The organism is Arthrobacter sp. 05T47 (assembly GCF_056395825.1).
In genome coordinates this window covers 1-57,671 of sequence record NZ_JBFTKG010000021.1, presented here as the reverse complement: position 1 = coordinate 57,671, position 57,671 = coordinate 1, and the positions used below count along the sequence as shown (strand labels likewise).

The following is a 57,671-nucleotide window of genomic DNA, read 5'->3' as shown; positions in this document are numbered from 1 at the left end:
CGTCGGCATGGGGGGCCTCGCCATAGATTTCCAGGCGGTTGCAGGTGGCAAGGACAACGGCACCCGCCACGGCCGGCGATCCGGCGAGGGCGGATGTGGCGAGCCCTGAAGCGCCGGTGCTCAACTGAGCAACGGTTTCGAGGTCGATGTCGGCGTGTGTAGCCACCAATGAAAAAAGAACCACAGCATCACCATCATAGCTTTTTCGTGCCCGTGTAGAACAACTGTCCGGGAGTGGGCTCAGGCACGCTGGCCTGTGATTCCCGCCACGGCGCAGCACTCGTGGCCAGTGTGAGAGTCGGCGTGACAGGCTGTCGTTATCTTTTGGACACAAATTTGGGCACAATCGAAGTCATGACTCCAAGCGCTGCGGCACGTGCCGGCACGACAAATTCCAGTACGTCCGAGACCGGTGCAGCAGACAGTGCTGCCAACAAGGGCGCCGTCGCCGGTGGCGCCAGCGGCCTCGATGCCGGCCACCCGCTGATGGACGGCCGCACGGCGGATTCGCCGCTGATCACCGCCTACCGCGGCGGCAAGCCCTCCCGCCGCCCCGTCTGGTTCATGCGGCAAGCCGGCCGCTCGCTGCCCGAATACCTCAAGATCCGTGAGGGCGTGGCGATGCTGGACTCGTGCCTGCGCCCCGAGCTGGCGTCCGAGATCACGCTGCAGCCGGTCCGCCGCCACGACGTCGATGCCGCCATCTTCTTTTCGGACATTGTCATCCCGCTCAAGCTGGCCGGCGTCGGCGTGGACATCGTGCCCGGCGTGGGCCCCGTCCTGGACGTGCCGATCCGCACGGCCGCGGACGTCGCCGCCCTGCCGCAGCTGACCTGGGAGGCCCTGGAGCCCATCCGCGAAGCCGTCCGGCTCACCGTGGCCCAGCTCGGGAGCACCCCGCTGATCGGTTTCGCCGGCGCGCCCTTTACCCTCGCGGCCTACATGGTCGAAGGCAAGCCGTCCCGCGACCACCTCGGCCCGCGCACCATGATGCACGCCGATCCGGAAACCTGGACTGCGCTGGCCAACTGGGCCGCCGACGCCTCCGGCATGTTCCTCCGCGCCCAGCTGGAGGCCGGGGCCTCGGCCGCGCAGCTCTTCGACTCCTGGGCCGGTTCACTGGGACTGGCCGACTACCAGCGCTTCGTTGCGCCGGCGTCGTCCCGTGCCCTGGACCATGTGCGCCACCTCGGCGCACCGCTGATCCACTTCGGCACAGGCACCTCGGAACTGCTCGTCGCGATGCGCGACGTCGGCGTCGACGTCGTGGGGGTCGACTACCGGCTGCCGCTGGACGAAGCCAACCGCCGCCTCGGCGGCACCGTTCCGCTGCAAGGCAACATCGACCCGGCCCTGCTCTCGGCACCATGGGAGATCCTCGAAGCGCACGTCCGCGACGTGATCGCGGCCGGTTCCGCCGCGCCCGGGCACGTGGTGAACCTCGGTCACGGCGTGCCGCCGGAGACCGATCCCGACGTGCTGACCCGCGTGGTCGAACTCATCCACTCCATCGCTCCGGAGTAACGGCGTGGACGCAGGCGCCGCCGGGGCGCCCACGCAGCGTACCGCCGTCGTGATCGGGGGCGGGATTTCCGGCCTGCTGGCGGCCCGGGAGTTCGCCCGCGCCGGCGTACCCACCACGGTCCTGGAAGCCAGTGATGTTTGGGGCGGCTGCGTCGGCAGCCATGCCGTGGCCGGATTGACCCTGGACAGCGGGGCGGAGTCTTTCGCGACCCGCACGTCCGCGGTGGCCGATCTTGCCGCGGAGCTTGGGATTGCCGGCGAGATCGTCGCGCCGAACCCCGGCGGAGCCTGGGTCCAACTGCCGGACGGCCCGCGTGAACTGCCCAAGACGGGGGTGCTGGGCATCCCGGCCAGCCCGTGGGACCCGGAAGTCCGCCGGTCACTGGGTCTGCTGGGTTCCCTCCGCGCCTCCGTCGACGCCGTACTGCCGGCCTCGCTGGGCACGGGGGCCGAGGCCACGAGCGTGTCCGAGCTTGTCCGCCGCAGGATGGGCAGGCGTGTGCTGGACCGGCTCGTCGCACCGGTGGTCGGCGGTGTCCACTCGGCCGACCCCGCAGTGCTCGACGTCGACATGGTGGCCCCCGGGCTGCGGGCCGGGATCCGCCAGCACGGTTCCCTCGCCGCCGCCGTCGCGGCGCAGCGCCGGGGAGCGCAGGTCCAGCCCGCAGGGCTGCAAAAGACCGAGTCCGCAGGGCTGCGGAAGGCCGGCTCCGCCGTCGCGGGCCTCCGCGGCGGAATGCATACCCTCGTGGCCGCGCTGCTGGCCGATCTGCGCCAGCGCGGCGTCACCCTGCTCAGCGGCACACCCGCCCGGTCCGTTCGGCGCACCGCCGACGGCTGGCAGGTCGTCACGGACGGGGCCACGTTCGACGCCGGTCTCCTGGCCGTTGCGCTGGACGGTCCCGCCGCCGTCGCGCTCCTGGCCGGATCCCTGCCCGAACTTGACCGGCTTCGCCCCGATGCAGGACCCGACGTCAGCCTGGTCACCCTCGTGGTGGATCTCCCGGCCCTGGACGCGGCGCCACGTGGCACCGGCGTCCTCGTGGCCCCGCAGATCCTTGGCCTGCAGGCCAAGGCGCTGACGCACGCCACCGCCAAGTGGGCCTGGCTGGCGGACCGGACCGGGCCCGGAAGGCACGTGCTTCGGCTCTCCTACGGACGGGCTGATACTCCCCGGGCTGTTGTTCCCCGTGCCACGCCCGAATCCCGTGGCGGGGGAGCCGCGCCGGCGCCTCGCACGGACCAGGAACTGTTCCGGGCCGCGCTGGCTGACGCTTCCGCGCTGCTGGGCGTGCCCGTCAGCGCGGACGATGTGGCGGGCTGGGACGTGGTCCGTTGGGCCGGGGCGCTGCCGTTTGCGTCCCTCGGCCACAGGCAGCGCGTCGCGGCCGTCCGGGGCATCTGCGCCGCTGACGGCACGCTTGCCGTCGTGGGCGGCTGGCTGTCGGGGAACGGCCTGGCCGCGATCGTCGCCGACACACCGGCGCAGGTCAGACGCCTGTTGACGTGAAATTGCCGGCCGCGGAGGCGTTTCTGCCAGCCCCTGGCGCACCCTCAGCCACAGGAACCACAACGGCTCCAAAGACACCCTGAACCACTCCGCCCCCATGGGTTACTTGCCGGTATTCCGCGGTTTTTGGCAGGTTTTCCCTCGCCGTGGATTCCGGCTAGGCTCGATGACCATGGTTATTTTCAGGTCCAAGGTGTCAACAACGAAGACCAGAGGCCATAGGAGCCTCCGACGCGGCGCAGTGGCAGCCGCACTCGGGGCGGTATTGGCTGCAACCGCGGGCGTTCCGGCCTCCCATGCGGCCACGGAATTGTCCGCGGCGGCGTCCACTCCGCCGACGGCCCAGGGCTCGCTGACCCTCGGCCTGGACGACGTGCTGGACAGCCTGCTGGGCTCCTCGACGACGCCGAGCTCCTCGCCGTCTGCCAAGTCGGAGTCCACCCCGTCAAAGTCGCCCTCGCGCAGCAGCAGCCCTCAGCCCACGATCCCCGAGTCCTCCAGCCCCGCCCCGAGCAGCCCCCAGCCCAGCACTCCGGAACCCACGGCCTCGGGCACCGGCGCCCCGCCGGCCAGCACTCCGTCCGCCACAGCCGCACAGCCGTCGGCGCCGCAGGGCCCCGGCGCGCCGGTGACTGCCCCGGAGACGGGTGTGCCCGCCGCAGGCGGGGCGGCCGGATCCGTTCCGACGCTGCCGGGCAGCGGACAGGCTGACGGCCAGCCGGCCGGGAGTGGCAGTGGTGCCGAACAGGCGTCCGGGTCCCAGCCCGGAGCCGCTGCGCCGGCCGCCGGCACCCCGGCGTCGACCTCGGCCGCAGCGCGGCCTTCCTCGACCGGTTCAACCACGGCGGAATCGACCAGTGCGCGCACCACGGGCAAGGGGCATTCGGGGAATTCCTCCCTGCAGGCCACGGCAGCAGTGGAACCCGCAGGACCGTCTCCGCTGATCGGCTGGGGCATCTGCCTGGTGGCGGTCTCGATCGGCGCCGGCGTTGCAGCCGTTCGGATGCGCCGGAGCTGACCGCCCGCCTGCCGCGCACACGACACCGCACCCGGCAGCCCACTGCACCGCGCACACCAAGCACCGCGCTCCCCACTGCACCGCACCCGCCTCCGTGTGAAATAAAGCACTTCTACAGCTCGTAGAAGTGCTTTTTTTCGACTTAGCTGGAGAGAGGAGGCACACTGGTATGCATGAGCCACACTTCTGCCGAATCTGTCACTAAAACCGGAATGTCAGCCCCCGGAGAATCAGTCGCCGGGGCATCGGCGTCCCAAGATTCAACTGAGCAGTTCTTCACCCTCTGGACCGTTTTCAAGCGGTCCGCGGACGTCCTGCGCGGCGCCGACGCAGCCGAGGACTTCGAATCCCTCATGAAGAGTCTCGCCGAAGCCGGCGTCGTCCACCGCGGCAGCTACGACGTTTCCGCCATGCGCGCCGATGCGGACATCATGGTCTGGCTGCACGGCCCCCGGCCTGAAGCGCTGCAGCGCGCGGTCCGGGACATCCGGCGCAGCAAGCTGTTCGCCGGCACCGAGATCGTCTGGTCCGCCATGGGCGTGCACCGCGAGGCCGAGTTCGCCAAGAACCACACCCCGGCATTCTCCCGCGGCGTGGAACCCGCAGAGTGGCTCTGCGTCTACCCCTTCGTCCGCTCCTACGAGTGGTACCTCCTCCCGGACGCCGAGCGCGGCGCCATGCTCCGCGACCACGGCATGCTGGGCCGCGACTTCCCCCAGGTCATCTCCAACACCGTCTCCTCCTTCGCCCTGGGCGACTGGGAATGGATCCTCGGACTGGAAGCGCCCGAACTCGTCGACCTCGTGGACCTGATGCGGCACCTGCGCGCCACCGAAGCCCGCCACCATGTCCGGGAAGAGATCCCCTTCTACACGGGCCGCCGCGTCACCGCCGCCGAGATTGCCGAGGTCCTTGCATGAGTCCGCTGGATCCCCAGGAATCCGCCGCCTCAGTAACCGCCACGAACACCGTCACCGATGCCGGCCGGATGGCCCCCAAAGAGTATGACGCTGTCCTGCTCGCCTCCTTCGGCGGGCCCGAAGGCCAGGAGGACGTTATCCCGTTCCTCCGCAACGTCACCCGCGGCCGCGGCATCCCCGACGAACGGCTCGAGGAGGTCTCGCACCACTACCGGGCCAACGGCGGCATCAGCCCCATCAATGGACAGAACCGCCAGCTCAAGGCCGCCCTCGAGGCCGAACTTGCCGGCCGCGGCATCGGGCTGCCCGTGTTCTGGGGCAACCGCAACTGGGACCCGTACATCCCGCAGACCCTGCAGGAGATCTACGACGCCGGCCACCGCAAGGTCCTCATGCTCACCACGAGCGCCTACTCCTGCTACTCCAGCTGCCGCCAGTACCGTGAGGACATCGGCCTGGCGCTGACGGAAACCGGTCTCGACGGCAAGCTCGAGGTCGACAAGGTGCGCCAGTACTTCGACCACCCCGGCTTCGTGGAACCGTTCATCGAGGGCACCGCCGCCGGACTCGCCGACGTCCGCGCCCAGCTGGCCGCGGCCGGCACCCCCGACGCTCCGGTGCACATCGTGTTCGCGACGCACTCCATCCCGACCCGCGACGCCGAGGCAGCCGGGCGGTCCGAGGGCGAGCCCCGCCAGTTCGAGGAAGATTCCGCCTACGCCGCGCAGCACCTGGCCAACGGGAGCGAGATCATCCGCCGGGTGGAGGCCGGGACGGGCCTCACCGCGCCGTGGTCCCTCGTCTACCAGTCCCGTTCCGGGGCCCCGCACGTGCCGTGGCTGGAACCGGACATCAACGACGCCATCGAGGAGCTCGCCGGCCAGGGCGTCAAGGGCATCGTGATTGTGCCCCTGGGCTTTGTCAGCGACCACATGGAAGTCGTCTGGGACCTGGACACCGAGGCGCTGGAGACCTGCGCCAAACTGGACCTCGCCGCCACCCGCGTCCCCACCCCCGGAACGCACCGCAAGTTTGTGGCCGGTCTCGTGGACCTGATCTGCGAACGGACCACCGCGAACAACATCGCCGAACGGCCCCACCTGACCGATCTCGGCCCGTGGTACGACATCTGCCGCCCCGGCTGCTGCGCGAACTTCCGCGGCGACAAGCCCACCATCGCCGGAGCCGACACCACGGTGGGGACGGGTCACGCGCCCTACCCGGCCACACCCGCGGCTGAGGACACGGCTGAGGACATGGGTGCACGGGCGGCGGGCCGGGGGACCCCATGACCGTCCGGATCGGCACCCGCGCCAGCAAGCTTGCCCTGACCCAGACCCAGCAGACCGCGGACCAGCTTGCCGCCGTCGGCGGGTTCCCTGTTGAACTGGTCCACATCCGGACCGAGGGCGATGTCCTGAAAGGCTCGCTGTCCCAGATGGGCGGAACCGGCGTCTTTGTCGCCGCGCTGCGCGATGCCCTGCTCCAGGACAAATGCGACGTCGCCGTGCATTCGCTCAAGGACCTCCCGACGGGTCCGGCCCTCGGCCTGAGCCTCGCGGCCACGCCGAAACGCGGCGACGTCCGGGACGTCCTGTGCGCCCGGGACGGGCTCAAGCTCGCCGACCTGCCAAACGGTGCCAGCGTCGGCACTGGGTCTCCCCGCCGCGCGGCCCAGCTCCGCGCCGCGCGTCCTGACCTGGACATCCGGGACATCCGCGGCAACGTGGACACCCGGCTGGGGCGCGTCCCCGGGCTGCCGGGCAACACGACCGACGCCGTCGTCGACGGCAAGTCCTGCGACCTCGACGCCGTCGTGCTCGCCGCCGCCGGGCTGCACCGGATCGGCCGGCTCGATGCCGTCAGCGAGTACCTCGAAACCGACGTCATGCTGCCCGCCGCAGGGCAGGGTGCCCTGGCGATCGAATGCCGCACCGCCGATGCGCCCCGCCGGGCCGGTTCCACGGCGGGCTCCCAAGGGGTGCTGGCGCAGGCCCTCGCGGCCCTCGATGATCTTGACACCCGGCTCGCCGTGACGGCCGAACGCGCACTGCTGGCCCGGCTCGAAGCCGGATGCGCCGCCCCCGTGGGAGCCTACGGCTACCGCAAAGGCAGCATGCTTTACCTCGAAGCCGTAGTCTGCGCGGTCGACGGCACGGCAACGGTCCGCGACAAGAAAGCCACCGACGGGCTCACCGAAGTCGGGGCGACGCTGCTGGGGATCGAGCTGGCGGAAGTCCTGCTGGCCCGCGGCGCCGCCGACATCGCGGACCTGGCCGCTTCCTGAACCGCGGATTCCACGACTTCATGGGACGGCACAGCGACCGCAACCACACGGACGGGCCATCAGGCATGAGGGTGCCGGACGGTGCCCGGGTGCTGGTTGCCCGCGGCCCGGACCGCGCGGGGGAGCTCGTCACGGCCCTGCGCGGTGTCGGAGCCGAACCCCTGCTCCTGCCACTGATCGACTTCGAGCAGGCCAACGACCAGCACTCCCTCGACGTCGCCTTTGACGCCCTCGGTGCCGGGGCCTACACGTGGCTGGTGATCAGCAGCGTGACCACCGTCCAGGCCCTCGAGGCGAAGGCCGCCGAACGCGGCACCTCGCTCAGCGACTGGCTGCCCGGCCGCCTCCTCGTGGCCACGATCGGCCCGGCGACCCGCCGGGTCCTGGAATCCCGGGGCATCAGCGTCGACCTTGCACCCAGGGGACAGCAATCCGGAACCGGCCTGCTCGACATCTGGCCCGAGAACCAGGGCAGCGTACTGCTGCCCCAGGCGGACATTGCCGACCCGCGGCTCCGCAAGGGCCTCGAGGCCCGCGGCGCCTCCGTCCAGGCCGTCACCGCCTACAACACTGTCGACTATCCGGCCGACCCGCGCCGCGCCTTGCCCGCCTGCCCGGTGGCCGTGCCCCAGGCCTTGGCACAAGAGGGCAGTCCAGCCGGGGAGGACGCACCCGTGCTCACTGCGGCCGAGGCGAAGGTGGAAATCGGTGCCGGCCGGCTGCACGCCGTCGTCGCCGCCTCGCCCAGCGCCGCCCGCCGCATCCACGCGGACCTCGCCCCGCTGGGCAACTGCCGCTTCGTCGCCATCGGGCGCTCGACGGCGGCCGAGGCGGAGTCCCTCGGACTCACCGTCGCCGCTGTCGCCCAGGAACCGACGGCGTCGGGCCTGGTCGCCGCCGTCGTCCGGTCCCTTGACCACCAGCCCCCCTCACCTCATCCGTCAGTCGCAGAGCCCTCAGCAAAGGACACCATATGAGCTTCCCGACCCACCGGCCACGCCGGCTCCGCACCACCCCGGCCATGCGCCGGCTGACGGCCGAACACCGGCTCTCGGCCTCGGAGCTCATCCTGCCGGCCTTCATCCGTGAGGGCCTGACCGAGCCCAACCCGATTGCCTCAATGCCCGGCGTGCAGCAGCACACCACCGAGTCACTCAAGCGGGCCGCCGCCGAGGCCGTGCAGCTGGGCGTCGGCGGCATCATGCTCTTCGGCGTCCCCGCGGTCCGGGATGCGCGCGGGACGGCCTCCCTGGACCCCGACGGCGTGCTGAACAAAGCCATCCGCGACGTCCGCGCCGAGGTCGGCGACGAGCTCGTGGTCATGAGCGACGTGTGCCTGGACGAATTCACTGACCACGGACACTGCGGTGTCCTCGACGCCAACGGCTACGTCGACAACGATGCCACCCTGGAGATCTACGGCCAGATGGCGGTCGCGCAGGCCGAGGCCGGCGCCCACGTCCTGGGCCCCTCCGGCATGATGGACGGCCAGGTCGCCGTGATCCGGCAGGCCCTCGAGGACGCCGGGCACGCCAACACCGCCATTGTGGCCTACGCCGCGAAGTACGCCTCCGCGTTCTACGGCCCGTTCCGCGAGGCCGTGGACTCGCAGCTGACCGGCGACCGCCGCACGTACCAGATGGACGCCGCCAACCGGCGGGAAGCCATCCTCGAGGTGGACCTGGACCTGGCCGAAGGCGCCGACATGGTCATGGTGAAGCCGGCCATGAGCTACCTGGACATCCTCGCCGACGTCGCCGCCATGAGCCCGGTCCCCGTGGCCGCCTACCAGATTTCCGGCGAGTACTCGATGATCGAGGCCGCCGCCGCCAACGGCTGGATCGACCGCCGGGCCGCGATCACCGAGTCTGTCCTGGGCATCAAGCGCGCCGGCGCCAACATGGTGCTGACGTACTGGGCGAGCGAGCTTGCCGGCTGGCTGAAGGAGTCCCGGTGAGCACGGCCCCCGAGCCCCGGGTCTCCGCTCCCGTTTCCACGCCCACGGCCCCGGTGGGACCCAACCGCATCCTGCTGGGCCTGAACACCTTCGGCGACGTCGGCGTCTTCCCGGACGGGCACCCCGTCCCGCACGCCCAGGTCCTGCGCCAGCTCCTGGAACAGGCCGAGCTCGCGGAGGAGGTCGGCCTGCACGCCTTCGCCGTGGGGGAGCACCACCGCCGCGATTTTGCGGTGTCCGCACCCGAAGTCTTCCTGGCCGCCGCGGCCGCCCGCACCAAGCACATCCGGCTCGGTTCCGCCGTGACGGTCCTCAGCTCCGATGACCCGATCCGGGTTTTCCAGCGCTTCGCCACGGTGGATGCCATCTCCAACGGCCGCGCCGAGGTGATGCTGGGCCGCGGATCGTTCATCGAATCCTTCCCGCTGTTCGGCCTCGACCTGGCCGACTACGAGGTCCTCTTCGAGGAAAAACTTGAGCTCTTTGACAAGGTCCGGGCGCAGAAACCGGTCCATTGGGAGGGCCGCACCCGGCCGGCCCTCAGCGGACTGAGCGTCTATCCGCCGCTGGAACACCACCTTCTGCCGACCTGGATCGGCGTCGGCGGCACTCCCGAGTCGGTGCTTCGGTGCGCCGAGTACGGCTACCCGATCATCTTCGCGATCATCGGCGGCCAGCCGCGGTCCTTCGCGCCCCTGGCCAACCTCTACCGCGAGGCGATGGCCAAGTACGGCCACCCGATGCAGCAGATGGCCACGCATTCACCCGGCCACGTCGCCGCCACGGACGAGGAAGCCCGGGAAGAGTTCTTCCCGCACTGGCTCGACCAGCGGAACCGGATCGGGGCCGAACGCGGCTGGGGTCCGGCGAGCCGGGGCGAATTCGACGCGATGTGCACGCCCGAGGGAGCCCTGTACGTGGGCTCGCCGGAGACCGTGGCCGCGAAGATCGCGCTGCTCAAGAAGAACCTGGGCGTGGACCGGTTTGACCTCAAGTACAGCAACGGCACCCTGCCGCACGCGGCCATGATGCGCTCCATCGAACTGTTCGGCACCGAAGTGGCGCCCCGCGTCGCGGCGCTGCTGGCCGGGCCGTCTGCCGGTTCGCCGGCGGCGCACTGACCGGGCCGGCGAACTGAAAGAATAGGAACCATGACTTCCAGCATGCCTCGCAACGAGGAACTCTTTGATCGCGCCCGCCAGCTGATGCCCGGCGGCGTGAACTCGCCGGTGCGCGCCTTCGGCTCCGTGGGCGGGACGCCGCGGTTCATGGTGTCCGCCAAGGGCGCCTACCTGACCGACGCCGACGGCGCCGACTACGTCGACCTCGTCTGCTCCTGGGGCCCGGCGCTGCTGGGACACGCCCACCCGGCGGTCCTCGCCGCCGTACATGCCGCCGTCGACCGCGGACTGTCCTTCGGCGCATCGACGCCGGACGAGGCCAACCTCGCCGCCATCGTCAAGGAGCGCGTCCCGGCCGCCGAACGCGTCCGGATGGTCTCCACCGGCACCGAAGCCACCATGACCGCCGTCCGGCTGGCACGCGGCTTCACCGGGCGGAACCTCATCATCAAGTTCGCCGGCTGCTACCACGGCCACCTCGACGGCCTCCTCGCCGCCGCAGGCTCCGGCCTCGCGACCCTTGCGCTGCCCGGCTCGGCCGGCGTCACGGCCGCGACCGCCGCCGAAACCCTCGTGCTGCCCTACAACGACCTCGACGCCGTCGAAGCCGCCTTCGCCAAGCATGGTGACAGCATTGCCGCCGTCATCACCGAGGCCGCTCCCGCCAACATGGGCGTGGTGACCCCTGGCGAGGGCTTCAACGCCGGCCTTGCCCGGATCACCCGCGAGCACGGTGCCTTGCTGATCCTCGACGAGGTCCTGACCGGCTTCCGTACCGGCTACTCCGGCTACTGGGGCCTGACCGGAGGTGCCGCCGACACCGCCGAACCGTGGACGCCGGACCTGTTGACGTTCGGGAAGGTGATTGGCGGCGGCATGCCGACGGCGGCCCTCGGCGGACGCGCCGACGTCATGGATTACCTTGCGCCCGTGGGCCCGGTCTACCAGGCCGGAACTCTGTCCGGTAACCCGGTGGCCATGGCAGCGGGCGTCGCGACCCTCACCCACGCCACACCTGAGGTGTATTCGTTCGTGGACGCCCGCTCCCTGGAGCTCTCCGCGGCGCTGTCTTCCGCGCTCGATGCGGCCGGCGTGGACCACTCCATCCAGCTCGCGGGCAACCTGTTCTCCGTAGCCTTCGGCACGGCCGCCCGGGGCGTCCACAACTACGACGACGCCCAGGGCCAGGAAGTGTTCCGCTACGCCCCGTTCTTCCACTCCATGCTGGACTCCGGGGTCTACCTGCCGCCGTCGGTCTTCGAGGCCTGGTTCCTCTCGGCCGCGCACGACGACGCCGCGATGAACCGGATCTTCGACGCCCTGCCGGCCGCGGCGAAGGCGGCGGCCGGCGCAAAGCCGTAGCCGGGTCCTTAAACGACTAATGGCACCCGCCGCGGCGGGTGCCATTAGTCATTTAACGCTGCCAGGGCAGCCGGCGAACTAGAGGACGTCGGAGAGGAATCCCTGCAGCCGTTCGGTCCGCGGGCTCGTGAAGATCTGTTCCGGCGGACCGGATTCCACCACCACGCCGGCGTCCATGAACGTGACCGTGTCCGAGACGTTGCGGGAGAAGCCCATCTCGTGGGTCACCACCACCATGGTCATGCCGCCCTTGGCGAGGTCGGCCATCAGCGCCAGGACACCCTTGACGAGCTCCGGGTCCAGGGCCGAGGTAGCCTCATCGAAGAACATCACTTCCGGCTTCATGGCCAGGGCGCGCGCAATGGCGACGCGCTGCTGCTGGCCACCGGAGAGATTGGCAGGACGCGCTTCGGCCTTGTGCTTGAGCCCCACCAGGTCGAGCTGCTCGAATGCCTCGGCCCGGGCCTGGTCGGCCGGCAGCTTGCGCAGCTTCCGCAGCGCCAGGGATACGTTGTCCACCACGGTCTTGTGCGGGAACAGGTTGAACTGCTGGAACACCATGCCGATCCGCTGCCGCAGCTCGTCCGGGTTGTCCTTCAGGACCGAGCGGCCATCCAGCAGGATGTCGCCCTGATCCGGTTCGATCAGGCGGTTCATGACCCGCAGCAAGGTGGACTTGCCGGATCCGGAGGGGCCGATCACCGACGCGGTGGTGCCCGTCTCGACGTGTAGGTCGATGCCGCGCAGGACGTGGTTCGAGCCGAAGGACAGGTGCAGGTTCTTGCCGGAGAGTGAACCGGAAGCGAATTGGCTCATGCCTGTGCTCCCTTTCCGATCAGGGCCGCGGCGTCGTCGGGCTGCCGTTTCTCCGGACGGCCGGTGCGCAGGCGGTTGTCGATGTAGTTGACCAAGTGCGTGAGCGGAACGGTCAGGATGAGGTACATGATCGCCGCGGCAACCAGCGGCGACAGGTTCCCCGTGTTGGCCGCGGCGTCGTTACCGATGCGGAAGATCTCGCGCTGGCTGGCGACCAGGCCCAGCAGGTAGATCAGGGACGAGTCCTTGATCAGGGTGATGAACTGGTTGACCAGGGCCGGAAGCACGCGTCGGATGCCCTGCGGAATCACCACGAGGCGCATGGAGGAGTTGTACGTGAAGCCCAGGGCGCGGGAGGCTTCCAGCTGCCCCTTTTCCACGCTCTGGATGCCTGAACGGAAGATCTCGCCGATGTAGGCCGCCGCCATGAGCGTCAGGGCGAAGATGGCGAGCGGGAACGGGTTGGTGGATCCGGTCGTTACCCGGATCACGGGCCCCAGCCCGAGGCCGATCAGGAGGATGACAACAATCGCCGGGACGCCGCGGAACACGTCTGTGTAGATCCGGGAGAGCCACCGCAGGGCAGTGACGCGGGACGTGCCCATGATGGCCAGGACCATGCCCAGGATGCACCCGAGCACGCCCGAGGAAACCGCCAGGATCAGCGTGTTTGGCAGGCCGACCATGATCATTTTCGGCAGGACGGCCGCCATCGCCCCCCAGTCAAAGAAGGTGTTCGCGAGTTGATCGAGTGCATCCATGGACTAGGACTTCGGAACGGTGACGGCCTTGGAACCCGGGGACCACGTGGCCGGGGTCTCGCGGTCCGGGTACCACTCCTTGGTCAGCTTGGACCAGGTACCGTCGGCGATGACGGCGTCGAGGCCGGAGTTCAGCGCGTCAATGAGCGGCTGGTTTTCCTTGTTGACGGCGTAGGCGGTGAAGTTCTGCGTGTTCACAACCGACTCGGCGATGACCGTGCCGTCGCCTTCCTTGACCTGGCCGGTGGCCTGCTGGGACGGTGCAACCCAGGCGTCAACCTGGCCGCTCTTCAGGTTGGCGTAGGCGGTGTTGTAGTCCTCGAAGCGGACGGGCTCGATCTGGAGCGTGTTGGTGACATAGTCATCCTGCACGGTGCCCTGGACCACGGCAATGCGGGTGTCCTTGGTCAGATCCTTGAAACCCTTGACGTTGGAGTCCTTCTTGGCCACCACGGCCATGTAACCGAAGTCGTAACCGTTGGTGAAGCCGACGGTCTTGCGGCGGGCGTCAGTGGTGGAGATCGACGAGGACCCGAGGTCGAACTGCTTGTTCTGGACCTGGGCAAGTAGCGACGCGAAGCCGGTTGCCTTGAACTCCACCTTGAGGCCCAGCTTGTCCGCAATGGCGCGCAGGAGCTCGTTGTCGTAGCCCGTGAACTTGCCGGACTGGTCGATGTAGATGTTCGGCGGGGCGTCCGACAGGGTTCCTACCGTGAGGGTTCCATCGCTGATCAGGCCCAGCTTGGACTTGTCGATCTTGTCCAGGGGAGTGACGTCCTTGGTGGTGTATTTGTCCGTGGATTTCTGGTCGCTGCCCTGGAGGGCATCGGACGGTGACGCCGTTGTCTGCGCCGCGCCGCCGCCGCACGCTGCAAGGGAGACCGCCACGGCGATGGCCACGGGAACGGTAGTCAGCCACTTCAAGGCTTTGCTTTTCATCACGCAATCACTTTCGTCTGAAATTCAGTGGGTCGCGGGAGGCTCATCGGGCCCCAGGCTGCTGGCTTGGGCGCCGGGTGGAGCAGGCACACCGCGAAATATAATTGTGTCACCCGACATGGACGCCTTTTCAATTCGAATGAATCGGGGATCGGGTGCACATTTTGCGAAGTATCTTCAGGAAGCGGCGTGATCGACGGTGATCCGGGTGGCGGCGGAAGGGCCGGGCGGAATCATCGGCGCGGGATCATGCGGCAGTCGGGAGCGCCGGCCGGTGTGACTTCGGTCCCAATTGCTGGAATTGCGTGCAGCGGGGGGCTAGTTGGGTCTTACCGAAGGCGAACGTTTCCTTTTAAGAAGTCAGCCCGCACGCGCGGGAAGTGCGTCCGGACCCACAGGAAGTGTGCCCGCACCCGCTTCCGGGCGTCCGGAAGCGGGGCGTAGAAATCTAGAAGTCGCCGCGGCTGGCGTCCTCAGGCGGCAGGACGGGCCAATCGCCTTCGATCACTGCAGCCGGCTTCGTCTTGCGCAGGTAGCTCTGGAAATCAGCGGCCTGCGACGAGGCCCATTCGACCTGGAGCTGGTGCAGGTTGCCCGCCGGCATCCTGAGCTTGGGGAATTTTCCGGCCATGGCATCGAGCATGCGCAGCGTTGCCAGGGCATCGGCCGCCGATGTGTGGGCGTTGTCCAGGCTGACGCCGTACTCCTCGCACAAGGCGGTGAGCGTGCGCTTGCCCTTGCGGTACCGGTCCACCTGCTTGTTCATGATGTAGGGGTCCAGGACGGGGAACCGGCTCAGCTGCGGAACGCCGTAGCGGGCAGACTCCGCAGCGAGCACGGTGAAGTCGTAGCTGGCGTTGAACGCGATGACGGGCACGCCGGTGTCGAACAGCTCCTGCAGCACAGCGGCGAGTTCGCGCGTCACCTCCACGGCGGGCCGGCCGTCGCGGCGGGCCTGCTCAGTAGTGATCCCGTGGACGTCGCTGGCCTCGGTCGGAATCTCCACGCCGGGGTCGGCGAGCCACTCGTGTTCCTTGATCACTTCGCCGCTGGAGTCCACGACGGTGACCGAGGCGGTGACGATCCGCGCCGAGCGGGAATTGCGGCCCGTCGTTTCGAGGTCGAATGCTGCGCGGGGAAGGCTGTTCCAGGTGCTCATGCTTCAACGCTACCTGCTGCCTCCGACAGTTCTTGACCACCGTGTCGGCGTGCCTTCAAGGCTTGGGGACGGGCCTGCAGCGGCTAGGCTGGATCGATGCGGACGGAGTATGTGGAGGCGGTGCTGGAGCTCGTGGCGTTGATCCCGGCCGGCGCAGCGGTGGCCTACGGCGACGTCGCGGAACTCCTCGGCGCCGGCGGCCCGCGCCAGGTCGGTTCGGTCATGAGCCACCATGGAAGCAGCGTGCCCTGGTGGCGTGTCCTGAGGTCCAGCGGGGACGCCCCGCCCGGCCTCGAACACGAGGCGCTTGCGCTCTACCTGCAGGAAGGGACGCCCCTGCTGGGCAGGTACCAGGATTTCCTCCGTACCGGAGATGGACGGTGGCGCGTTGACTTGGCCTCCGGCCGGTGGGCGCCCACCGACGCCGACTTCGACCGGATCGACGCGATCGCCGAGCGCCTTGAGCGGGCGTCCCATAAGTTGTCGGTCCCCGATGATGAAATGACTGTGTGAGTACCTCCAGCACAGCACTGCGCCTCCTACCGCCCCGGACCCACCACAGCGCAATCCCCGTGCTGTCGCCGGACCAGCTCGACGCCGTCGAGGTCCCGCCCGGCTCCGGGCCTGTGCTGGTGCCCGGCGCACCCGGCACCGGCAAGTCGACGGTCCTCGTCGAGGCTGCCGTCCGCCGCACCCTGCGGGACGGCCTGGACCCGGAGCGGATGCTCATCCTCGCTCCCGGAAGGCTGGCCGCGGATACCCTCCGTGACCGCTTCACGGCCCGCCTGGACCGGAGCCTGAGCACGACGCCGGCCAGGACCTGGGCGTCATATGCCTTCGATCTGATCCGCCGCGCCAAGGCCGAAGGCATCCTCCCGCTGCCCCGCCAGCCGAAGCTGCTCTCCGGCCCGGAACAGGACCTGATCATCAAGGAACTGCTGGAGGGGCATGCGCTGCCCGGCCTCGAACTGCCGTGGCCGGAGGACCTCGACGCCGCCCTGCAGACCCGCGGCTTCCGGCAGGAAGTGCGCCAGCTCTTTGACCGGATCATCGAGTCCGGGCGGACGGCCGAAGATCTCGTGGCGTTGGCCAGGAGGTGCAACCGGCCCGACTGGATTCCGGCGGCCGCCCTCTACTCCGAGTACCGCGACGTCCTGGACCTGCGCATGCCCGAGGCCTTCGACCCCGCCGGCATCATCACCGCCGCGCGCCAGATCTTCCAGGACTTCCCGGATTTCCTCGCCGCCGAACGCGACCGCCTCCAGCTGATTCTCGTGGATGACATCCAGGAGGCGAACCCCGCCGTCTTTGAATTGCTTGCCGATATCGCCGCAGGCAAGGACGTCATCGTCACCGCCTCGCCGGACACCGTGGTCCAGGGCTTCCGCGGGGCACGCCCCGATCTCGTGGCGGAGCTTCCCCGCCTCCTGGCGGCCGACGGCGCAATTCTGGAGCGTCCGCTGTGGACCACCCACCGGCAGGCACCGGCCGTGGCGGAGGCCTGGTTGTCGGTCGCTGGGCGCATCTCCCGCAGATCCGGCGGGCAGTCCGCGCGCCGGCTAGAACAGCCCGGATCGGTCCCGACGCCGGACGGGCCGGACAGCGTGGACGGCCCAGCCCACGGCCTTGCAAACAGCGCAGCTGACGGCCGAGGCGGGACTGTCGAAGCCCACCTGCTGCCGTCGCCGGTCCACGAACTGCGGTACGTGGCGCAGCGCATCCTCGAAGCCCAGCTGAACGACGCCCGGGAACTCGGGGACATCGCCGTGATCGTTCGCAACGGCGGCCAGCTCAGCCAGCTGCAGCGGTATCTGGCCGGACAGGGGATTCCGGTCCGGATTCCCGTCGCTGAATCCGCTGTCCGTGACGAGGTCGCGGTCCGTCCACTGCTGGACGCCTATGCGGTGGCCCTCGACCCCGCCGCGCTCACGCCCGAGTCAGCCGTGTCCTTGCTGACGTCCCGGATCGGCGGCGCCACGTCGATTGAACTGAGGAGGCTGCGGCAGTCGCTGCGCCGGGAGGAACTCCTGGGCGGCGGCGGGCGCACCAGCGACACCCTCCTCGTCGAGGCCCTGCTGGAGCCCGGGGCGCTGGCAACCCTGGGCATCGAGGGTCACTCGGCCCGGCGGATCGCCAGGATGATCCGGGCGGGGCGGGACGCCGCAGAGGCCCCCGGCGGGAACGCCGAGACGGTGCTCTGGGCGCTCTGGCATTCCACCGGCCTCGCCTCCCGCTGGACCGAGGCCGCCCTCGCCGGAGGATCGGCCGGCGCCCGGGCCGACCGTGACCTCGATGCCATGATGGCGCTTTTCCATACCGCAGAACGCTTCGTGGACCAGCTCCCCGGTTCCGGACCGGAGCAGTTCCTTGAATACCTGCTGAGCCAGGAACTTCCCATGGACACCCTGGCAGCCAGGGCACAGCTGGAAGACGCCGTGGAGCTCATGACCCCCGCCAGCGCCGCCGGCCGGGAGTGGCCGGTAGTGATTGTCCCGGGGCTTCAGGAAGGCGTGTGGCCCAACACGCGGCTGCGCGGCGAGCTGCTCGGCAGCACATTGTTCGCCGATGCCGTCGAACACGGCGTGGACTATGCCATGCGGCTGGATCCGCTCAGCAGACTGCGGGAAATCCGCTACGACGAGCTCCGGAGCTTTTCGACCGCGGTGTCCCGGGCCCGGCAGGTGCTGATCTGCACGGCCGTGTCCTCCGAGGATGAGCAGCCCTCCTCGTTCCTGGACTATGTGGCGCCGCTGCGGCACGGACAGGACCGCAGGGGCTTTACCCCGGTGGAGCGTCCGCTGACCCTCCGGGCCCTGGTGGCGGAACTGCGCCAGCACGCCCAGCTCGACCCCAAGGCTGCCGAATCTGCCGAGGCCGCGGCAGTGCTGGGAGTCCTGGCCACCGCCCGGCCGCCCGTTCCCGGCGCCCACCCCGCGAGCTGGTGGGGGCTGGCCGAGCTGACCTCCGAAGAGCCGGTCGTTCCGCCGGGCGGTACCGTGTTCGTGTCGCCCTCGAAGGTCGAAACAGTTCAGAAATCGCCGCTGGACTGGTTCGTCCAGGCCGCGGGCGGGGAAGCCGCGACGGATTTTGCCCGCAGTTTGGGAACCCTGGTCCACGCCATCGCGCAGGACCTCCCGGACGCCTCGGGCGGCGAATACGTCGCGGAGCTTGTCCGGCGCTGGCCCACACTGGGAATGAAGGACAACTGGGAAGGCAAACTGGACTTCCAGCGTGCCGAATCCATGGTCCGAAAACTCGCCCAGTACGTCCTCGTGATGCGCAGCGAGGGCAGAAGCCTTGTCGGCGTCGAACAGGACTTCGAGGTCAAGCTCCCGGACGTCACGGCGGAGGCGGTCGCCTCCGCCGTGCCGGTCGGGCCCGCGGTGCCCACCGGCGCCGAGGCCGGCGAGGGCATCGGGCCGGCGCGGCCCGCGGTGCTCCGGGGCCAGGTCGACCGGCTGGAGATCGACGCCGAGGGCCGGCTGGTGATCGTGGACCTCAAGACCGGCAAACGCCAGCCCGGCAAGGCGGATCTGGACCGTCACCCGCAGCTCGGCGCCTACCAGGCTGCCGTGCTGGCCGGTGGTTTTGCCGGTCCGGACGACGGACCCCCGCCGCTTCCCGGCGGGGCCGTTCTGGCCCAGCTTGGGACCACCACCAAGAGCCCAGGCATCCAAAGCCAGGCTCCACTGGACCCGAACGAGAACTGGGCGCTGGAGATGGTCGGTGACGCTGCCCGCGTCATGTCCGGCAGCACTTTCCAGGCCCGCCATGACCCGTCCAAGGGAGGCCACGGCGGCCACGGCTGCCGGCTCCCGGAAGTGTGCCCGCTGTGCGTGCGGGGAAAGCAGGTTACTGAATGACCCCCGAGGCACCGGCGAACGGCCCGGCCGACCAGCATCCCGCCCCGGACGCCGGCCCCCTTCCCGAGCCGCTCCCCAAACTGCCTCCCCAACCACGGTTCAGCCCGGAAGAGCTGTCCGCGATGCTGGGGGAGAGCAACAGCCCCACTGCCGAGCAGTCCCTGATCATTTCCTCGCCGCTCACGCCGAGGCTCGTGATCGCCGGCGCGGGTTCGGGAAAGACTGCCACCATGGCGGACCGGGTGGTATGGCTTGTCGCCAACGGCTGGGTCCGGCCGGAGGAAGTCCTCGGCGTCACCTTCACCCGCAAGGCCGCCGGTGAACTCGCCTCGCGGATCCGGGCCAAGCTTGCCTCGCTGCAGCGCATCGCCGCGGCGGACACCGGCAACACCGTCTTCCCCGCAGGGTTGCTGAGCACGGACGCGCTCGAACCCAAAGTCTCCACCTACCACTCCTATGCGAGCGGCATCGTGTCCGACTATGGCCTCCGCCTCGGCGTCGAACGCGACGTCGTGTTGCTCGGCGGCGCCCAGTCGTTCCAGCTCGCCAGCGAGGTCGTGGAAGCCTTCGACGGCGACTACGAACACTTCCGGTCCGCCAAATCGACCCTCGTCAAGGCCGTGATCCAGCTGGCAGGAGAATGCGCGGAGCACCTGCAGGACCCGGCCCAGGTCCGTGCCTGGCTGCTGGAGCGGATCGCCGAGTTTGACTCCCTACCGTACGTCGCGGACGCCAAGAAGAACCCCGCCCAGGCCGCAGGCGAGCTCGGCGCGATGCTGCGCACCCGGGCCAGCGTCGCGGACATGGTGGGCCGTTACTCCGTGGCGAAGCGCGCCCGCGGTGCCCTGGACTTTGGCGACCTCGTGGCCCTGGCGGCGCGGGTGGCCAACGAGATTCCGGTCGCCGCCCAAACGGAACGCCAGCGCTACAAGGTGGTGCTGCTTGACGAGTTCCAGGACACGTCCCACGCCCAGCTGGTGCTCTTCTCCAGACTCTTCGGCGACGGCCATGCCGTCACCGCGGTGGGCGACCCGAACCAGTCCATCTACGGATTCCGCGGAGCGTCCGCCGGACAGCTCTTCCACTTCGTCCGCGAATTCCCCGTCCGCGTCGGCGGCGACGATACCGACACAGGCCAGGGCGACGGCGATGAACAGGGAAGCGGCCAGGCCGCGGCGGCAGGACGCTATGCGGTGGCGCCGACCTCGTACCTGACCACCGCGTGGCGCAACGGGCGCAACATCCTGGCCACGGCAAACCTCATTTCGGCGCCGCTGAGCAAGGCCGCGGCGACCCTCGGCGCCGCAGGGGCGAGGGACAATGCCGATGCCGTCGAGGTCCCGCCCCTGCAGCCCAGCCCGGTCGCGGTCCAGGGCAGGGTGGTGATGGGCCGGTTCACCACGGACGAGGCTGAGGCCGCGGCGATCGCCGGTGACGTGCTGAAATTCCGTGTGACGGACTTCGACGCCCGGCCGGCAGCCGATCCTGTGCCGCCTGCCATGGCCGTCCTTTGCCGTCGCCGCGCGCAGATGGAATGCATTCGCCGGGAGTTCGAACTCCGTGGCATTCCCTATGAAATCGTCGGGCTCGGCGGGCTGCTGGACACCCCCGAAATCATCGATCTTGTCGCCACGCTCCGGGTCCTGGCCGACCCCGGCCGCTCGGACTCCCTCATGCGCCTGCTGGCTGGCGCGCGGTGGCGGATCGGCCCGGCGGACCTGATGGCCCTGCGGGACTGGTCCAGTTACCTCGCCCGCCGCCGGGGCCGTCCCGGCAGCAACGACGACGACGACGCGGAGGACACAGTTGATGACGCCGTGGTTGAGGGCGACATCACGGACGCCGCCAGCCTGGTCGAGGCCCTGGACTGGCTGCCCCGCGACGGCTGGACTTCGGCGCACGGCCGCAGGCTGAGCCCCGAGGCCCGGGACCGCCTGCAGCGGCTTTCGGAGGAGCTGCGGCAGCTGCGCAGCTACATGGGGGATGACCTCACCACCTTGCTGGGCGAGGTCGAACGGGCCATGCTCCTGGACATCGAAGTTGCGGCGCGGCCCGGGATCAGCATCCACCAGGCGCGCCGCAACCTGGACGCTTTCCAGGACGCTGCCGCCGGGTTCCTGCACACCTCCCAGCGGGTCGACGTCCTGGCGTTCCACGCGTGGCTGGAAGCCGCCGCGGCCGAGGAGAACGGCCTGGACGCCGCCGCGCCCGAGGTGAACCACGAGGCCGTCCAGCTCCTGACGGTGCATGCCTCCAAAGGCCTGGAATGGGATGTCGTGTTCGTTCCGGGACTCAACTCCGGGGCGTTCCCCAGCAGCAGGGACTCGCGGTGGAGCAGTGGCAGCGCGGCCCTGCCGTGGCCGTTGCGCGGTGATCGCGCCGACCTGCCCCAGTGGGACCTGGACCAGCCGGACCAGAAGGGCTGGCTCGACGCCGAGAAGGAGTTCAAGTCCGCCGTCCAGACGCACGGTGAAGCCGAGGAACGGCGTCTGGCCTACGTGGCGTACACGCGAGCCAAACACGTGCTGTGGATTTCAAGTGCCGCCTGGGTGGGATCCCGGGCCGGTTTGGCCGAGATGTCGCCCTTCCTCGCCGAGCTCGAGGGCCTCACCGCGGACGGCGGAGCCGAAATCCACCCGCTGTCCGTCAGCGAGGACGCGCTGCCGGCGGAAAGCCCCCTGACTTGCGAACTCGAAGTCGCCGCGTGGCCCTATGATCCCCTCGAAGGCCCGCAGGACCCCCGGACGGGGAAGCGGCTTCGGCTTGTTCCGGGACGGCGGGCCGCCATGGAATCCGCCGCGGCCCGTGTCCTGCAGGCGATGGACGCAGACCCGGACAGCCACATGGACCCCACGCCGGACGGCCACCCGGCTGCGGCCCTGCCGCATCCGAGTGTCGACGACGTCCGGCGTCCCGTCCTGCGCGGCCCCGCAGCCGGGTGGGCAAAGGAGGCAGCCACGCTGCTGGAACGCCGGTCCCGGCGTTCGGTGGTCCAGGACGTGCATCTGCCCGGCCATATCTCGGCGTCCACCCTCGTGGACCTGGAAGATGACGCAGGCTCCGTCGTGGCCCGCCTGCGGAGGCCGGTCCCGCGCGAACCGGGGATGTCCGCCCGCAAGGGCACGGCCTTCCACGCCTGGGTGGAGGAATACTTCGGCGCCGCCGGCATGCTGGACCTTGGCGAGGCTGCCGGCGCTGACGACCACATCGATGAGGCCTATGGCCTGGATTCCATGGTGGAGACGTTCCGCCAGTCCGAATGGGCGCACCGCGCCCCCGCCCATGTTGAAGTCCCGGTCGAGACCCGGATTGGCGACGTCGTGGTCCGGGGCAGGATCGACGCCGTGTTCCGCGACGCCGACGGCGGCTGGGACCTCGTGGACTGGAAAACCGGGCGCCGCCCCTCGGCGGCGCAGCTGAAGGTGAAGGCTGTCCAGCTCGCCGTGTACCGCCTGGCCTGGGCCCGGCTCAAGGGGGTCCCGTTGGAGGACGTGCGGGCCGCGTTCTACTACGTGGCCGACAACCAGGTGGTCCGTCCTCATGACCTCGGATCAGCAGAAAAGCTGGAGGAAATCGTGGCCGCGGCGCTGGGGAGGCCGGCGGCGGCGACGGGCTCCTAGCGGGTCGAGGTGTCGACCACCGTGATGGCGGCGGTCGAGGTGTCCTCGCCCGAATCGGGCGCAGTTGCGGAACCAGGCCGCACCACCGCGATCGACTGCGTCGAGGTGTCGTCGACGGCGGGAGCCGCAACCTCGGGGTCAGAGTCCTGGGCCGCGGCCTGCGGGGCGTCCTCCGCCGGGTCAGCGGAGTTGGATTCGGAGTTGTCAGCGGCAACCATCGCTGCGTCAGGCCTAGTCTCTTCAGCCTCCGTCGCTTCAGATTCCGTCGCGTCAGCCTCCGCCTCGCGGGGGATGGGCGTGACGTGCACAGCGGGCGTGGCACTGATCTCCGCAGGGGCAGCGGCAGGGGCAGCGGCTGCCGGTACGGCATCGGGGACCGGCTCCATGGGCAGCAGCGTGACCTTACCGACGGCGGGCGGTGTCCCCCCGGCCGGAGCGGCTGTGGGGGCTGAGGCTGCAGGGGCCGCCGGAGCCACCGTCGGCGCTTCGTCACCGTCACCGGACTGGCCTGCCCCGGGTTCGTGGGCCGCGACCGGCTGCGGGAGCGGCTCAACGCTGATGGGCTGGCCGCCGTGTTCGGCCACGTCGTCGGCCAATGCGGCGAGCATGGACTCTGCCTCGTCGATCATGTCCTCGTTGCCGGCGGCCAGGCCCTTGACCAGGTACTGCGCCAGGGCGAATTCGGCGGACAGTGCCGCCCGCCGCAGCAGGTGGGCATCGGGCACGTCGCGCCGGCTGGAGGTGTAGTGATCCAGGACCGCGTTGACAAAGTCCTGCTCGTTGGACGCGACCAGCCAGGCCATGTCATCCGCCGGGTCGCCGATCCGCAGGTCGGTCCAGCCCGTCACTGCGGTCACGCGGTCGCCGTCGACCAGCAGGTTGTCCTCGTGGAGGTCGCCGTGGACAACGCAGGGATTGAAGCGCCAGAGCGAGACGTCTTCCATGGCGTGTTCCCAGCGCCGCAACAGCAGCGGCGGGATTTTTCCGGTCGTGGCGGCCTGGTCGAGTTCATTGAGGCGCCGTTGGCGGAATTCGTTGGGCGTGTAACTGGGCAGGTCGGCATTGCTCACAAGCGACCGCGGCAGGTCATGGATCGCGGCCAGCGCCGCCCCGATTTCACGGGCCACGCCGGGCGATCCGCTGCTGAGCTCGTCCAGGGAGCGCGTGGCGCCGGCCAGATGGGAGTAGACAAAGGTGCTGAGCTGGCCCTGCCGGACTGTTCCCGCCACCGTGGGCATGAGGAATGGCAGCTCGGCGCGGATGCCGGGAGCGAAGGCCCGCAGGACCAGGAATTCGGTTTCCAGCCGGGCACTGGCTTCGGCGTGCCGGGGGGAGCGGACGCGCCAACGCTTGCCCTCGGAGTCCAGCAGGAGGGCAGCGTCGAAGTCCGCCGGATCGTCGGGCGCAGAGCTGACGGCGGTCGGGGTCAGGCCGGGTACCGCCGCCGTTGCCACGGCTGCCAGTTCGATAGGTTTCCTTCTCACCCTTCCACGGTAGATTGAGCGGCGCTTAAGACGGCGATGCACTCCGGCGAGTCTTGAGATCTGCGTCAAATGAGGGGCAAATGTCGGATAAATCAGCGGCAAAGGGCCCCTTCCGCGCCGGCCTTCCAGCGCGCGGCCGCGTGGGCGGCAAATGTCAATTGTCTGCCCGAGTCAGTACGGTGGGTACATGAGTCTTGCGGAGTCACCGGCACCTTCTGAAGGATCGTCACAAGCGTCAGGGCAAACCCCCTCCGAATCACCGGCACCCGAAGCGGCGTCGCCCGTGCAGCTCCTGCCGGCAAACCACCTGATGGAGACGGTCCTGCCGGTGCTCCCGGCGCTGATCGACCGCGGATCCGCCGCCCGGCAGAAGCCCGGAATGCTGGAGGAGCTGGTCGGCGCGGGCTCGGCGCAGGCCGTGGTGCTCTCCGGACGGCAGGCGCTGGTCAGCGGCAACAGCCTGGTACTCCTGAATGCGGCCGAGCTCTCCGGGCACCTGGCGAACACCCCGTACGCCCCGGAACACGTGATCTACCTGGGATCGGCCCTGCCCGGTTCGGACCTCGACGCGGGCACCGAGCTCGTCCTCTTCGTCCTCCCGGCCCAGTTCGAAGTCCGGGCCGAGGAGTTCGAGGCCCACGTGGCGGGCATCCCCGGCGATGCCCAGTGGGCGGGGTTCCGCGAGGTCGCCGCACGCTTGGACGCCACGGACACGGCACTGTTCATCGAAGCCAGTGCCATCGCCAACTGGCACGCCACCCACACCCACTGCCCGCGCTGCGGGACGCCCACGCAGCCGGAAGCCGGCGGCTGGGTCCGGCGCTGCCCGGCGGACAACTCCGAGCACTTTCCCCGGACGGATCCGGCCATCATCGTGACCGTGGTGGGTGCCGACGGGAGGCTGCTCCTCGGCGGGGGCGGCCCTCTTGACGCCAAGAACTATTCGACCCTCGCCGGCTTCGTCGAACCGGGGGAGTCGCTTGAACAGGCGGTCAAGCGCGAGATCGCCGAGGAAGTGGGCGTCCGGGTGACAGCCTCCCAGTACCTCGGATCGCAGTCCTGGCCCTTCCCCGCGTCCCTGATGCTCGGATTCACGGCCACCACGGAGGACACCGAAGCCCGGCCCGACGGCGTTGAGGTCACCAGGGCGCGCTGGTTCAGCCGGAGCGAACTGCAGGCCGCCATCCTCAGCGGCGAGATCGTCATTTCCAGCCGGCTCTCCATCGCCCGGTCCCTCATTGAACACTGGTACGGCGGCATCATAGCGGACGCCGCGGACAGCGCCTGACATTGTCTTTCAGGCTGACACTGCCTGCCTCCCCAACCGCAGGACACCGACTACCGACTGAGCAGCAAAAGTGACCCCAGAAAAAGTGACCCCAGAGAAACTGAACTTCAGCACTGTTCCCGGCTTGGAGACATCCGACACCGCCGCATCCGGCGCCCCCGGCGGCACGTCCGACGTCGCCCTCGAACCGGACTCCCGCTCGCTGGAGGAACGGATCCTCGGCGGCCTCGACGCCGAGCAGCGCGAGGTCGCCAGCGCCCTGCAGGGACCCATGTGCGTGCTGGCCGGTGCCGGCACCGGCAAGACCCGCGCCATCACGCACCGGATCGCCTACGGCGTCCACTCCGGGGTGTACAGCCCGCAGCGGCTCCTGGCAGTCACCTTCACGGCCCGGGCGGCCGCCGAGATGCGCAGCCGGCTCCGTGACCTCGGGGTCGGCAATGTCCAGGCCCGGACCTTTCACGCCGCGGCGCTGCGCCAGCTGCAGTTCTTCTGGCCGCAGGCCGTCGGAGGTGCCCTGCCCAACCTGCTGGACCACAAGGCACAGATGATCGCCGAGGCCGCGAGGCGGCTCCGGCTCAGCACCGACCGCGCCTCCATCCGCGACCTCGCCTCCGAAATCGAGTGGGCCAAGGTGTCCATGCTGACCCCGGCGAACTACCTGGAAAACGCCCAGGGCCGCGGCAACCCGGGCGGCTTCGACCTGACGGCCGTGGCCCGGGTCTTCCAGTCCTACGAGGACGTCAAGACCGACCGCAACGTCATCGACTTCGAGGACGTGCTGCTGATCACCGTGGGTATCCTGCAGGAGGATCCCAAGGTGGCGGCGACTGTCCGGGAGCAGTACCGGCACTTCGTGGTGGACGAGTACCAGGACGTCTCGCCGCTGCAGCAGCGGCTCCTGGAGCTGTGGCTGGGCGGACGCGACGAGCTCTGTGTCGTGGGCGACGCCAGCCAGACCATCTACTCCTTCACCGGCGCCTCCCCGAAGCACCTGCTCGGCTTCAAGGGGATGTATCCCGAGGCCCACGTCGTCAAGCTGATCCGGGACTACCGCTCCACGCCCCAGGTTGTCAGGCTCGCCAACGACCTCCTCGCGGGCCGGCGCAGCGGAGGCCCGGCGGCGGACGCCGCCTGGGCCACGCCGCTGCAGCTCGTGGCGCAACGGCCGGCGGGCCCGGTGCCCCGGTTCACCGAATGTTCGGACGACGAGGCGGAGGCCGCCACGGTGGCCGCCCGGATCCGCGAACTCCTCGACGCCGGAACCCCGGCCAGCCAGGTCGCCGTGCTTTTCCGCACCAACGGGCAGTCCGAAGCCTACGAACAGGCGCTGGCCTCGGCCGGGATCGGGTACCAGCTGCGCGGCGGTGAGCGGTTCTTCGCCCGCAAGGAGGTCCGGGACGCCATCCTGCAGCTTCGGGCCGCCACCCGGGCGGTCGCCGAAACCGCCTCGCCCGAGCCGCTCGGGCAGCTTGTCCGCGACATTGTCGCTTCCCTCGGCTACACCGACGCGGCGCCGCACAGTGGCGGTGCGCTCCGGGAGCGCTGGGAATCGCTGGCCGCCCTCGTGGCGCTGGCCGACGAACTGGTCATCAGCAGGGGCCCGCAGTTCTCACTCTCGGACTTCGTCAACGAGCTCCAGGAGCGGTCGCTGGCACAGCATGCACCGACCGTTCAGGGAGTCACCCTCGCATCGCTGCACGCCGCCAAGGGACTGGAATGGGACGCAGTCTTCCTCGTGGGGCTCAGCGAAGGGCTCATGCCCATCTCGTTCGCGGACAGCCCGGAGGCGGTGGACGAGGAACGCCGGCTCCTGTATGTGGGCATCACCCGTGCCCGCGAACACCTGTCCCTGTCCTGGTCCACCGCCCGGACGCCGGGCGGCCGGGCCAACCGCAAGCCCTCCCGCTTCCTGGACGGACTGCGGCCCGACTCGGTGGCCAGCTCCCAGCTCCGGGGCAAGGGGGCGGCGCCGCGCCGGAAGGCGGCCGTTCCGGCGTCATGCCGGGTCTGCGGCAGCATGCTCTCCAGCGGTGCGGAGCGCAAGGTGGGGCGCTGCAACCAGTGCCCGCCCACCTACGAGGAACAGACGTTTGACGCCCTGCGGCAGTGGCGGAAAGAGGTGGCCCTCGAGGCGGACGTCCCGGCTTTTGTCGTGTTCACCGATGCCACGCTGACCGCCATCGCCGAGGCGCGGCCCGACTCGCTGGAACAGCTGGCCAAACTCGCCGGCGTGGGTCCGTCCAAGCTGGAGAAGTATGGCGAGGCCGTCCTGGCGGTCCTGGCCGAGAGTACGGTGCAGTGATGTCCGGTGCAAAAACGTCCGGCCAATCCGGGTCGTCGGGCTCCGGCGCCGTTCCGGCGGCCACGCCGCTGACCACCGCCGACGGCGCCCCGGTGGTGGTCCGCCGGTCCGCCCGCCGACGCCGGACCGTTGCCGCGTTCTGGGAAGACGGCACCGCCGTGGTCGCCATCCCCGCGTCCTTCAGCAGGGCCCAGGAACGGGAATGGGTGCACCGCATGCTCGAAAAGCTGCGGCTCCAAGGGGCCCGGGGCGCGCGCGGCACCGGCCGGCGGCGGCCCCGCAGTGACGCCGACCTTGCCGCCCACGCCGCCGAACTGTCAACGAAGTACTTCGGCGGCAGGGCAGTGCCCTCCTCGGTCCGCTGGGTCACGAACCAGAATTCGCGGTGGGGCTCGGCGACACCGTCCGAAGGAACCATCCGGCTCTCGGCGAAGCTGCAGCCCATGCCGCAGTGGGTCATCGACTACGTATTGCTCCACGAGCTCGCCCACCTCCTGGTGGCGGGCCACGACGCCGCATTCTGGCGGCTGCTGGAGGCGTACCCTGAGACGGAGCGTGCCAAGGCCTTCCTGGACGGGGTCTCGTTTGCGACGTCGCGCGGCTTGGCTCCCGCTGACGCTGCCGGCGGCGGATACGACGAAGCCCCGGACGGAACCGAAGTCCCGGCCGGGGCCCCCTAGCGCTCGAACCGCCTCAGGCACTAGGCCTTGGGCTTGCCGCCCTCTTCCGGTCCGCTGTCGTTCCGTCCGCTGTCGTCCGGTTCGCCGTCCTCTGGTCCGCTGTCCTCTGTTTCGCCGTCGGGGCGGTCCTCGTCGCTGGCCGCCTCGTCGTCGTTGGCTGCCGGTTCCTGGCCGGTGCCGGCGGGCTCGGTGCCGGCGGGCTCGTCGAATCCTCCGTTAAGGAGCTTCTGCAGGGCGTCATCCACTTCGCTGTCGCTGGCCTCGGCAAGTTTCCGGCGTTCGCTGAAGCCCTGCGGATCGTCCAGGTCCTCGGCTGTGGGCAGCAGGTCAGGGTGCTGCCAGACGGCGTCGCGGCCCTCTACGCCGCGCTCGTTCTTGAGCGAGGCCCACAGCGTGGCCGCTTCCCGGAGCCGGCGCGGCCGCAGTTCGAGCCCCACCAGTGAGGAAAACGCGTGCTCCGCGGGGCCCCCGGTAGCCCGGCGCCGCCGGACCGTTTCGCGCAAGGCAGCGGCGTTAGGCAGCAGCTTTTCCGTCGCGCCCCAGCTCAGTTCGTCCACCCAGCCTTCCACCAGCGCGAGGGCCGTCTCGAGCTTTTCGAGGGCCTGCTCCTGGGCGGGCGTGCGCTGCGGCATGAAGACACCCTGCGAGAGCGCTTCCTGGATGCCCTCGGGGTTGCTGGGATCGATCTCCCGGGCGAGTTCTTCGATCTTGGACGTGTCGATGTGGATACCGCGGGCGTAGGCCTCGATCGCGCCCAGCAGGTGTCCGCGCAGCCAGGGGACCTGGACGAACAGGCGGGCGTGCGCCGCTTCACGCACGGCGAGGAAGAGCCGGATGTCGTTCTCCGGCAGGCTGAGACCCTCACCGAACTTCGCCACGTTGGCCGGCAGGAGGGCCATCTCGAGGTCTGCCAGGGGCACACCGATATCGGTGGAGCTGACCACTTCGGCCGAGAGCGCGCCGATCGCCTGGCCAAGCTGCATGCCGAAGATCGCGCCGCCCATGTTCTGGATCATGGAGGAGGCGCCGCCCATCATGGACTTCATTTCCTCGGGCATCTGCTCGGTCATGGCGGCGGAGAGCGCATTGGCAATGCTGTTGGCCACGGGCTCGGTCAGCCGCTTCCATGTTCCGAGGGTTTCCTCGACCCACTCGGCCCGGGACCACGCCCGGCCGATCAGGCCGGTGGCGGGAAGCCCGGTGACCTGGTCGAGCCAGAGTTCGGCCAGGCGGAGGGCCTCATCGACCTCCCTCGACTGCTGGGCGGTGACCGAGGGATCGGATCCGCTGGCGGCCACCCGCCGGGCGTTCTCGTGCGCCAGCTGCCAATTGACGGGCCCTTCGGAGGGGGCGCTCATCATCGCCTGGACCTGGGAGAACATCTGGGCCAGGAGGTTGGGATCGTCCGGGAGGCCGGCGGCCTTGGCTAGTTCGGCGGGGTCGATGTTGCCCATGCCCTGGCCGCCCATCAGGTTCTTGAGCATTTCGGCCAGGGGATCCTTGGGTTCCTCGTCGCCATTGGACGGATTGAGTGGGTTGGAGGTCATGATCCCGCCGATCGTCGGTGTGGCTGCTTCTCAACTTTCACGGTACCCCCCGGCGAGAGCGGCTGTCTGCCGAAACCGCGCCACGTTCGCTGTAGGCAAAGAGCGGTCCGGGGTGCTAAGCGCGTAGGCTTGGAAGTTGGAATATTTGCACGCGGCAGCCTCGCGGTAGGCTGTGGCCTTGGTGCGTGGTCGCGGTGTCCTGTCAGGCTTGTCAGGGCCGCCCCCTCGTGCCGGCACGGAGAGGTCGTTCAATGACAGTCACCCAAGGTGAACAGCCCGCCAGCGACCCCGCGGCCGGCCCCGTCCGGGGCAGGAGGGCGCGGCTGGCTGGCATTCGTGCGCCCCGCAAACGCAACAACCGGTCCTCGGCCATGCTGGTCTCGGGGCTGCTAACCGTGGCCCTTGGCATCACTGCGGTAAGCCTGCCGGTGCCGTACGTGGTCGAATCTCCCGGGCCCACCTTCAACACCATCGGTCAGGACAACGGCAAACCGGTCATCAGCGTTACCGGCCATGAGACGTTTCCCGCCAAAGGCAGCCTGGACCTCACCACCGTCTATGTCGACGGCGGCCCGAACGGTCCGGTGACCGTCTTCGAGGCGTTTTCGGCATGGCTGAACGGCACGAAGGCCGTCTACCCCCAGGAGCTCCTGTTCCCGACCGGCGTCACCAAGGAACAGTCCCAGCAGGAGAGCGCCACCGCGATGACGACCTCCCAGGAGAACGCGATCGCCTCGGCAATGAAGGAACTGAATATTCCGTTCGGGCAGAAACTGCAGGTCGCGGGCCTCCCGGACGACTCCGCCTCGAAGGGCCTGCTGCAGGACGGAGACGTTCTAGTCTCCATCAACGGCAAACCCATCACGGCGCTGGCCGTCGTCCAGGCCGAACTGGCCGCCGGGAACGGAAAGCCCGTCAAGGTCGTCGCGGAACGCGCCGGCGCGCAGGTGCCCGTCACTATCACCCCGGCCAAAAACAGCGCGGGCCGCTATATCCTCGGCGTCCTGCTGCAGTACAAGTTCACCTTCCCCTTTGATGTCACGATTTCCCTCGACAAAGTCGGCGGCCCCAGCGCTGGCATGATGTTCGCGCTCGGCATCATCGACACCGTCACCCCCGGTGACCTGACCGGGGGCAAGCACATCGCGGGAACCGGAACCATCACCCCGGACGGTGCCGTGGGTCCCATCGGCGGGATCGCCCAGAAAATGCACGGGGCGCGGTCCGGCGGCGCCACCATGTTCCTGGCCCCAGCGGCCAACTGCGACGACGTCGTGGGCCACATTCCCGACGGCCTGCAGGTGGTCAGGGTCGAGAACCTCACCGAGGCCCGCAAAGCGGTGGAACTGGCCGCGTCAGGCGGCGACACATCGGGCCTCCCGGTCTGCACCAGCAACTAGACTGGCCGCGGAACTAAGCACCGGCCCCAGTCGTGGCACTTATGACGGTCGCCGCCGTCCCGCCGGGACCCTGCTGCAGGGCCCTGACGGAACGGCAGCGGCGGCCGCTAGAATGCATCAACCCGGCACGGCCGGCACTTAGTCGCAGGACTGAGTTACAGCAGCGACTAATAACTAAAAACCAGCAGTAGACGACCAGCTATGAGGTACCGAGTTTGTCCCGTCCCGCCAGCACTGTCCCGCCCGGAAGACCCCCGACACGACGCGGCGCCCTGACGCCGACGCTGATCATCGTGGCCTTGATAGTGGTCGGGTTCATCTTCTTCGCCAACGTTTGGACGGATGTCCTCTGGTATCAGCAGCTGGGCTTCTTCGAAGTGTTCATGACCGAGAACCTGGCCAGGATCGGGATCTTCCTGGCAGGGTTCGCCGTCATGTTTACCGCCGTCTTCTTCGCCATCCGCGTGGCGTACCATGCGCGGCCGGTGTACGCGCCCGATTCGGAAATCCGGGACAACCTGAACCGCTATCAGGCCCAGCTCGAACCGGTCCGCCGCGTGGTGATGGTTGGACTTCCCATCCTCTTTGGCCTGTTCGCCGGCAGCGCCGCCGCAAGCCAGTGGCAAAAAGTCCTGCTGTTCCTGAACCAGGAGCCCTTTGGCCAGAACGATCCCCAGTTCGGCCTGGACATCAGCTTCTACCTCATGACCCTTCCGTTCCTCGGTTTCGTCACCGGGTTCCTCATCAGCGTCACGGTGGTCGCGGGCCTTGCCGGCATCCTCACCCACTACCTTTACGGCAGCATCCGGATCATGGAACGCGGGATCTTCACCAGCCGCGCCGCCCAGATCCACCTGGCTGTCACGGGCACAGCCTTCCTGCTGCTGATGGGCGTCAACTTCTGGCTGGACCGCTATTCCACAGTGCAGAACAACAGCGGGCGTTGGGCGGGCGCGCTGTACACGGACGTTAACGCCGTCATTCCGACCAAGGCCATCCTGGCAGTGGCCGCTGCGATCGTCGCCGTGCTGTTCATCGTCGCCGCGGTGATCGGCAAGTGGCGCCTTCCCGTGATCGGCACCGCCATGCTCATCATCACGGCCATCCTGGCCGGCGGCGTCTACCCGTGGGTCATCCAGCAATTCCAGGTCCGGCCTTCGGAGCAGACGCTGGAAAACCAATACATCCAGCGGAACATCGCCATGACCCGAGCCGCCTACGGCCTGGATAAGGTCCAGGAAAAGCGGTACAACGCCACCACTGCCGCCACCACCGGCGCGCTGGCCCCCGATGCGCAAACCACCGCCAACATCCGTCTGCTGGATCCGAACCTGATCTCGGATGCCTTCTCCCAGCTGGAGCAGTACCGGCCCTATTACCAGTTCCCCAGCGCCCTGAATGTGGACCGCTACGAGATCGACGGCAAGATCCAGGACACGGTCATCGCCGTCCGTGAACTCAACCCGGACGGGCTGGCCACCAACCAGCAGTCCTGGCTGAACCGCCACGTCGTCTACACCCACGGCTATGGCGTCGTTGCGGCCAAGGGCAACAAGTTCACCGTGGACGGTAAACCGGACTTCCTGCAGTCCGGCATCCCGTCCAACGGCGCACTCGGCAACGATTCGACGTACCAGCCCCGTATTTACTTCGGCCAGGACTCACCCGACTACTCGATCGTGGGCGCCCCGGCCGGCGCCGCGCACCGCGAGCAGGACCGGCCCGCGGGCAAGGAAGGCGACGCCGAAACCCAGTACACCTTCACCGGCAACGGTGGCCCGAACGTCGGCAGCTTCTTCAACAAGATCCTCTACGCGATCAAGTTCCAGTCCTCGGACCTGCTGCTTTCGGACGGCGTGAACGCAGAATCCCAGATCCTCTACGACCGCAACCCGCGGGACCGCGTCGAGAAGGTAGCGCCCTACCTGACCGTGGACGGCAACCCCTACCCCGCCGTCGTCGACGGCCGGGTGAAGTGGATCGTGGACGGATACACCACGAGCCCGTACTTCCCGTACTCGCAGCAGGAGCAGCTCTCCGCCGCCACGGCCGACTCCCAGACCGCCGCGAACCGGACGGTAGCCCTGCCGAACAGCACGGTGAACTACATCCGCAACTCGGTCAAGGCCACAGTGGATGCCTACGACGGCTCCGTGACCCTGTACGCCTGGGATGACCAGGACCCGGTGCTGAAGGCGTGGGAGAAGATCTTCCCGACGTCGGTGAAGCCGTATTCGGAGATGTCCGGTCAGCTCATGAGCCACGTGCGGTACCCCGAGGACCTGTTCAAGGTCCAGCGCGAGCTCCTGGGCCGCTACCACGTGACCAATCCGGACAGCTTCTACACCAACATTGATGCCTGGTCCGTTCCGAACGACCCGACCGTCAAGGACGAGGTCAAGCAGCCGCCGTACTACATGTCACTGAAGATGCCCGACCAGGACAAGCCCGCGTTCCAGCTGACCTCCTCGTTCATCCCGCAGGTGGTCAACGGCAACGCCCGCAACGTGCTCTACGGCTTCCTGGCCGCGGACTCCGACGCAGGCAACCAGAAGGGCGTCAAGGCGGACAGCTACGGCCAGCTCAGGCTCCTGCAAATCCCGCCGGAAACCCAGGTCCCCGGCCCCGGCCAGGCGCAGAACAAGTTCAACTCCGACCCCACCGTTTCGCAGGCCCTGAACCTGCTGCGCCAGGGTGCCTCCGCGGTGCTCAACGGCAACCTCCTGACGTTGCCGGTAGGCGGCGGCATGGCGTACGTCCAGCCCGTCTATCTGCGCTCTACGGGTGAAACCTCCTACCCGACGCTGCAGCGCGTCCTGGTGGCGTTCGGCGACAAGATCGGGTTCGCACCCACGCTGGATGAGGCACTGAACCAGCTGTTCGGTGGAAACTCAGGTGCCGCGGCAGGGGACTCGGCCAACAAGGGGCAGACCCCGGCCACGCCCACCACGCCCGGGGGCACGCCGGCAGCGCCTGGCACCACCGACGCGAAGGCGGAGCTGAAGGCCGCCCTGGACGACGCCAGCGCCGCGATAAAGGCCGGCCAGGACGCCCTGGCGAAGGGTGACTTCGCGACCTACGGCGACCAGCAGAAGAAGCTGGCCGCGGCGCTGCAGAAGGCGCTCGAGGCCGAGGCGAAGCTGGAAACCCCTGCGCCGGCCGGTACAGCCACGCCGGCGCCGTCCGCCAGCCCGTCGGCGACGGCGGGCGGCTAGCCCCGCGCGGAGCCGGTCCCAGGCCGTACGCAGACCACAGGCCGGGTTTGCCCTCCACAGAGAGGGCAGGCCCGGCCTGTGGCGTTCGACGGCGGCTACCGCGGGCGGCGAGATGCACATCACGTCACCTCGATTTGGCCTCAAGTTCACCGGCAGGTAGAGTTGATCTTGCGACGCGGGGTGGAGCAGTTCGGTAGCTCGCTGGGCTCATAACCCAGAGGTCACAGGTTCAAATCCTGTCCCCGCAACTGGAGAAAAGGTCCGGAACACTGGAAACAGTGTTCCGGACCTTTTGCTTTAAGCGCCGCGGGCCCGCCCCGGATGCGGTCCGGGGGCACTTTTGGCACGGACGCGCCGAGGAGGCTGGACGCAGGGGCCGGAATGGTGTCCAAAGGAGCCCCGGTCGGCCGGCGGCCATCCCCGATTGCGCCCACCAGGGCTAGGAATGGGGCAGTGGTCAGGGCGGCCCGGAAACTAGGGTAGAGTTGATCAAGCGACGCGGGGTGGAGCAGTTCGGTAGCTCGCTGGGCTCATAACCCAGAGGTCACAGGTTCAAATCCTGTCCCCGCAACCAAGGAACACCAGCAGGACAAACTGGAAGATAAAGGATAAGGCCCGGATCTGATGATCCGGGCCTTTCCTGTTGCCCCCGCGGACTGCTACCTCTGCAGGTGGCCACTTCTTCCGCGCGGCGCAACCCGGTCCGGAACTCATGGGCCCGGGTTGCCGGTCGTCTGCCGGTCGTCAGCGTCGTCAGCCGTCCTTGAGCCGCTGATATGTGGCCAGGGCACGTGCCCGGGTCTCAGCAAGGTCCACGATGGGTCCAGGGTAGCCGTTGGCGGCGTCAGGGGCCTTCCAGGGCTCGTGGACCGCCTTGTCGTCCAGGCCGGCCAGCTCGGGGATGTATCCGCGGAGGTAACGGCCGGCGGCGTCGAACTTCTTGCTCTGCGTGACCGGGTTGAAGATCCGGAAATACGGCGAGGCGTCGGCACCCGAGCCCGCCACCCACTGCCAGTTGGCCGGATTGCTCGCGGCGTCGGCGTCCACCAAGGTGTCCCAGAACCAGGCCTCGCCCAGCCGCCAGTCCGCCAGCAGGTTCTTCACCAGGAAGGACGCGGCCGCCATGCGCACGCGGTTGTGCATCCAGCCGGTCTGCCAGAGCTGGCGCATGCCGGCGTCAACCAGTGGATATCCCGTGTGGCCCTGCTGCCAGGCTTCCATCTCGTCTCCCGACGGCGGCTGCCACTGAAAGCCGTCGAATTCCGGCCGGTAGTTCCGCGTCGCCAGGTCAGGATTCTCGTACAGCAGCTGCCAGCAGAACTCCCGCCAGCCAAGCTCGGAGCGGAAGACGCCGACGTCGGCCGGTGCGCCCGGCGGAAAACTGTCCCGCAGCGTGTGCCAGATCCGGAAGGGGCTGATTTCGCCAAAGCGCAGATGCGGGGAGAGCCGGGACGTGCCTTCGACCCCGGGAATGTCACGGCCGGTGCCATATTCCGCTGCCGGCCCCTCCACGAAATCCATCAGGCGGCCGTGGGCGCCGGCTTCTCCGGGTGTCCAGGTGCCAGCCAGCCCCGTGCTCCAGTCGGGGTCGCGGGGGAGCAGGCCCCAGTGCTCGAGCGTGTCACCGGCCGGTGGTCCGCCGGCACCGCTGGCTGCCGGAGCAGGCAGCCGGTCCGGGGCGGCCAGCGGTTGCCGGGGCTCGGCGCCGGCCAGGCAGGCCTTCCAGAACGGCGTGAAGACTTTGTAGGGCCCCCCGCTGCCGGTCCGGACGGTCCATGGCTCAAACATGAGGTTGGCTTGGAAGCTGGTGGCCCTGATGCCCTCCTCAGCGGCCCAGCTCTTCAGGCCGGCGTCGATGCTGCGCTCGGGCTCGCTGTACCGGCGGTTCCACAGCAGCGTGTCGGCAGAGGTGTCCGCGGCGAGGTCTTTGATGATCCCCTCGGCCGGGCCGCGACGGAGCACCAGCCTGGACCCCAAGGCCTCCAGCGCCGCGGCGAGCCCGGCCAGGGAGTGGTGGAGCCACCACTTGACCGCCCCGCCCAGGGGCCGGACGCCGGGAGACTCCTCATCCAGGACGTAAACGACGGTCAGTGGCGTGCCCAGGGACGCGGCCTCCGACAGTGCGGGATTATCGTCCAGCCGGAGGTCGTCGCGGAGCCAGACAAGGGTCGAAGACATGAAACCACGGTACACGCGCGGCCGCGGGTACCGTGCAATGGCGGTAACGGTGCGATGGCAAGGGCCGGCCCCCGGCGGGCGAACCTGGAGTCAGGCTCACCCGTCGGAGACCGGCCCTGGGTCTAACGTGCGTGCGGGAGGCACTTCCGGCAAAGTCCGCCGGAGGGTTCAGGTCAGAGCTTGTCGAAGTCTGCCTCGTCCACCGTGGAGTCGGACGCAGCCTGGGTGGCGCCCGTGCCGATGGCTGCGGGGGAGCCGCCGGACTTCAGCGCCGCCAGCCGGGCTTCGATCTCGGTCTGCTCGCCCAGGTCCTCCAGTGAATTGAACTGGGCGTCCAGGCTCGAGGCGGCGAGCTCCTGCTGGCCGCGGACCTTGGCTTCCTCGCGGCGGATCTTCTCTTCAAAGCGGCCCACCTCGGACGTGGGGTCCATGATGTTGATGCTCTTGAGGGCGTCGTGGACCTGGCTCTGTGCCTCGACGGTCTTGGACCGGGCCACCAGCTCATTGCGCTTGCTGGTCAGTTCGTTGAGCTTGCCCTTCATCTGGTCCAGGCCCTGCTTGAGCTTGTCCACCACCTCGGACTGGGAGGCGATGTTCGGCTCGGCGGCCTTGGCCTCGTTCTCGGAGGCGATCTGGCGCTGCAGCGCAACTTTGGCCAGGTTGTTGAACTTCTCGGCGTCACCGGCGTCGCCCTTGGCGCGGTATTCATCGGCTTTGCGCGACGCGGCGAGGGCCTTGTTGCCCCAGTCGTGGGCGTTGCGGACGTCCTCGTTGTAGTCGTCCTGGAGCATGCGCAGGTTGCCAATGGTCTGGGCCACGGCGGACTCGGCCTCCGCGATGTTGTTCGTGTAGTCACGGACCATCTGATCCAGCATTTTCTGCGGATCCTCGGCCTGGTCCAGCAAAGAGTTGATGTTGGCCTTTGCCAGCTGGGCCATTCGGCCGAAAATGGACTGCTTAACCATGGTGTTACCTTTCGTCCTGCTCCGATATTTCACTGAATCCAGTGATCAGATGATGTGTGTCGCTTCTAGTCGCTGTCCGCCGGTTGTGGCCGGCGCGTGGTCTGTGGTGAATCGCATTCCTGTTTCCCGTTGCTGTTTCAGGTCCGGGGGCGGCAACGGGGTCAGAAACTCCCGGAGTCGCCGCCGCCAAAGTCGCCGCCGCCGCCAAAGTCGCCGCCGCCACCCCAGCCTCCGCCGGAATCGTCGCCGCCCCAGCTACCTCCGCCGCCACCCCAGCCTCCACCGCCTCCGCCGTGGAGGATTGAGTTGATGAGGATTCCGCCGAGGATCGCCCCGCCGAGCCCGCCTCCGCCGCTGCCACCGAACATCCCGCCACGGCCATAGCCCTGGTTGGTGTAGCCGCCGAACTGGTCAACATCGGACTGGGCCAGCTGCGCGGCCTGGGCCGCCAGCGCGTAGGCCTGCTGGGCGTACTGCAACGCGGTGACCGGGTCGGTGCGGGAGATGGACAGCGCATAGTCCAGGTTGCGCTGGGCTTCCGCCAGGCGTGTGCGGGCGTCGGTGCCCACGCCGCCGCGGCGGGCGGTGATGTAGTCCGACGTCGCGCTGATCTGGGCCTGGGCCGACATGATGCTTTGCTGCAGTGACGCCTGGGCGCGGCGCGCCTGTTCCTGCTGGTCGCGGATTCCGCCCAGCGACTGGTCGAGTGTCTGGTGCGCCGCTTCGACGCGTTCCAGGGTGGCGATGGGATCGATCTTGCCGCCCTGGATTTCTGCCTTCACCTGGGCCAGCGCTGCCTCCACTGCGGCCACCGGACCGGAAAGCTCCGGATGGGCGCCCGACTGGAGCATCGCTTTCGCCTGGGCCAGGTCCTGGGCAGTGTCGACGACGGCGGATTCCAGGCCGCTGCGTGCCTCATCGAGGCTGCCAGCCACCTTGGTGATGGCCCCGATCAGCACGTTGGTCTGGTGCAGGCTCTCCTCGGCCGCACGCACAGCCACCGCGGCAAGGCCGTTCTCGCCGGCGGCGAGCTTTTCCTGCGCCGCGGTTGAGGCGTTCTGCACGAATTCGAGGCGTTCCTTGGCCTGCTTGATATTGTCCGCAACCTGGACCAGGGCGCTCTCGGCGTACTTGGCGCGCAGGTCCGTCAGCGATTGTTCGGCGCTGGCGATCTTGGCCTCGGCTTCGGCGGCTCCGGCACCGACGGCGGCAAGGGCCTGCGGGGCGTTTTTCTCCAGCTCCCGGAGGGAATCGAAGTCCGCCTTTTGCTCCTGCAGCGATGCCAGGGCTGCCTCGGAGCGGCGGATGATTTCGCCAAGCCAGCTCCGTTGCTGCTCTTCGGTGTCGGGGATGTGGTCGTCCAGCTGCTGCTGCAGCTTGAACGATTCCGTCATGTGCCCCTTGGCCTCCTGCAGCGCCTTGGTGAAGTTGCCCACCGCCGAGTCACCGTATTGGGCCTGGGCGAATCCAAGTTCCTGTTCGCTGGACTTGATGGCGTCATCGGCCTCGATCAGCAGCGAATCGCTCTTGCGGCGTAGTTCAGCAACGGTCAGGCCCGCCAGTGGATCGAGCTCTGCACCCTGGGGTCCGTAGGACGCTCCGGCACCCTTGCCGGCCTTTTTCCGGCGGTTGCGGAAGTACAGGTAAGCTCCGCCACCTGCCGCGGCCACGACGCCGACTCCCACCAGGACGGCGCTGCCCGCGCCGGCGTCGGAGGGCACAGTGCCGCTGCCGCCGCCCGCCGCGTCGCCCACCGCACCAGCGGTATCAATGGCCGCCTGCGCGAAGTCGCGCTTCCCGCCGGCCAGGTTCGGGACTATGGCGTTCTGGGTGATGTTGGACGTCTTGGGGTAGATCGCACTGGTCTTGGCGGGGGAGAAGTAGTAGTGCCCGTCGTCGGACATGGTGAGGATGACGTCGGCCTTGCCCATGCCCTTGTTCGTGGCAACGGCCGTGGCCCACGCCGTGGGGTCGGCAGGGTTCTCGAAGGTCTTTGCCGTAATGACATAGAGGTTGTACTTGTGGTCCTTCAGGAGCTTCTGGATGGCGTCCTGGACCTCGGCCTTGCGGCCGCCGAGCACGTTGCCGCTGTCCACGATGTTCTGCCCGGACGGAATAGTCACCGGATCTTCGGCCAAAGCTGGAGCGGCGGGGAGCGCCAGCAATCCAGCGACGCCGAGGACGGCGAGGAAACGATTCAACTTAGACCGCATGTGCAACCCTTCAGCACTTCTGGGACCGGTTCGGTCGAACCAGCCGTCACAGAAAGCAGCAGCGCCCCCACGCAGATGTAAAGCCGCAGGTCGCTGTGGCATTTCCATTTGATTCTATGGTGCACCCAAATGGCAGTCCACCTAGGGGAATATGCCACCAGCGAAACGCGCCTAAACTGGGAAACACAGGCCTGCAGGCCGCAAGCTATCCGTTCAGGAACCTCCCAGCAAATGTCCGCTCTAGTGTCAGCCAGAGCGTCCATAGTTATAGGCAGACGAGGATGAAAGGAAGTCTCATGACTGAGAACCCAGTGCCGGGTGCGTCACCGGAGCCGACACCACAGAACCGGGAACCGGCGGCAGCGCAGGAGGGATCACCGGAGCAGACGCATGCTGTTGGTGCGTCCGAGGCGGCGCCCGGTAGCCCGGCGAGCCCGGCACCTGAGAACCCGACCCTCCGGCTGGACCGCGCCGAGGACGGCGCGCCGCGTCCGGTCTACCAGCAGCAGCCCTCCGAGCCCCAGCGCTCCGCCGCGGATACCCAGCAGTTCGGCGCACCCGCCCAGCAAAATTCAGCCCAGAATACTCAGGCCCCGATCAATCAGGCCCAGCAGACGGGCCCTTACGGCGGATCGCCCCAGCCCGGCCAGGGACACGGCCAGCCCGACCAGCCCACCCACCCGCCTTACGGCCAGGCCCAGTACGGCCAGGCCCAGTACGGACAGCCGCAGTACGGCCAGTCCCAGTACGGTCCTGCACCCTACGTTGCCCACTCCGGTGGCCAGCCGCCGCAGGGGCCGTCCTATCCTTCCGGCTCGAGCTTTGCGAACAACCCGGCGCATGCCCCCAAGCGCAAGGCAGCCTTCGGCGTGCCGACCCTCGTGGCCAGCATCGTGGCGGCCGGCCTGATCGGCGGCGGCGTAGTGGCCGGCGGCAACGCCCTGCTGGCGGACCGTTCGTCCACGGCGGCCACAAGCAGCACCACCCAGGCAGGGCCGGTGATCGTCAACAACCGCGAAGACGTCAACGCCATCACCGCCGCCGCCCTCAAGGCTTCTCCCAGTGTTGTGACCATCAAGGCAACCAGCGGCAGTGACGGCGGCACCGGCAGCGGAATCATCCTCGACGCCGAGGGCCACGTGCTCACGAACACCCACGTCGTCACCCTCGACGGCAAGGCCGCTAACGCCACCGTGGAGGTCCGGACGAGCGAGGGCAAGGTTTTCTCCGCGAAAGTCGTCGGCACTGATCCGCTCTCTGACCTCGCCGTGATCAAGATCGATAATCCCTCGGGCCTGGTCCCGGCAACGCTGGGCGACTCCGGGAAGCTCAACGTCGGGGACACCGCCGTCGCCATCGGATCGCCGCTTGGACTCACCGGCACGGTCACGGACGGCATCGTCTCGACCCTGAACCGGACCATCAGCGTGGCGTCCTCGGCCGCGCCGAAGAACGGTGCGGACAATTCCCAGGGCGGTGACCAGGGCTTCCAGTTCGCGCCTCCGGGCGGCGGCCAGACCCCCAGCACCGCTGATCAGGGATCCATTTCGATCAACGTCATCCAGACCGATGCGGCCATCAACCCAGGCAACTCCGGCGGCGCGCTGGTGAACACCAAGGGCGAAATCATCGGCGTCAACGTCGCGATCGCCTCCGCCGGCGGCGACTCGGCCACCGGCAGCAGCAGCGGCAACATCGGCGTGGGCTTCAGCATCCCGATCAACAACGCCAAGCGCGTGGCCCAGGAGATCATCAGCAACGGCAAAGCCTCGCACGGGCAGTTCGGCGTCAGCGTGAAGGCCAAGGCCGCAGGCTCGTCCTCCTCAGGGTTCTCGGTGGGCGCCGAGGTCGCGACCGTCGAGTCCGGCTCGGCCGCTGACAAGGCCGGCGTCAAGGTTGGCGACGTCGTGACGAAGTTCCAGAACCTGACCATCAGCGATCCCAACCAGTTGACCGCAGCAGTGCGCGAACAGGCGGCCGGTGCCACGGTCAAGGTCACGGTCCTGCGCGGCGGCCAGCAGAAGGATCTCGACGTTACCCTCGGCACTGCACCAGAACAGTAGAACCAGAACAGTAGAACCAGAACAGTAGAACCAGTGCAGTAGAACCAGAAAAGTAGAACCACTGCAGTAAAAAGCACGGCAGGCAGTGACAGCAAGGCCGGGCCGCACCGAATGTGAAATGGTGCGGCCCGGCCTTTTTGCGTGCCGGTCCTCTGCCGGTGGGGACTGGTGGTCCGGCTTGCCCGTCGGGGCGCTGACACAGGCGTTAACCGTGGCCGCGTTGCAGGGCAGCTATATGGTTAGCTAGGAACAGCCCGGCTGCCGGGCGTTCCGTGGCCATGACCCCGCCAGGGGCGGCTATCCACCCGCATGGAAGGCTGCTGTAGACACAGTGGAAGAAACTTTGAAAATCATTGTGCTGGTCAAGCACGTCCCGGATGCGCAGTTCGACCGCCACCTCACCGGCGGGGCCAACACCGTGGACCGCTCCGAAAGCATCCTGTCCGAGCTGGATGAGTACGCCCTGGAGGCTGCGCTGCAGCTGACCGAGGCCCGCGGCGGGGAAGCTGCCGGCAACAAGGTCATCGCCCTGAGCATGGGCCCGGCCGGGGCCGTCAATGCGGTCAAGAAGTCCCTCCAGATCGGCGCCAGCGAAGGCGTGCACCTTAGCGATGAGGCCCTTGCCGGTTCCGACGCCGCGGCCACGTCGCTGGCCCTGGCCGCCGCGATCCGCCACCTTGGCGCGGACGCCCCGGCGGACCTCATCATCACCGGCATGGCCTCCACGGACGGGGAGACCTCGCTGGTCCCTGCCCAGCTCGCTGAGCGGCTGGGGCTTCCGCAGGTCACCTTTGCCGCATCGCTGGAGCTCGACGCCGGCAAGCTCACCGCCCGCCGCGACGGCGACACGCACGCGGACACCATTGAGGCCGACCTGCCCGCCGTAGTGTCCGTCACCGACCAGATCAATGATCCCCGGTATCCGAACTTCAAGGGCATCATGGCGGCGAAGAAGAAGACCATCACCACCTTGAGCCTGGCCGACATCGGCGTTGACGCGGCCCAGGTGGGCGCGTCCGGTTCCTGGACCGTCGTCGAGACCGCAGAGGCCCGCCCGCCGCGCACGGCCGGCACCATCATCACGGACGAAGGCGACGCCGGCATCCAGCTGGTCGAGTTCCTGGCCGCCCAGAAGCTGCTCTAAGGGGATTAACCGAATATGGCAAAAGTACTCGTTTTCATCGACAACCCCGGCCAGGCGCTGAAGAAGTCCAGCCTGGAACTGCTCACGATCGCCCGCTCCCTGGGTGAGAGTGTTGCCGCCGTCAACGGCGAACTGCACGACGACGCCGCCTCGGCCTTGGCGGCCTACGGCGTAGGGGCGCTGTACGTCCCGTCCGCGGCTGACCTCGATGACTACCTCGTGGGCCCCAAGGCATCCTTCCTGGCTGCCGCCGTGGGCGCTGCCGGGGCAGACGTGGTCCTGGCCGAGAACTCGGCCGAGGGCAAGGAGATCGCCGCCCGGCTCAGCATCAAGCTCGGCGCGGGTGTGATCACCGACGTCGTGGCCGTGGACCCGGACGGAACAGCACATAAATCGGTGCTTGCCGGCTCCTACACCACCACGGCGAAGGCCACGACGCCCGTTTCGGTGCTGACCGTGAAGCCCAACAGCGTCGCGCCCGAGCCCGCGGTCACCGCCACGGCGCCGGAAAGCATCACCGTGCAGGTTCCTGCAGATGCCACCGCGGCCGCCGCCCGGGTCACGGCACGCAGCGAAAAGCCCGCCAGCGGACGCCCCGACCTGACCGAGGCCCGGATCGTCGTGGCCGGCGGCCGAGGCGTGGACGGCGACTTCGGTCCGGTGGAGGAGCTTGCCGACGCCCTGGGCGCGGCCATCGGCGCCTCGCGGGCCGCCACGGACGCCGGCTGGATCGGCCACGACGCGCAAATCGGCCAGACCGGCAAGACGGTCTCGCCGCAGCTCTACATCTCCGCGGGAATTTCCGGCGCCATCCAGCAGAAAGCCGGCATGCAGACCGCGAAGGTGATTGTCGCCGTGAACAAGGACGCCGAATCGCCGGTTTTCGAGATCGCGGACTTCGGCGTTGTGGGCGACCTCTTCCAGGTCCTGCCGCAGGCTACCGCGGAAATCAATAAGCGCAAAGGCTGACCGCATGAACACCAACGCCGTTCCGGCGCAAAGCCCGTTCGACCCGGAAACCTCCCGGATCGAGCGGGTGCTTTGTTTCACGGCCCACCCTGACGACATCGACTTCGGCGCCGCCGGCACCGTGGCGGCCTGGACCGCCGCCGGAGTCCAGGTCAGCTACTGCATCATGACCGACGGCGACGCCGGGGGCTTTGATCCCGGGCAGCGCGAGGAAATCGTGCGGCTGCGCATTGCGGAGCAGGAGCGCGCCGCTGCGCTGGTCGGCGTCACTGACATCCATTACCTGCATCAGCGGGACGGCTACCTCGAACCCTCGCATGAGGTGATGCGCGAGGTGGTGCGCCTGATCCGTCAGCTGAAGCCCGACGTCGTGGTGTCCATGCATCCGGAACGGAACTGGAACCGGATCCAGAAGAGCCATCCGGATCACCTGGCCGTGGGGGAGGCTGTGACCCGGGCCGTGTACCCCGCGCTGGAAAACCCCTTCGCGTACCCGGAGCTGGCCGAAGCCGGGCTGGAGGCCTACAAGCTGCCCTGGCTGTGGCTCTTCGCCGGGCCGCAGGAGCGCGAAAACCACTTCGTGGACGTCTCGGAGCACGTGGACAGCAAGCTTGCCGCCATCCATATCCACGTCAGCCAACACCCCGACGTTGACGCCATGGAGCGCACGGTCCGCGGCCTGATGCTCGGCACCGGGGCCCGCGCCGGACTTCCCGCCGGACGCAGCGCCGAGGCGTTCCACGTCGTAACAGTCAACGGCCAGGGGACCATCGCCGGGTTCTAGTGTTGCCGCAGCGCAACCTCTGCCATAAGCTGGCCTCTGTTTAAATCATATTTATTTGATGGAAGGCAGACTTTGATGGCGAAGACTGCGCAACACCCCGTTCTTGTGATCATGGGCGTCTCCGGATCCGGCAAATCAACTGTCGCCGGACTGCTGGCCGGCCGGCTGGGCTGGGACCTTGCCGAGGGCGACGACCTCCACCCCGAATCAAACGTGGCGAAGATGCACGCAGGCCAGCCGCTGACCGACGAGGACCGGTGGCCCTGGCTGGAAAGTATTGCCGACTGGATCCGTGCCCATACAGAGGCCGGGACTCCCGGCGTCGTGACCTGCTCGGCGCTTAAGAAGCGGTACCGGGACATCCTGCGCGGCGAAGGGGTGGTCTTCGTGTTCCTCGAGGGGTCGCGGGACAAAATCTCGGACCGGCTGGCCTCCCGTCACGGGCACTTCATGCCCCCGGCCCTGCTGGAGTCCCAGTTCGACGCGCTCGAAGCGCCCACGCCGGACGAAAACTCCATTTCCCTGTCCGTCTCCGCAACGCCTGCGGAAGAAGCCCAGGAAATCATCACCCGACTTAATCTCGACGCTGCCGACGCCAGGCCCTGAGCCTTCCCGCGTTCTGCCGCGACCAAGGAATTTTTGTGAAATCTCTGATAGCAATGCAGCTTCCGGCTGCCGTTGAAGCCGGGTCCGGCGTCAACACCCAACTACTGATCATCGCGGGCCTGGGCATCGCCCTGCTCGTTGTGCTGATCGCCAAGTTCAAGTTCCACCCCTTTCTGGCCCTGATTCTGGGGTCCGGTTTCGTCGGCCTCGCCGCCGGCGTGGAACCTGCGAAGGTGATCGTCAACTTCGAAGACGGTGTGGGCGGCGTCCTGAAGGAAGTTGGCCTGCTGGTCGCGCTCGGCGCGATGCTGGGCAAGCTGCTCGCTGACTCCGGCGGCGCCAACCGGGTGGTCGACACCCTCCTGGCCAAGGCCACCGGAAACAAGCTGGTCTGGTCCATCACCCTCGTCGCAGTCATCATCGGCCTGCCGATGTTCTTCGAGATCGGGCTCGTCCTGCTCCTGCCGGTGATCGTCCTGGTCACGCAGCGTTCGAAGATGCCGCTCATGCGCATCGCCATCCCGGCGCTGGCTGGCCTGTCCGTGCTGCACGGCCTGGTGCCCCCGCACCCGGGACCGCTGATCGCGATCAGCGCCGTCAAGGCCGAACTCGGCACCACGCTGGCCCTCGGCATCCTGGTTGCCATCCCCACGGTGATCATTTGTGGTCCGCTGTTTTCGCGCCTCGCGGCCAGGTGGGTGCCGGTTGGCGCCCCCGCCGTCGCCGGCGGCGTCGACACCGTGCACGGCGCGGACATGGAGGGCGTCAAGCGCCCGCCGAGCTTCCTCGTCACGCTGCTGACCATTCTCTTCCCGGTGGTGCTCATGCTCCTCAGGGCGGTCGTGGACATCATCTGGCCGGACCCCAAGACGGCCCCCGCCATCCGGATGTTCTTCGACTTCGTCGGCCAGCCGCTCGTGGCCATGACGCTGGCCGTCCTGCTGGCCATGGTGACCTTTGGCTACGCCGTGGGACTCAATGGTGCCTTGATCACGAAAAAGATCAGCGCCAGCCTCGGCCCGATCGCGGGAATCCTGCTGATCGTCGGCGCGGGCGGCGGCTTCAAGCAGACGCTGATCGGCGCCGGCGTCGGGGACTCCGTGAAGGCCTGGGCGGAGGGGACCAACATGTCCGTCCTTGTGCTGGGCTTCATCGTGGCCGTTGCCCTGCGCCTGGCGACCGGTTCGGCCACCGTCGCGACCGTGACCGCCGCCGGTATCGTGGCACCGCTGGCGAGTTCACTGACGCCGACCCACGCCGCTTTGCTGGCCCTCGCGATCGGCGCCGGCTCGCTCTTTTTCTCGCACGTGAATGACGCCGGGTTCTGGCTCGTCAAGGAGCTGTTCGGACTCAGCGTGGGCCAGACGTTCAAGACCTGGTCGGTCATGGAGACGCTGATCTCCGTGATCAGCTTCGGCCTGGTCATGCTGCTCTCGACGGTCTTATAGCTGTAGGGGCGGGGCAGCGACGCCGTCGTTTGATGCCTTAAAGACGACAAAGCCGCCCGGCCTTGGCACCCTTCTACGGAAGGAGCCAAGGCCGGGCGGCATTGTCGTCTCAGGGATACCTGGAGCCGTGCGGCTCCGGGTATCCCGCCGGACTGCTAGGCGTTCAGCGGCGCTGCTGCCACGGTCGGCAGCGTTGGCGACGCGGATCCGCCCTCGGGTTCCACGGTAATGCCCAGGGCTGCGGCGGAACCGATGCCCTTGACCACGGCGGGCTTGGCCAGGGCTTTGGCGTCCATGAGGCCCTGCGATATCGGTGCCGAGCCGTCCTTGGGGATCAGCCACATCTGGTAGACCTTGCCCGCGGGCGGAGCCGGGACGCCGTTCATTTTGACGACGGCGGCGTCCCTGGACGCGGAAATCGTGACCGTCGCGGTACCGCCTCCGTTGACCTCAACGGTGGCCTGGCGGACATCGCTGGCCTGCATCACCTGGTTCAGCGGATCGTTCTGGTTGGCCACATACGCGCTCACTCCCACCCCGCCGAGTGCGATCACGCCGGCAGCGGCGACGCCGACAAGCCAGTTCCGCATGCCCTGCGGCCGGCGGCGTTCTTCCCTGCGCTTGCGGGCAGCACCGAGCTCGTCAGTGGCGGGCACTCCGGAGCTCTCGCCAGCCGGATTCGGCATCACTGGCGCGGTCCCCGGTCCCGTGCCGGGCAAAGATACCACCAGGGGGGACTGCACCGATGTCTGCGCCGGCAAGGTGGACATGATCCGGTCCAAGAGGCCCGGCGGGGGCTCTTCCTCGGCGGTGAAGCTGGCGGCCAGGGTCTCCCGGGCCTGCCGGACACGCTCGTTGAAGGCATTCTTCTCTGCTGCCGGTGCGGAGGCGAGGAAGTGCTCGATCGCGGCGCGTTCGGCGTCGTCCACGGCGTTGAGGGCGTATACCTCGGCAAGGTCCACGAGGCGGCCGGAAGCCAGATCAGCGGAGATCTCTGCGGTGAAGCCGCCGGGGAGGCGGCTGTTGTCATTCGGATTCATGTCGGTCAATTCAGCTCACCCCCAAGCAGGTCTTCAATCGGATTAGTCCATCGCGGATGCGGGACTTGATGGTAGGAACCGCGGCGTTCAGGCGCTCGGCCACTTCGCGGTAGGTGAGGCCGCCGTAGTATGCCAGGCGCACGGACTCCTGTTGCGTCTCGGTGAGCGTCTCCAGGCACCGGACCACGGCCTCGGCCTCGAGCCGGCTGCCGACCTCGTCAGAGACGGAATCGTGGTCGATTTCCTGGCTGCTGGCGCCGTACTTGGCTTCGCGGTCGGTGGCGGACTGCGATGAGCGGACCTTGTCAACGGCCCTGCGGTGGGAGATGGTCATCAGCCAGGCGAGCGGGCTGCCGGCCGCGGGATTGAACTTGGAAGCGTTCTGCCAGACCTGCAGGAAGACTTCCTGCGTGGTGTCCTCGCTGAGTTCGGTGTCGATCAGGACCCGGCGGGCCATGCCGAATACGCGCCTCGAGGTGAGGCTGTAGAATTCCGCGAACGCTGCCTGGTCGCCCTGCGCAATCAGTTCGAGCAGGCTGCCGAGCCGGCCGTTGATGTCGGCTGAGGTACCCGCAGGTGCTGCGGCCTCGGGGTTCGGGGCATTCGGAGTATCCATCACCCCCAAGCATAAGGCGCCAATGGGCGCCCGCGGGCCAACCCGCGGGCCAAGAGGTGCTGCATGCGGCGAGGGGCCGGGCCCTGCCTCCCGCTCAGGGTGTCTATCCACCGGGGCTCGTTCCAGATGTACTGTTCTCACCCGCCTCTCCTCGCTTCCTTCCGTTTTGTCCCCAAAAAACGTGCTGAGTTGACGGTCTTGTGTCCGCCTTCAGAAGTGATTCGGTGCGACCCTGAACCCGGATGGGCGGTGCCTGCAGGATTCTTTGCCGCGGGTTCCTCACCCGGGGGGCCAACGGTCCTGCCGGCTCCCCGCGGTGGACCCGTTACAGCTTGGCGCCCGCGAACCCGTTCTGCCGCCACGCCTCATAGACAGCGATGGACGCCGCGTTGGCCAGGTTCAGCGAGCGGAGAGCCGGCAGCATCGGCAGGCGGACGCGGGACGTCACCCGCGGACTGTATTTGATCTCCTCGGGCAAGCCCACGGATTCAGGACCAAACAGAAGAACATCGCCCGCGCGGTATTGGATGTCGGTGTACGTCGTTTCGCCGTCGGAGGTGAAGGCAAAGACCCGCTCCGGCTGCAGCGCCGCCCAGGCCGCGTCTATGTCCGGGTGGACGGTTACGACGGCGAGGTCGTGGTAATCCAGGCCGGCCCGGCGCAGCTTGGCATCGGAAAAATCAAAGCCCAGTGGCTCCACCAGATGCAGTTCGGCGCCCGTGATGGCTGCCAGCCTGATGGCGTTTCCGGTATTGCCGGGGATTTCGGGGGTGTGGAAGAGGATGCGGAACACCTGTCCATCCTAGCGAGCCGCCGGCTAGTGCATTCCACCCAGCAGGCGCGCCAGCACGGGAACGTTGACCGTGTTGGGTGCCGGTCCCGAGCTGAGGAACTGCTTGAGGCCGCGGGCCAGTCCCGCGGCGTTGACCACCTCGACAAGCCCCGAACCCTCTGCGTACCCGCCGCCCTGGCCCCCGGCTGTACGCCGGTGCCGGTCGATCACCGGCTGGTGGAGATTGCCGTCCGTGCTGTGGACAACAATCCAGCCCGTGACATTGAGCTCGGGAAATATGTCCTGCATCCGGCGCACCACGTGGGCCAGCTGGGGCGGGGCGACGGATCGTCCGCCGTGCGTCAGCGTGCTGCCGTTCCAGGCGTACGCGCCCGGCGGCAGCAGCATGGACCCGATGATCGCGAGCCGGTACCCCGCCAGGACGGCGTGGTCGATGTGGCTGTTGTCCGCCGGGGACTGCAGCCCGTTGATCAGGCGCGCCGCCGGAATGGTGGCCAGTATCTGCCTGCTGATCAGCTGCACGGTGCGCATCTCGCGCTGGATCCGGGCCTCGGCCCCGAAGATCCCGCGCTTTCGGGGCATTCCGTGGACCTGCTGCCGGGCCACGCCGGCGGGAATCAGGGGTACCGCGGCCGACGCGTCGAACTGCTCGAACGGGGGAACATAGACGGGCGGGTCCGCCGCCGTATTCCGCGGCGTGTTGGGGCGGCGCACGTTGGCCGAGGCGCGGCTGCCTGCGGCCGGCGCGTCGAAGTGGGCGCCCTCGTCACCGGCCGGAGCCGAATATGCGCTGCCATAGGAACGGTCGTAGTCCGCACGGCGCTTGGAATCGATAAGCGTCTCGTAGGCCAGGGTGACGCGCCGGAACGCTGCGGGATCGCCGCCGTGGTCCGGGTGGGCGAGCCGGGCGGCCTTGCGGTACGCCACTTTGATGTCCTTCTCCGTCGCCGTCACGGGGATCCCTAGGACCTGGTAATGCGAGCTGCTGCCCTGCGTCAAACAGAGATCCTTTTCATCGTTGGTGCCGGCGCTGAGGATGCCGGACCGTTCGCGGGCGCCCGGCGTGCCCAGTTTAACCGGCTGGAGGAATAACGAGCGCGCGCACCGGGATGGTTCCCGGCGGCTGGCATAATTGCGCGCATGATAATCGCGGTCGCCGTCAACCCGCGCGCATCCTTTGGCCGGGGGCGGCATGCCGGGAAGGAAGCGGCGGCGCATTTCCGGACCGCCGGAGCGGATGTCCTGCTGCTGTGCGAGGAGAGTTATTCAGAGCTGGCGCAGGCGGTCGAGGGAGCGCTGGCATCGGGAGCGGATGCCCTGGTGGTGGTGGGCGGCGACGGCATGGTCCACCTCGGGCTCAACGCGCTCGCCGGTGCGGGGGACGGCGGCCGGGTTCCGCTGGGCATCATTCCCACCGGGACCGGCAACGATATGGCACGGGCGCTGGGACTACCGCTGCGCAACCTCCAGGCGGCCTGCGAACGGGTGCTGCAATCCCTGGCCGACGGCGGCCGGATGATCGACGCCGGGAGGATCACCGCCGGAGGAACTTCCTGCTGGTTCGCGGGCGCCGTCTCGGCGGGGTTCGATGCCGCCGTCAACGAACGGGCCAATGACTGGCGCTGGCCGCGCGGCAAGATCCGCTACCAGCTCGCCATGCTTCGCGAGCTGGCCTCGTTCCGGGCCATCGAGTACACGGTGACTGCCGACGGCGAGCGGTGGCGGCAGCGGGCCATGCTGATTTCCGTGGCCAACGGCCAGTCGATCGGCGGCGGGATGAAGATCGTTCCGGAGGCGGTGCTCGATGACGGCCACCTGGACCTGTTTGTTGTCAGCCGGTTGTCCCGGGCCGGCCTGCTAGCCGTGTTCCCCAAGGTCTTTTCCGGCAGGCACGTGGGCCACCCCGCCGTGCACATTCGCCGGGTCCGAACGGTGGAACTCGCGGCCAGCAATATTGTGGCCTACGCCGACGGCGAGCGGATCGGGGCGCTCCCGATGACCATCGAGGTCGTTCCACGCGCCGTCTGTATCCTGGCGTAGCAGCAGGGCAAACCTGCCCTACTCAGCCGCCTGCGCGGACCTGCGCGGGGACAGCCTGTTCAGGGCCAGGGCGCCCACGAGCAGCCCGAAGTCACGCAGCGCGACGTCATAGAAGCTGCCGAGGACAATCAGGTTGATGATGATGCCCAGCAGCCAGGCGGCCACGAGCGCCGACCCGAAGCGCGGGCGCAGCGCCACCATCACCCCGGCGAGGATTTCGACCACGCCAACGATGTACATGATGGTCTGGGCCGGAAGCGGGACTACCGACGTCGCCACCGGAGCCAGATACATGGTCCAGTCGGTCAGCAGGTTCGTGAACTTGTCCAGGCCGAACAGGATCGGCGCCACCGTGAAGACGGTCCGCAGCAGCAGGAAGGCCTGGCGGTGCGGGTCCGCCTTGAGCTGCTGGGCCGACGTGGCGAGGACTGGGGAAGCTTTCATGGCACGCTCCTTCTAAAAGTTGATATCTAGATTTTAGAACCCTGCCTGATGATTAAGCAATGATTCTTGTTTTTAGAGATATTCTTGGTTCATGACCAAACTTCCGTGGAATATCCGGCTCGCGGCGGTCGCGTCCCTGGGCGACGAGACCCGCAGGAGGCTGTTCGACTTCGTCACCTCGGCGGCAGGAGCCGTCGGCCGGGACGACGCCGCCAAGGCCGTAGGCCTGGCCCGGAGCACAGCGTCGTTCCACCTGGACCGGCTGGTGAAGGACGGGCTGCTGGCCGTGGAGTTCCGCAAGCTCGGGGGCCGGGAGGGCCCCGGCTCGGGCCGGCCCGCCAAGCTGTACCGGGCCGCCGTGGACGAGGTGGCGGCCTCCGTCCCGGACCGCCACTATGACCTCGCCGCAGAATTGCTGGTTTCGGCGATCGAGGCTGCGGGCAGCGACGGCGGATCTGCCCGGGATGCCCTGCTGCGGGCGGCCCGCGCCAAGGGGGAGTCGGCGGGTGAAGAGGCAGCCCGCGCAACCGGAGACGGGGCGGCGCCGGAAGCCGCCGGCCCGCAGGGCGGTGCCACCCCGTTCGCGGACTTCCTGGCGGGGCAGGGCTACTGCCCGGCGGACGACGGCGCCGGGGGACTGGTGTTGTTGAACTGCCCGTTCCACCGCCTCGCCGCCGGCCACGCGGACGTGGTCTGCGCGATGAACGGGGCCTTCCTCGGTGGGGCCACTGCGGCCCTGGGAATCGACCCGGGCCGGGTGGAGGCGCTGGCCATCGAAGATCTCAGGAAGCAGGGGGGCGCGCAGCCCGGGCAGTGCTGTGCCCGGATTCTTCCAGCGTGACCGATGGCGTGCCCTTGGTTCCGGTCAGCAGGACGCCGGCGACCACCATGAGGCCGCCGGCGATCTGCGCCAGGCTGAGCGGTGTCCCCAGCATCACGGTAATGATGGCTGTGAAGACAACCATCAGGTTCAGGTAGTTTCCCGCGGTTCCCGGCGGCGTGGTCTTCAGCGCCAGGTTCCAGAAAAGGTAGGAACCCAGGGACGGGAACAGTGCGATATACGCCAGTGACCAGCCTTCGGCCGAGGTATCGGGGAACCGCACGTTCAGGGCGAGGGCGAAGGGCGCCAGCGTCACGGCCGCAATCACCACCTGCACGGCGGTGGCCGAGATGGCCGGCACATCCAGCCGGCGGGCAATGATTGTGTAAAAGCTCCAGACGAGGATCGCGCCGGTCATCATGAGTTCGCCGGTGTTGATGGAGAGGCTGAACACCCGTGCCAGGTCACCCCGGGTCAGTACGGTCAGCACACCCAGCAGGCCAAGGCAGATGCCGAGCCAGCCCAGTCGGGTGGTCCGCTCCCGCAGCAGGAGAAACGCCATCACCACGATCAGGGCCGGGTTCGCGGCCGTAATGAGGGCAGCGTTCATAGCGGACGTGTACCCGAGCGCGCCGTAAAGGAGAAGTGTGTAGCCGATCATGCCCAGGACGCTCAGCACCAGGAGCGCGGGCCAGCGGCGCAGCACCGCGCGCCAGTCCGGCTTCTCGACACAGTGGGCCAGGAGCAGCAGCGGCGCAGCGGCCAGGGTCCAGCGCCAGAAGGTTAGTTCCAGGGGCGTCATCGAGGCGGCCGCAGCGTGTCCGACCACGAAATTGCCGGACCAGAACAAGGTGGCCAACACCAGGTAGAGGGACGCTTTCACCGCACGAATCTACACCCCCAGGCGCCCCCTCCAGGTGCCCTGCCGGCCAGGCTTCCGGGTGCCCGTCCCGGCGCCTCCGCCCCGTGCGGCCGCGACGGCCACGCAACGCCGCGTGCAGGACCCGCGGGTAGAATTGGGCTGTGCCTGTATACCTCGACCATGCCGCCACCACCACGCTCGCCCCGGAGGCGCTGGCTGCCCTGACGCGCGAGCTGGCCCGGACCGGCAACCCTTCCTCGCTGCATGGATCGGGCCGCCGTGCCCGGCGCTCTGTGGAGGACGCCAGGGAGGTGCTGGCGGCCGCCGCTGGGGCACATCCCTCGGAAGTCATCTTCACCTCGGGCGGGACCGAGGCGGACAACCTGGCGGTCAAGGGCCTGTACTGGGCCCGCCGGGCCGGGGACCGGACGCGCACGCGAATCCTGTGTTCTGCCGTCGAGCACCATGCGGTGCAGGACACCGTCGAATGGCTCGAACGCCACGAGGGCGCCGAGGTCTGCTGGCTCCCGGTGGACGCCGCGGGCGTCGTCGACCTCGCCGTGCTTGAGGCCGAGCTGTCCCGGGACCCCGCGACGATCGCGCTGGTGACCGTCATGTGGGCCAACAATGAGGTCGGAACCATCCAGCCGGTCGCCCGGATCGTGGAGCTGGCACACGCCGCCGGCGTGCCCGTCCACTCCGACGCCGTCCAGGCGTTCGGGTCCGTGCCCGTGGACTTCCGCGCGATTGGCCTCGATGCCATGTCTGTCTCCGGGCACAAGATCGGAGGCCCGGTCGGCGTCGGCGCGCTCATCCTGGGCCGAGCGGTGAAGCTGACCCCGGTCCAGCACGGCGGCGGGCAGGAACGCGACGTGCGCTCCGGGACCCTGGACACTGCGTCGATCGCCGCTTTTGCCGCGGCCGCCGAGGCCGTCGCCGCGAAACTCCCCGACGAGGCCGCCAGGATCGGGGCCCTTCGGGACCGTCTGATCCAGGGCGTCCTGCAGGCCGTGCCCGAGGCCGTGCTGCGGGGCGCCCCGGGCGCAGGGCGGTTGCCTGGCAACGCGCACTTCACATTCCCCGGCTGCGAGGGAGACTCGCTGCTGTTCCTGCTGGATCTTGCCGGCGTCGAGTCCTCCACCGGCTCCGCCTGCACCGCAGGTGTTCCAAGGCCCTCCCACGTGCTGCTCGCCATGGGCCTGGATGAGGACACGGCGAGGGGTGCCCAGCGATTCACCCTCGGGCATTCCTCGACCGACGCCGACGTCGATGCCCTGCTTGCCGCGCTGCCGGGCGCCTATGCCCGGGCCCGCCAGGCCGGCATGGCCGGACACGAATCCAGCATCCAGACCGCGGGAACGGTTGCCCGTGAATCCGCGCGGCAGGCCTCCACCGGCAGCTAAGCCAATAGCTGGTCCAGCGGGGTAGAGGCGTCCGCGAGTAGCTCCGGGCTGACGGCAGCGCGTGCGCCGATGAGCGCCTTGATTGCCTTTTGCGGCTTGGCGGCGCGGGGCCAGTTCACGTTCATCCCGGCCACCACCTGGCCCTCGCGCTGCCAGAAGGCCAGGAACTCCCTGTCCGCCAGCGAGCCACGGATCACCGGCGCCCCGGCAACGAGCGTCGGGAAACCCGAGTACTCCATGCTGACCTCGAACTGGTCCGTATAGAAATACGGGATCGTATCCAGGGCGGCATCCAAGCCAAGCATGGCCCGGGCGGCGACTTTGCCGCCGTTGAGGGCGTTGGACCAGTGCTCGCTGCGGTGGTGCTCGCCGGTGAACGGGTGCAGGGCATTGGCGGCGTCACCTGCGGCGAAGATCCCGGGCGCCGAGGTCCGCAGGGACGCGTCCGTGAGGATACCGTTGCGAACTTCGATCCCGGCCGCCTCGGCCAGCCCCACCTCGGGCACCACGCCAACGGCAATGACCACAAGGTCCGCCGGGAGGAGCTCGCCGGTGTTGGTGCGGACACCGGTCACCCGTCCGGACGTCCCCGTGATTTCCGCGGCCGAGGCCGGCAGCCGGAACCGCACTCCGTGGGCCTCGTGCAGCCCGCGGAAGAAGCCACCCAGGTCCGGGCCGATCGCCGCCTCCAGCGGCACCTCTTCGAGTCCCATCAATGTGACGGTGTTGCCGTAGCTGCTGGCGGCGGCGGCCAGTTCCATCCCGATCCAGCCGGACCCGACCATGACCACATTCAGGCCGCCCTCGGCCAGACGGGCACGCAGGCGGCGGCTGTCCTCCACCGTGCGGAACGTGCTGACGCCGTCGAGCCCGCTGCCAGGCAGCGGGATGCTGCGCGGCCGCGCTCCCGTGGCGAGCAGCAGGGAAGCGTACTCCAGCCGCCCGCCGTCGCCCAGGACCACGGCCCGGCCGCCCGGGTCTACCTCCGTGACGTGGGCACCGAGCCGGAGCTCGACGTCGTTCTCCGCGTACCAGTCCGCGGGCACCACCGGGAGGGCATCCTCGCCCGCCTTGCCGAGCAGGTACTCCTTGGACAGCGGCGGCCGCAGGTACGGCGCGTGGGACTCGGAAGCGAGCACCGCAACCCGGCCGGAGAAGCCCTCGGCGCGCAGCGTCTTGGCCGCCGTGGCGCCCGCGAGGCCGCCGCCCACGATCACGATGTCGTCATTGGCCATGGTCTGCTCGATTCCGCGTCTGTGCGCATCAGGTTCTAAACCGGCTTCTGTTTCTAAAACTGCTTGCTCTGACGCTAGAAGCGCGAAGCTGCGCCGTCAAGGCTTTTGGGCGAGGATTCGGCGTGGCGATAGAATGGCGTGGCAGGCATTGTGCTATCTCCGCGGACCCAGCGTCAGTGACAGTGGGTGCCTGCGACCCCCTGAACCCTAAAGAAAGACATGATGCGAGTTCTTGCAGCCATGAGCGGCGGCGTCGATTCCGCCGTTGCCGCCGCCCGCGCCGTCGAGGCGGGGCACGACGTCGTCGGCGTCCACCTCGCGCTGTCCCGGATGCCGGGCACCCTGCGGACCGGCAGCCGCGGCTGCTGCACAATCGAGGACTCCCGTGACGCCTGGCGCGCCTGCGACATCCTCGGGATCCCGTACTACGTATGGGATTTTTCCGAGCGCTTCAAGGAAGATGTGGTCCAGGACTTCATCGATGAATACGCCGCCGGGCGCACCCCCAACCCGTGCATGCGCTGCAACGAGCGGATCAAGTTCGCGGCTCTGCTGGAGAAGGCGATCGCGCTGGGCTTCGACGCCGTGTGTACCGGCCACTACGCCAAGGTCATCACCGACGCCGACGGCAATCCCGAGCTGCACCGCGCCGCCGACTGGGCCAAGGACCAGAGCTATGTGCTCGGCGTGCTCACCCACGAACAGCTCAAGCATTCCATGTTCCCGCTCGCGGAGACGCCGTCCAAGGCCGAGGTCCGCGCGGAAGCGGAGCGCCGAGGACTCTCTGTGGCCAACAAGCCCGACAGCCACGACATCTGCTTTATCCCCGACGGCGACACCGCCGGCTGGCTCGCCGAGAAGATCGACATGACCACCGGTGACATCGTGGATGAGTCCGGCGCGAAGGTCGGCGAGCACCCGGGCGCCAACGCATTCACCGTGGGCCAGCGCCGGGGGCTCAAGCTCGGCACGCCGGCCGCGGATGGCAAGCCGCGGTTCGTGCTGGAGATCCGGCCCAAGGAAAACAAGGTAGTGGTGGGCCCGGAGGCGCTGCTCGCCATCGATGAGATCCGCGGCATCAAGGTTTCCTGGGCGGGGCTGCCCATCGCAGAAGTGGCCACGTGCGAGGAATTCGACTGCTACGCCCAGGTCCGGGCCCATGGCGACCCGGTCCCCGCCCGCGCTCACATGGCCGGTGACGAGCTCGTGGTCACCCTCGCCGAGCCGTTGCGCGGCGTGGCCCCCGGCCAGACTGTGGTGCTCTACCAGGGC

General features: G+C 68.5%; 45 protein-coding genes and 2 tRNA genes (1 of these 47 running past the window's edge). 30 read left to right on the top strand and 17 right to left on the bottom strand.

All coding sequences use genetic code 11. The annotated features are described in order from the left end of the window. A protein-coding gene (locus tag AC1DEY_RS14975; protein ID WP_476868625.1) for a glutamyl-tRNA reductase crosses the window boundary here: on the bottom strand, window positions 1–184 show its 5' end (the start). 1,190 nt of this gene lie to the left of the window's left edge; only the first 184 of its 1,374 coding nucleotides appear in the window; the start codon lies at window positions 182–184; its stop codon lies beyond the left edge, outside the window. Window positions 185–354: 170 nt separating this feature from the next. Between AC1DEY_RS14975 and hemE the strand changes: the two genes are divergently transcribed. The 10 genes from hemE (at window position 355) to hemL (ending at window position 11,699) form a co-directional block, all read left to right on the top strand. After that, entirely contained in the window at window positions 355–1,524 is a 1,170-nt protein-coding gene (gene hemE, locus AC1DEY_RS14970; RefSeq protein WP_476868624.1) for a uroporphyrinogen decarboxylase, read from the top strand. 4 nt (window positions 1,525–1,528) lie between these two features. Next, a complete protein-coding gene (gene hemG / locus AC1DEY_RS14965; protein ID WP_476868623.1) occupies window positions 1,529–3,034 on the top strand; it encodes a protoporphyrinogen oxidase in 1,506 nt (501 codons plus the stop codon). A gap of 241 nt (window positions 3,035–3,275) precedes the next feature. Continuing rightward, window positions 3,276–4,052: a hypothetical protein gene (locus tag AC1DEY_RS14960; RefSeq protein WP_476868622.1), complete on the top strand. Its 777-nt coding sequence runs from the start codon at window positions 3,276–3,278 to the stop codon at window positions 4,050–4,052. 173 nt (window positions 4,053–4,225) lie between these two features. Then, entirely contained in the window at window positions 4,226–4,972 is a 747-nt protein-coding gene (gene hemQ / locus AC1DEY_RS14955) for a hydrogen peroxide-dependent heme synthase (protein ID WP_476868621.1), read from the top strand. Continuing rightward, window positions 4,969–6,264 (top strand): ferrochelatase, encoded by a 1,296-nt coding sequence (locus AC1DEY_RS14950; protein WP_476868620.1) that lies wholly within the window; start codon window positions 4,969–4,971, stop codon window positions 6,262–6,264. The genes hemQ and AC1DEY_RS14950 overlap by 4 nt, the downstream gene beginning before the upstream one ends. After that, the gene (gene hemC, locus AC1DEY_RS14945) at window positions 6,261–7,259 is read left to right on the top strand and encodes a hydroxymethylbilane synthase (RefSeq protein ID WP_476868619.1); all 999 of its coding nucleotides are present in this window, start codon (window positions 6,261–6,263) and stop codon (window positions 7,257–7,259) included. Before AC1DEY_RS14950 ends, hemC begins: the two co-directional genes overlap by 4 nt. A 20-nt stretch (window positions 7,260–7,279) precedes the next feature. Next, a complete protein-coding gene (locus AC1DEY_RS14940) occupies window positions 7,280–8,236 on the top strand; it encodes a uroporphyrinogen-III synthase (RefSeq protein ID WP_476868618.1) in 957 nt (318 codons plus the stop codon). After that, window positions 8,233–9,216 carry a porphobilinogen synthase gene (gene hemB / locus AC1DEY_RS14935; RefSeq protein WP_476868617.1) on the top strand — a complete coding sequence of 328 codons (984 nt, stop codon included), beginning with the start codon at window positions 8,233–8,235 and terminating at the stop codon, window positions 9,214–9,216. The genes AC1DEY_RS14940 and hemB overlap by 4 nt, the downstream gene beginning before the upstream one ends. Beyond that, a complete protein-coding gene (locus AC1DEY_RS14930; protein ID WP_441407379.1) occupies window positions 9,213–10,337 on the top strand; it encodes an LLM class flavin-dependent oxidoreductase in 1,125 nt (374 codons plus the stop codon). The genes hemB and AC1DEY_RS14930 overlap by 4 nt, the downstream gene beginning before the upstream one ends. A 30-nt stretch (window positions 10,338–10,367) precedes the next feature. Further along, entirely contained in the window at window positions 10,368–11,699 is a 1,332-nt protein-coding gene (hemL, locus tag AC1DEY_RS14925) for a glutamate-1-semialdehyde 2,1-aminomutase (RefSeq protein ID WP_476868616.1), read from the top strand. A gap of 78 nt (window positions 11,700–11,777) precedes the next feature. Here hemL and AC1DEY_RS14920 read toward each other — a convergent pair whose 3' ends face one another. The 4 genes from AC1DEY_RS14920 to AC1DEY_RS14905 all read right to left on the bottom strand — a co-directional run bounded on the left by AC1DEY_RS14920 (window position 11,778) and on the right by AC1DEY_RS14905 (window position 15,374). Further along, window positions 11,778–12,515, bottom strand: a complete 738-nt coding sequence (locus tag AC1DEY_RS14920) for an amino acid ABC transporter ATP-binding protein (RefSeq protein WP_476868615.1) — start codon at window positions 12,513–12,515, stop codon at window positions 11,778–11,780. Beyond that, a complete protein-coding gene (locus tag AC1DEY_RS14915; protein ID WP_476868614.1) occupies window positions 12,512–13,276 on the bottom strand; it encodes an amino acid ABC transporter permease in 765 nt (254 codons plus the stop codon). The genes AC1DEY_RS14920 and AC1DEY_RS14915 overlap by 4 nt, the downstream gene beginning before the upstream one ends. Before the next feature lie 3 nt (window positions 13,277–13,279). After that, window positions 13,280–14,215, bottom strand: a complete 936-nt coding sequence (locus AC1DEY_RS14910) for an ABC transporter substrate-binding protein (RefSeq protein WP_476868644.1) — start codon at window positions 14,213–14,215, stop codon at window positions 13,280–13,282. 448 nt (window positions 14,216–14,663) lie between these two features. Next, window positions 14,664–15,374, bottom strand: a complete 711-nt coding sequence (locus AC1DEY_RS14905) for an exonuclease domain-containing protein (RefSeq protein WP_476868613.1) — start codon at window positions 15,372–15,374, stop codon at window positions 14,664–14,666. Between the two features lie 96 nt (window positions 15,375–15,470). Between AC1DEY_RS14905 and AC1DEY_RS14900 the strand changes: the two genes are divergently transcribed. From AC1DEY_RS14900 to AC1DEY_RS14890, 3 genes are all read left to right on the top strand, one after another. Further along, window positions 15,471–15,887 carry an MGMT family protein gene (locus AC1DEY_RS14900; RefSeq protein WP_476868612.1) on the top strand — a complete coding sequence of 139 codons (417 nt, stop codon included), beginning with the start codon at window positions 15,471–15,473 and terminating at the stop codon, window positions 15,885–15,887. Continuing rightward, a complete protein-coding gene (locus AC1DEY_RS14895; RefSeq protein WP_476868611.1) occupies window positions 15,884–19,237 on the top strand; it encodes an ATP-dependent helicase in 3,354 nt (1,117 codons plus the stop codon). The genes AC1DEY_RS14900 and AC1DEY_RS14895 overlap by 4 nt, the downstream gene beginning before the upstream one ends. A gap of 122 nt (window positions 19,238–19,359) precedes the next feature. Next, window positions 19,360–22,857, top strand: coding sequence for an ATP-dependent helicase (locus AC1DEY_RS14890; protein WP_476868643.1), 3,498 nt, complete (start codon window positions 19,360–19,362; stop codon window positions 22,855–22,857). Here AC1DEY_RS14890 and AC1DEY_RS14885 read toward each other — a convergent pair. Then, window positions 22,854–24,341, bottom strand: a complete 1,488-nt coding sequence (locus tag AC1DEY_RS14885) for a macrolide 2'-phosphotransferase (RefSeq protein ID WP_476868610.1) — start codon at window positions 24,339–24,341, stop codon at window positions 22,854–22,856. The two genes, AC1DEY_RS14890 and AC1DEY_RS14885, sit on opposite strands and share 4 nt — an antisense overlap. Before the next feature lie 187 nt (window positions 24,342–24,528). On the opposite strand from AC1DEY_RS14885, the gene nudC reads away from it, so the two are divergent. From nudC to AC1DEY_RS14870, 3 genes are all read left to right on the top strand, one after another. Continuing rightward, window positions 24,529–25,629 (top strand): NAD(+) diphosphatase, encoded by a 1,101-nt coding sequence (nudC, locus tag AC1DEY_RS14880; protein ID WP_476868609.1) that lies wholly within the window; start codon window positions 24,529–24,531, stop codon window positions 25,627–25,629. Window positions 25,630–25,831: 202 nt separating this feature from the next. Further along, window positions 25,832–27,934: an ATP-dependent DNA helicase UvrD2 gene (locus AC1DEY_RS14875; RefSeq protein ID WP_476868642.1), complete on the top strand. Its 2,103-nt coding sequence runs from the start codon at window positions 25,832–25,834 to the stop codon at window positions 27,932–27,934. After that, a complete protein-coding gene (locus tag AC1DEY_RS14870) occupies window positions 27,934–28,614 on the top strand; it encodes a M48 metallopeptidase family protein (RefSeq protein ID WP_476868608.1) in 681 nt (226 codons plus the stop codon). The genes AC1DEY_RS14875 and AC1DEY_RS14870 overlap by 1 nt, the downstream gene beginning before the upstream one ends. Window positions 28,615–28,634: 20 nt before the next feature. On the opposite strand, the gene AC1DEY_RS14865 is transcribed toward AC1DEY_RS14870, so the two are convergent. Beyond that, a complete protein-coding gene (locus AC1DEY_RS14865; protein WP_476868607.1) occupies window positions 28,635–30,161 on the bottom strand; it encodes a zinc-dependent metalloprotease in 1,527 nt (508 codons plus the stop codon). A 251-nt stretch (window positions 30,162–30,412) separates the two neighbouring features. Between AC1DEY_RS14865 and AC1DEY_RS14860 the strand changes: the two genes are divergently transcribed. From AC1DEY_RS14860 to AC1DEY_RS14845, 4 genes are all read left to right on the top strand, one after another. After that, a complete protein-coding gene (locus AC1DEY_RS14860) occupies window positions 30,413–31,561 on the top strand; it encodes a YlbL family protein (RefSeq protein WP_476868606.1) in 1,149 nt (382 codons plus the stop codon). 215 nt (window positions 31,562–31,776) lie between these two features. After that, window positions 31,777–34,776: a UPF0182 family membrane protein gene (locus tag AC1DEY_RS14855; RefSeq protein WP_476868605.1), complete on the top strand. Its 3,000-nt coding sequence runs from the start codon at window positions 31,777–31,779 to the stop codon at window positions 34,774–34,776. 174 nt (window positions 34,777–34,950) lie between these two features. Then, window positions 34,951–35,024: transfer RNA gene (locus AC1DEY_RS14850), tRNA-Met, on the top strand. Window positions 35,025–35,273: 249 nt separating this feature from the next. Next, window positions 35,274–35,350, top strand: a tRNA-Met gene (locus AC1DEY_RS14845). Between the two features lie 179 nt (window positions 35,351–35,529). Here AC1DEY_RS14845 and AC1DEY_RS14840 read toward each other — a convergent pair. From AC1DEY_RS14840 to AC1DEY_RS14830, 3 genes are all read right to left on the bottom strand, one after another. Further along, window positions 35,530–36,954, bottom strand: a complete 1,425-nt coding sequence (locus AC1DEY_RS14840; protein WP_476868604.1) for a cryptochrome/photolyase family protein — start codon at window positions 36,952–36,954, stop codon at window positions 35,530–35,532. A gap of 173 nt (window positions 36,955–37,127) precedes the next feature. Further along, on the bottom strand, window positions 37,128–37,919 hold the full coding sequence (locus AC1DEY_RS14835; protein ID WP_476868603.1) for a PspA/IM30 family protein: 792 nt from the start codon (window positions 37,917–37,919) through the stop codon (window positions 37,128–37,130). 161 nt (window positions 37,920–38,080) lie between these two features. Further along, entirely contained in the window at window positions 38,081–40,132 is a 2,052-nt protein-coding gene (locus AC1DEY_RS14830) for a TPM domain-containing protein (RefSeq protein WP_476868602.1), read from the bottom strand. A 296-nt stretch (window positions 40,133–40,428) separates the two neighbouring features. On the opposite strand from AC1DEY_RS14830, the gene AC1DEY_RS14825 reads away from it, so the two are divergent. From AC1DEY_RS14825 to AC1DEY_RS14800, 6 genes are all read left to right on the top strand, one after another. Beyond that, entirely contained in the window at window positions 40,429–42,195 is a 1,767-nt protein-coding gene (locus tag AC1DEY_RS14825) for a S1C family serine protease (RefSeq protein ID WP_476868601.1), read from the top strand. Between the two features lie 343 nt (window positions 42,196–42,538). Beyond that, the gene (locus tag AC1DEY_RS14820) at window positions 42,539–43,339 is read left to right on the top strand and encodes an electron transfer flavoprotein subunit beta/FixA family protein (RefSeq protein WP_476868600.1); all 801 of its coding nucleotides are present in this window, start codon (window positions 42,539–42,541) and stop codon (window positions 43,337–43,339) included. Between the two features lie 15 nt (window positions 43,340–43,354). After that, a complete protein-coding gene (locus AC1DEY_RS14815; protein WP_476868599.1) occupies window positions 43,355–44,308 on the top strand; it encodes an electron transfer flavoprotein subunit alpha/FixB family protein in 954 nt (317 codons plus the stop codon). 4 nt (window positions 44,309–44,312) lie between these two features. Next, complete coding sequence (locus tag AC1DEY_RS14810) at window positions 44,313–45,092, top strand: PIG-L deacetylase family protein (RefSeq protein WP_476868598.1); 780 nt, start codon at window positions 44,313–44,315, stop codon at window positions 45,090–45,092. A 75-nt stretch (window positions 45,093–45,167) separates the two neighbouring features. Continuing rightward, window positions 45,168–45,698, top strand: coding sequence for a gluconokinase (locus AC1DEY_RS14805; RefSeq protein ID WP_441407399.1), 531 nt, complete (start codon window positions 45,168–45,170; stop codon window positions 45,696–45,698). A gap of 53 nt (window positions 45,699–45,751) precedes the next feature. After that, entirely contained in the window at window positions 45,752–47,146 is a 1,395-nt protein-coding gene (locus AC1DEY_RS14800) for a GntT/GntP/DsdX family permease (protein ID WP_476868641.1), read from the top strand. Window positions 47,147–47,301: 155 nt separating this feature from the next. Here AC1DEY_RS14800 and AC1DEY_RS14795 read toward each other — a convergent pair whose 3' ends face one another. From AC1DEY_RS14795 to AC1DEY_RS14780, 4 genes are all read right to left on the bottom strand, one after another. Then, window positions 47,302–48,186 (bottom strand): anti-sigma factor, encoded by an 885-nt coding sequence (locus AC1DEY_RS14795; protein WP_476868597.1) that lies wholly within the window; start codon window positions 48,184–48,186, stop codon window positions 47,302–47,304. A 10-nt stretch (window positions 48,187–48,196) separates the two neighbouring features. Continuing rightward, a complete protein-coding gene (gene sigK / locus AC1DEY_RS14790) occupies window positions 48,197–48,802 on the bottom strand; it encodes an ECF RNA polymerase sigma factor SigK (RefSeq protein WP_441407401.1) in 606 nt (201 codons plus the stop codon). A gap of 325 nt (window positions 48,803–49,127) precedes the next feature. Continuing rightward, on the bottom strand, window positions 49,128–49,595 hold the full coding sequence (locus AC1DEY_RS14785; RefSeq protein WP_441407402.1) for a tRNA (cytidine(34)-2'-O)-methyltransferase: 468 nt from the start codon (window positions 49,593–49,595) through the stop codon (window positions 49,128–49,130). Between the two features lie 24 nt (window positions 49,596–49,619). Continuing rightward, on the bottom strand, window positions 49,620–50,594 hold the full coding sequence (locus AC1DEY_RS14780) for a J domain-containing protein (RefSeq protein WP_476868596.1): 975 nt from the start codon (window positions 50,592–50,594) through the stop codon (window positions 49,620–49,622). Window positions 50,595–50,735: 141 nt separating this feature from the next. Here AC1DEY_RS14780 and AC1DEY_RS14775 point away from each other — a divergent pair, with 141 nt between their 5' ends. Further along, entirely contained in the window at window positions 50,736–51,635 is a 900-nt protein-coding gene (locus AC1DEY_RS14775) for a diacylglycerol/lipid kinase family protein (RefSeq protein WP_476868595.1), read from the top strand. A gap of 18 nt (window positions 51,636–51,653) precedes the next feature. On the opposite strand, the gene AC1DEY_RS14770 is transcribed toward AC1DEY_RS14775, so the two are convergent. Next, complete coding sequence (locus AC1DEY_RS14770; protein WP_476868594.1) at window positions 51,654–52,079, bottom strand: hypothetical protein; 426 nt, start codon at window positions 52,077–52,079, stop codon at window positions 51,654–51,656. A 91-nt stretch (window positions 52,080–52,170) separates the two neighbouring features. Between AC1DEY_RS14770 and AC1DEY_RS14765 the strand changes: the two genes are divergently transcribed. Further along, window positions 52,171–52,920 carry a helix-turn-helix transcriptional regulator gene (locus AC1DEY_RS14765; RefSeq protein ID WP_476868593.1) on the top strand — a complete coding sequence of 250 codons (750 nt, stop codon included), beginning with the start codon at window positions 52,171–52,173 and terminating at the stop codon, window positions 52,918–52,920. Here the strand turns inward: AC1DEY_RS14765 and AC1DEY_RS14760 are convergent. Then, on the bottom strand, window positions 52,862–53,782 hold the full coding sequence (locus AC1DEY_RS14760; RefSeq protein ID WP_476868592.1) for a DMT family transporter: 921 nt from the start codon (window positions 53,780–53,782) through the stop codon (window positions 52,862–52,864). The genes AC1DEY_RS14765 and AC1DEY_RS14760 overlap by 59 nt on opposite strands. A gap of 140 nt (window positions 53,783–53,922) precedes the next feature. Here AC1DEY_RS14760 and AC1DEY_RS14755 point away from each other — a divergent pair, with 140 nt between their 5' ends. Then, window positions 53,923–55,164 (top strand): cysteine desulfurase family protein, encoded by a 1,242-nt coding sequence (locus AC1DEY_RS14755; protein WP_476868591.1) that lies wholly within the window; start codon window positions 53,923–53,925, stop codon window positions 55,162–55,164. Here the strand turns inward: AC1DEY_RS14755 and AC1DEY_RS14750 are convergent. Further along, window positions 55,161–56,399: an NAD(P)/FAD-dependent oxidoreductase gene (locus tag AC1DEY_RS14750; RefSeq protein WP_476868590.1), complete on the bottom strand. Its 1,239-nt coding sequence runs from the start codon at window positions 56,397–56,399 to the stop codon at window positions 55,161–55,163. The two genes, AC1DEY_RS14755 and AC1DEY_RS14750, sit on opposite strands and share 4 nt — an antisense overlap. 222 nt (window positions 56,400–56,621) lie before the next feature. On the opposite strand from AC1DEY_RS14750, the gene mnmA reads away from it, so the two are divergent. Then, window positions 56,622–57,671, top strand: a 1,050-nt coding sequence (gene mnmA, locus AC1DEY_RS14745; protein ID WP_476868589.1) for a tRNA 2-thiouridine(34) synthase MnmA, incomplete at its 3' end; no start/stop codon positions are given.

Bases quoted from the DNA above. Each gene is read 5' to 3' on its own strand.
- hemE (WP_476868624.1), top strand. From the start codon at position 355: ATGACTCCAAGCGCTGCGGCACGTGCCGGCACGACAAATTCCAGTACG.
- hemQ (WP_476868621.1), top strand. From the start codon at position 4,226: ATGAGCCACACTTCTGCCGAATCTGTCACTAAAACCGGAATGTCAGCC.
- AC1DEY_RS14950 (WP_476868620.1), top strand. From the start codon at position 4,969: ATGAGTCCGCTGGATCCCCAGGAATCCGCCGCCTCAGTAACCGCCACG.
- hemC (WP_476868619.1), top strand. From the start codon at position 6,261: ATGACCGTCCGGATCGGCACCCGCGCCAGCAAGCTTGCCCTGACCCAG.
- AC1DEY_RS14940 (WP_476868618.1), top strand. From the start codon at position 7,280: ATGGGACGGCACAGCGACCGCAACCACACGGACGGGCCATCAGGCATG.
- hemB (WP_476868617.1), top strand. From the start codon at position 8,233: ATGAGCTTCCCGACCCACCGGCCACGCCGGCTCCGCACCACCCCGGCC.
- hemL (WP_476868616.1), top strand. From the start codon at position 10,368: ATGACTTCCAGCATGCCTCGCAACGAGGAACTCTTTGATCGCGCCCGC.
- AC1DEY_RS14920 (WP_476868615.1), bottom strand. From the start codon at position 12,515: ATGAGCCAATTCGCTTCCGGTTCACTCTCCGGCAAGAACCTGCACCTG.
- AC1DEY_RS14915 (WP_476868614.1), bottom strand. From the start codon at position 13,276: ATGGATGCACTCGATCAACTCGCGAACACCTTCTTTGACTGGGGGGCG.
- AC1DEY_RS14910 (WP_476868644.1), bottom strand. From the start codon at position 14,215: ATGAAAAGCAAAGCCTTGAAGTGGCTGACTACCGTTCCCGTGGCCATC.
- AC1DEY_RS14905 (WP_476868613.1), bottom strand. From the start codon at position 15,374: ATGAGCACCTGGAACAGCCTTCCCCGCGCAGCATTCGACCTCGAAACG.
- AC1DEY_RS14900 (WP_476868612.1), top strand. From the start codon at position 15,471: ATGCGGACGGAGTATGTGGAGGCGGTGCTGGAGCTCGTGGCGTTGATC.
- AC1DEY_RS14890 (WP_476868643.1), top strand. From the start codon at position 19,360: ATGCTGGGGGAGAGCAACAGCCCCACTGCCGAGCAGTCCCTGATCATT.
- nudC (WP_476868609.1), top strand. From the start codon at position 24,529: ATGAGTCTTGCGGAGTCACCGGCACCTTCTGAAGGATCGTCACAAGCG.
- AC1DEY_RS14870 (WP_476868608.1), top strand. From the start codon at position 27,934: ATGTCCGGTGCAAAAACGTCCGGCCAATCCGGGTCGTCGGGCTCCGGC.
- AC1DEY_RS14865 (WP_476868607.1), bottom strand. From the start codon at position 30,161: ATGACCTCCAACCCACTCAATCCGTCCAATGGCGACGAGGAACCCAAG.
- AC1DEY_RS14860 (WP_476868606.1), top strand. From the start codon at position 30,413: ATGACAGTCACCCAAGGTGAACAGCCCGCCAGCGACCCCGCGGCCGGC.
- AC1DEY_RS14840 (WP_476868604.1), bottom strand. From the start codon at position 36,954: ATGTCTTCGACCCTTGTCTGGCTCCGCGACGACCTCCGGCTGGACGAT.
- AC1DEY_RS14835 (WP_476868603.1), bottom strand. From the start codon at position 37,919: ATGGTTAAGCAGTCCATTTTCGGCCGAATGGCCCAGCTGGCAAAGGCC.
- AC1DEY_RS14830 (WP_476868602.1), bottom strand. From the start codon at position 40,132: ATGCGGTCTAAGTTGAATCGTTTCCTCGCCGTCCTCGGCGTCGCTGGA.
- AC1DEY_RS14825 (WP_476868601.1), top strand. From the start codon at position 40,429: ATGACTGAGAACCCAGTGCCGGGTGCGTCACCGGAGCCGACACCACAG.
- AC1DEY_RS14815 (WP_476868599.1), top strand. From the start codon at position 43,355: ATGGCAAAAGTACTCGTTTTCATCGACAACCCCGGCCAGGCGCTGAAG.
- AC1DEY_RS14810 (WP_476868598.1), top strand. From the start codon at position 44,313: ATGAACACCAACGCCGTTCCGGCGCAAAGCCCGTTCGACCCGGAAACC.
- AC1DEY_RS14805 (WP_441407399.1), top strand. From the start codon at position 45,168: ATGGCGAAGACTGCGCAACACCCCGTTCTTGTGATCATGGGCGTCTCC.
- AC1DEY_RS14800 (WP_476868641.1), top strand. From the start codon at position 45,752: ATGCAGCTTCCGGCTGCCGTTGAAGCCGGGTCCGGCGTCAACACCCAA.
- AC1DEY_RS14795 (WP_476868597.1), bottom strand. From the start codon at position 48,186: ATGAATCCGAATGACAACAGCCGCCTCCCCGGCGGCTTCACCGCAGAG.
- sigK (WP_441407401.1), bottom strand. From the start codon at position 48,802: ATGGATACTCCGAATGCCCCGAACCCCGAGGCCGCAGCACCTGCGGGT.
- AC1DEY_RS14775 (WP_476868595.1), top strand. From the start codon at position 50,736: ATGATAATCGCGGTCGCCGTCAACCCGCGCGCATCCTTTGGCCGGGGG.
- AC1DEY_RS14770 (WP_476868594.1), bottom strand. From the start codon at position 52,079: ATGAAAGCTTCCCCAGTCCTCGCCACGTCGGCCCAGCAGCTCAAGGCG.
- AC1DEY_RS14765 (WP_476868593.1), top strand. From the start codon at position 52,171: ATGACCAAACTTCCGTGGAATATCCGGCTCGCGGCGGTCGCGTCCCTG.
- AC1DEY_RS14750 (WP_476868590.1), bottom strand. From the start codon at position 56,399: ATGGCCAATGACGACATCGTGATCGTGGGCGGCGGCCTCGCGGGCGCC.